The 56,336-nt window shown below is 69.5% G+C and carries 52 protein-coding genes; 19 read left to right on the top strand and 33 right to left on the bottom strand.

Going from position 1 to position 56,336, the window contains the following annotated elements; genetic code table 11:
• Positions 1-163: 163 nt before the first annotated feature.
• Positions 164-1,225, top strand: coding sequence for an ArsO family NAD(P)H-dependent flavin-containing monooxygenase (locus OEY_RS0120380; protein ID WP_010595624.1), 1,062 nt, complete (start codon positions 164-166; stop codon positions 1,223-1,225).
• A gap of 62 nt (positions 1,226-1,287) precedes the next feature.
• On the opposite strand, the gene OEY_RS0120385 is transcribed toward OEY_RS0120380, so the two are convergent.
• The 4 genes from OEY_RS0120385 to OEY_RS0120400 form a co-directional block, all read right to left on the bottom strand.
• Entirely contained in the window at positions 1,288-2,298 is a 1,011-nt protein-coding gene (locus OEY_RS0120385; protein WP_010595625.1) for a dihydroorotate dehydrogenase-like protein, read from the bottom strand.
• Complete coding sequence (nifJ, locus tag OEY_RS0120390) at positions 2,298-5,870, bottom strand: pyruvate:ferredoxin (flavodoxin) oxidoreductase (RefSeq protein WP_010595626.1); 3,573 nt, start codon at positions 5,868-5,870, stop codon at positions 2,298-2,300. Before nifJ ends, OEY_RS0120385 begins: the two co-directional genes overlap by 1 nt.
• Positions 5,867-7,543 carry an NAD(P)-binding protein gene (locus OEY_RS0120395; RefSeq protein WP_010595627.1) on the bottom strand — a complete coding sequence of 559 codons (1,677 nt, stop codon included), beginning with the start codon at positions 7,541-7,543 and terminating at the stop codon, positions 5,867-5,869. The genes nifJ and OEY_RS0120395 overlap by 4 nt, the downstream gene beginning before the upstream one ends.
• 123 nt (positions 7,544-7,666) lie before the next feature.
• The gene (locus tag OEY_RS0120400) at positions 7,667-8,167 is read right to left on the bottom strand and encodes an ArsI/CadI family heavy metal resistance metalloenzyme (protein WP_010595628.1); all 501 of its coding nucleotides are present in this window, start codon (positions 8,165-8,167) and stop codon (positions 7,667-7,669) included.
• A gap of 91 nt (positions 8,168-8,258) precedes the next feature.
• Here OEY_RS0120400 and OEY_RS0120405 point away from each other — a divergent pair, with 91 nt between their 5' ends.
• Positions 8,259-8,618: an Rv2640c family ArsR-like transcriptional regulator gene (locus OEY_RS0120405; protein WP_010595629.1), complete on the top strand. Its 360-nt coding sequence runs from the start codon at positions 8,259-8,261 to the stop codon at positions 8,616-8,618.
• 66 nt (positions 8,619-8,684) lie between these two features.
• Here OEY_RS0120405 and OEY_RS0120410 read toward each other — a convergent pair whose 3' ends face one another.
• The 5 genes from OEY_RS0120410 to OEY_RS0120430 all read right to left on the bottom strand — a co-directional run bounded on the left by OEY_RS0120410 (position 8,685) and on the right by OEY_RS0120430 (position 13,389).
• On the bottom strand, positions 8,685-9,560 hold the full coding sequence (locus OEY_RS0120410; RefSeq protein WP_010595630.1) for an amidohydrolase family protein: 876 nt from the start codon (positions 9,558-9,560) through the stop codon (positions 8,685-8,687).
• Positions 9,561-9,643: 83 nt separating this feature from the next.
• Positions 9,644-10,399: an iron ABC transporter ATP-binding protein gene (locus OEY_RS0120415; protein WP_010595631.1), complete on the bottom strand. Its 756-nt coding sequence runs from the start codon at positions 10,397-10,399 to the stop codon at positions 9,644-9,646.
• Entirely contained in the window at positions 10,396-11,382 is a 987-nt protein-coding gene (locus OEY_RS0120420; protein WP_234420126.1) for an iron chelate uptake ABC transporter family permease subunit, read from the bottom strand. Before OEY_RS0120420 ends, OEY_RS0120415 begins: the two co-directional genes overlap by 4 nt.
• Positions 11,379-12,407, bottom strand: a complete 1,029-nt coding sequence (locus OEY_RS0120425) for an ABC transporter permease (protein WP_010595633.1) — start codon at positions 12,405-12,407, stop codon at positions 11,379-11,381. The genes OEY_RS0120420 and OEY_RS0120425 overlap by 4 nt, the downstream gene beginning before the upstream one ends.
• A 13-nt stretch (positions 12,408-12,420) precedes the next feature.
• Complete coding sequence (locus tag OEY_RS0120430) at positions 12,421-13,389, bottom strand: siderophore ABC transporter substrate-binding protein (RefSeq protein WP_010595634.1); 969 nt, start codon at positions 13,387-13,389, stop codon at positions 12,421-12,423.
• Between the two features lie 167 nt (positions 13,390-13,556).
• On the opposite strand from OEY_RS0120430, the gene OEY_RS0120435 reads away from it, so the two are divergent.
• A complete protein-coding gene (locus OEY_RS0120435) occupies positions 13,557-14,561 on the top strand; it encodes an acrylyl-CoA reductase family protein (RefSeq protein WP_010595635.1) in 1,005 nt (334 codons plus the stop codon).
• 7 nt (positions 14,562-14,568) lie between these two features.
• Here OEY_RS0120435 and OEY_RS0120440 read toward each other — a convergent pair whose 3' ends face one another.
• The gene (locus tag OEY_RS0120440; protein WP_010595636.1) at positions 14,569-15,156 is read right to left on the bottom strand and encodes a ribonuclease H family protein; all 588 of its coding nucleotides are present in this window, start codon (positions 15,154-15,156) and stop codon (positions 14,569-14,571) included.
• Positions 15,157-15,332: 176 nt separating this feature from the next.
• Here OEY_RS0120440 and OEY_RS0120445 point away from each other — a divergent pair, with 176 nt between their 5' ends.
• On the top strand, positions 15,333-16,271 hold the full coding sequence (locus OEY_RS0120445) for a DNA-3-methyladenine glycosylase family protein (protein WP_010595637.1): 939 nt from the start codon (positions 15,333-15,335) through the stop codon (positions 16,269-16,271).
• Between the two features lie 123 nt (positions 16,272-16,394).
• Positions 16,395-16,907: a MarR family winged helix-turn-helix transcriptional regulator gene (locus OEY_RS0120450; RefSeq protein WP_010595638.1), complete on the top strand. Its 513-nt coding sequence runs from the start codon at positions 16,395-16,397 to the stop codon at positions 16,905-16,907.
• On the opposite strand, the gene OEY_RS0120455 is transcribed toward OEY_RS0120450, so the two are convergent.
• The 5 genes from OEY_RS0120455 to OEY_RS0120475 form a co-directional block, all read right to left on the bottom strand.
• Entirely contained in the window at positions 16,888-18,039 is a 1,152-nt protein-coding gene (locus tag OEY_RS0120455; RefSeq protein ID WP_010595639.1) for an acyl-CoA dehydrogenase family protein, read from the bottom strand. The two genes, OEY_RS0120450 and OEY_RS0120455, sit on opposite strands and share 20 nt — an antisense overlap.
• Positions 18,040-18,116: 77 nt before the next feature.
• Positions 18,117-19,634, bottom strand: a complete 1,518-nt coding sequence (locus OEY_RS0120460) for an acyl-CoA synthetase (protein WP_010595640.1) — start codon at positions 19,632-19,634, stop codon at positions 18,117-18,119.
• A 55-nt stretch (positions 19,635-19,689) separates the two neighbouring features.
• On the bottom strand, positions 19,690-20,490 hold the full coding sequence (locus OEY_RS0120465) for an enoyl-CoA hydratase (RefSeq protein ID WP_010595641.1): 801 nt from the start codon (positions 20,488-20,490) through the stop codon (positions 19,690-19,692).
• A gap of 10 nt (positions 20,491-20,500) precedes the next feature.
• Positions 20,501-21,388 carry an alpha/beta fold hydrolase gene (locus tag OEY_RS0120470; protein ID WP_010595642.1) on the bottom strand — a complete coding sequence of 296 codons (888 nt, stop codon included), beginning with the start codon at positions 21,386-21,388 and terminating at the stop codon, positions 20,501-20,503.
• 109 nt (positions 21,389-21,497) lie between these two features.
• Positions 21,498-22,472, bottom strand: coding sequence for an LLM class F420-dependent oxidoreductase (locus tag OEY_RS0120475; protein ID WP_010595643.1), 975 nt, complete (start codon positions 22,470-22,472; stop codon positions 21,498-21,500).
• An 84-nt stretch (positions 22,473-22,556) separates the two neighbouring features.
• Between OEY_RS0120475 and OEY_RS0120480 the strand changes: the two genes are divergently transcribed.
• Positions 22,557-23,282 (top strand): MOSC domain-containing protein, encoded by a 726-nt coding sequence (locus OEY_RS0120480; RefSeq protein WP_010595644.1) that lies wholly within the window; start codon positions 22,557-22,559, stop codon positions 23,280-23,282.
• 16 nt (positions 23,283-23,298) lie between these two features.
• Here the strand turns inward: OEY_RS0120480 and fahA are convergent, their stop codons facing one another.
• From fahA to OEY_RS0120505, 5 genes are all read right to left on the bottom strand, one after another.
• Positions 23,299-24,486, bottom strand: coding sequence for a fumarylacetoacetase (gene fahA / locus OEY_RS0120485; RefSeq protein ID WP_010595645.1), 1,188 nt, complete (start codon positions 24,484-24,486; stop codon positions 23,299-23,301).
• Positions 24,483-25,367, bottom strand: coding sequence for a hypothetical protein (locus OEY_RS0120490; RefSeq protein WP_010595646.1), 885 nt, complete (start codon positions 25,365-25,367; stop codon positions 24,483-24,485). The genes fahA and OEY_RS0120490 overlap by 4 nt, the downstream gene beginning before the upstream one ends.
• Entirely contained in the window at positions 25,364-26,560 is a 1,197-nt protein-coding gene (locus OEY_RS0120495) for a homogentisate 1,2-dioxygenase (RefSeq protein WP_010595647.1), read from the bottom strand. Before OEY_RS0120495 ends, OEY_RS0120490 begins: the two co-directional genes overlap by 4 nt.
• A gap of 111 nt (positions 26,561-26,671) precedes the next feature.
• Complete coding sequence (locus OEY_RS0120500) at positions 26,672-27,205, bottom strand: MarR family winged helix-turn-helix transcriptional regulator (RefSeq protein ID WP_010595648.1); 534 nt, start codon at positions 27,203-27,205, stop codon at positions 26,672-26,674.
• 158 nt (positions 27,206-27,363) lie between these two features.
• Positions 27,364-27,792, bottom strand: a complete 429-nt coding sequence (locus tag OEY_RS0120505; protein WP_010595649.1) for a DUF4247 domain-containing protein — start codon at positions 27,790-27,792, stop codon at positions 27,364-27,366.
• A gap of 180 nt (positions 27,793-27,972) precedes the next feature.
• On the opposite strand from OEY_RS0120505, the gene OEY_RS0120510 reads away from it, so the two are divergent.
• From OEY_RS0120510 to OEY_RS0120525, 4 genes are all read left to right on the top strand, one after another.
• Positions 27,973-29,307, top strand: a complete 1,335-nt coding sequence (locus tag OEY_RS0120510; protein ID WP_010595650.1) for a YhgE/Pip domain-containing protein — start codon at positions 27,973-27,975, stop codon at positions 29,305-29,307.
• A gap of 266 nt (positions 29,308-29,573) precedes the next feature.
• Complete coding sequence (locus tag OEY_RS0120515; protein WP_017679707.1) at positions 29,574-30,239, top strand: TetR/AcrR family transcriptional regulator; 666 nt, start codon at positions 29,574-29,576, stop codon at positions 30,237-30,239.
• On the top strand, positions 30,236-31,102 hold the full coding sequence (locus OEY_RS0120520; RefSeq protein ID WP_010595652.1) for a 3-hydroxyacyl-CoA dehydrogenase: 867 nt from the start codon (positions 30,236-30,238) through the stop codon (positions 31,100-31,102). The genes OEY_RS0120515 and OEY_RS0120520 overlap by 4 nt, the downstream gene beginning before the upstream one ends.
• A 259-nt stretch (positions 31,103-31,361) precedes the next feature.
• Positions 31,362-32,906, top strand: coding sequence for a bifunctional 3'-5' exonuclease/DNA polymerase (locus OEY_RS0120525; RefSeq protein WP_029540140.1), 1,545 nt, complete (start codon positions 31,362-31,364; stop codon positions 32,904-32,906).
• Here OEY_RS0120525 and OEY_RS0120530 read toward each other — a convergent pair.
• The 4 genes from OEY_RS0120530 to OEY_RS0120545 are packed head-to-tail and all read right to left on the bottom strand — an operon-like array spanning position 32,885 to position 35,292.
• On the bottom strand, positions 32,885-33,742 hold the full coding sequence (locus OEY_RS0120530) for a DNA-3-methyladenine glycosylase family protein (RefSeq protein WP_010595654.1): 858 nt from the start codon (positions 33,740-33,742) through the stop codon (positions 32,885-32,887). The two genes, OEY_RS0120525 and OEY_RS0120530, sit on opposite strands and share 22 nt — an antisense overlap.
• Positions 33,739-34,320 (bottom strand): methylated-DNA--[protein]-cysteine S-methyltransferase, encoded by a 582-nt coding sequence (locus OEY_RS0120535; protein ID WP_010595655.1) that lies wholly within the window; start codon positions 34,318-34,320, stop codon positions 33,739-33,741. The genes OEY_RS0120530 and OEY_RS0120535 overlap by 4 nt, the downstream gene beginning before the upstream one ends.
• A complete protein-coding gene (locus OEY_RS0120540; protein WP_010595656.1) occupies positions 34,317-34,808 on the bottom strand; it encodes an RNA polymerase sigma factor in 492 nt (163 codons plus the stop codon). Before OEY_RS0120540 ends, OEY_RS0120535 begins: the two co-directional genes overlap by 4 nt.
• Positions 34,795-35,292 carry a methylated-DNA--[protein]-cysteine S-methyltransferase gene (locus OEY_RS0120545; RefSeq protein ID WP_010595657.1) on the bottom strand — a complete coding sequence of 166 codons (498 nt, stop codon included), beginning with the start codon at positions 35,290-35,292 and terminating at the stop codon, positions 34,795-34,797. Before OEY_RS0120545 ends, OEY_RS0120540 begins: the two co-directional genes overlap by 14 nt.
• Before the next feature lie 292 nt (positions 35,293-35,584).
• On the opposite strand from OEY_RS0120545, the gene OEY_RS0120550 reads away from it, so the two are divergent.
• The 5 genes from OEY_RS0120550 to OEY_RS0120570 all read left to right on the top strand — a co-directional run bounded on the left by OEY_RS0120550 (position 35,585) and on the right by OEY_RS0120570 (position 38,936).
• On the top strand, positions 35,585-35,872 hold the full coding sequence (locus OEY_RS0120550) for a hypothetical protein (protein ID WP_010595658.1): 288 nt from the start codon (positions 35,585-35,587) through the stop codon (positions 35,870-35,872).
• A gap of 48 nt (positions 35,873-35,920) precedes the next feature.
• The gene (locus OEY_RS0120555; RefSeq protein ID WP_010595659.1) at positions 35,921-36,532 is read left to right on the top strand and encodes a TMEM175 family protein; all 612 of its coding nucleotides are present in this window, start codon (positions 35,921-35,923) and stop codon (positions 36,530-36,532) included.
• Positions 36,533-36,956: 424 nt separating this feature from the next.
• Positions 36,957-37,079: a hypothetical protein gene (locus OEY_RS31410; protein ID WP_255325546.1), complete on the top strand. Its 123-nt coding sequence runs from the start codon at positions 36,957-36,959 to the stop codon at positions 37,077-37,079.
• 234 nt (positions 37,080-37,313) lie between these two features.
• A complete protein-coding gene (locus tag OEY_RS30895; protein ID WP_017679713.1) occupies positions 37,314-37,481 on the top strand; it encodes a hypothetical protein in 168 nt (55 codons plus the stop codon).
• A gap of 93 nt (positions 37,482-37,574) precedes the next feature.
• Positions 37,575-38,936, top strand: a complete 1,362-nt coding sequence (locus tag OEY_RS0120570) for a hypothetical protein (protein ID WP_043805634.1) — start codon at positions 37,575-37,577, stop codon at positions 38,934-38,936.
• A 36-nt stretch (positions 38,937-38,972) separates the two neighbouring features.
• Here the strand turns inward: OEY_RS0120570 and OEY_RS0120575 are convergent, their stop codons facing one another.
• Complete coding sequence (locus OEY_RS0120575) at positions 38,973-42,173, bottom strand: type I restriction endonuclease subunit R (protein ID WP_010595661.1); 3,201 nt, start codon at positions 42,171-42,173, stop codon at positions 38,973-38,975.
• A 187-nt stretch (positions 42,174-42,360) separates the two neighbouring features.
• Here OEY_RS0120575 and OEY_RS0120580 point away from each other — a divergent pair, with 187 nt between their 5' ends.
• The 3 genes from OEY_RS0120580 to OEY_RS0120590 all read left to right on the top strand — a co-directional run bounded on the left by OEY_RS0120580 (position 42,361) and on the right by OEY_RS0120590 (position 44,321).
• Entirely contained in the window at positions 42,361-42,843 is a 483-nt protein-coding gene (locus tag OEY_RS0120580; RefSeq protein ID WP_010595662.1) for a hypothetical protein, read from the top strand.
• 32 nt (positions 42,844-42,875) lie between these two features.
• On the top strand, positions 42,876-43,547 hold the full coding sequence (locus tag OEY_RS0120585; RefSeq protein WP_010595663.1) for a DUF4352 domain-containing protein: 672 nt from the start codon (positions 42,876-42,878) through the stop codon (positions 43,545-43,547).
• A 174-nt stretch (positions 43,548-43,721) separates the two neighbouring features.
• Positions 43,722-44,321 carry a DUF2510 domain-containing protein gene (locus OEY_RS0120590; protein ID WP_010595664.1) on the top strand — a complete coding sequence of 200 codons (600 nt, stop codon included), beginning with the start codon at positions 43,722-43,724 and terminating at the stop codon, positions 44,319-44,321.
• 151 nt (positions 44,322-44,472) lie between these two features.
• Here the strand turns inward: OEY_RS0120590 and OEY_RS0120595 are convergent, their stop codons facing one another.
• From OEY_RS0120595 to OEY_RS0120630, 8 genes are all read right to left on the bottom strand, one after another.
• Entirely contained in the window at positions 44,473-44,733 is a 261-nt protein-coding gene (locus tag OEY_RS0120595; RefSeq protein ID WP_225223308.1) for a HepT-like ribonuclease domain-containing protein, read from the bottom strand.
• A 109-nt stretch (positions 44,734-44,842) separates the two neighbouring features.
• Positions 44,843-45,301, bottom strand: a complete 459-nt coding sequence (locus tag OEY_RS0120600; RefSeq protein WP_010595666.1) for an XRE family transcriptional regulator — start codon at positions 45,299-45,301, stop codon at positions 44,843-44,845.
• Positions 45,302-45,456: 155 nt separating this feature from the next.
• Positions 45,457-46,263 carry an acyl-CoA thioesterase domain-containing protein gene (locus OEY_RS0120605; RefSeq protein ID WP_010595667.1) on the bottom strand — a complete coding sequence of 269 codons (807 nt, stop codon included), beginning with the start codon at positions 46,261-46,263 and terminating at the stop codon, positions 45,457-45,459.
• A 38-nt stretch (positions 46,264-46,301) separates the two neighbouring features.
• Entirely contained in the window at positions 46,302-47,555 is a 1,254-nt protein-coding gene (locus OEY_RS0120610; protein ID WP_010595668.1) for a hypothetical protein, read from the bottom strand.
• 82 nt (positions 47,556-47,637) lie between these two features.
• Positions 47,638-48,798: an alpha-hydroxy acid oxidase gene (locus OEY_RS0120615; protein WP_234420130.1), complete on the bottom strand. Its 1,161-nt coding sequence runs from the start codon at positions 48,796-48,798 to the stop codon at positions 47,638-47,640.
• Between the two features lie 233 nt (positions 48,799-49,031).
• Positions 49,032-50,741: a dihydroxy-acid dehydratase gene (locus tag OEY_RS0120620; RefSeq protein WP_043805633.1), complete on the bottom strand. Its 1,710-nt coding sequence runs from the start codon at positions 50,739-50,741 to the stop codon at positions 49,032-49,034.
• A gap of 54 nt (positions 50,742-50,795) precedes the next feature.
• Positions 50,796-51,752 carry a 2-hydroxyacid dehydrogenase gene (locus tag OEY_RS0120625; RefSeq protein WP_010595671.1) on the bottom strand — a complete coding sequence of 319 codons (957 nt, stop codon included), beginning with the start codon at positions 51,750-51,752 and terminating at the stop codon, positions 50,796-50,798.
• Between the two features lie 23 nt (positions 51,753-51,775).
• Positions 51,776-55,309, bottom strand: coding sequence for an indolepyruvate ferredoxin oxidoreductase family protein (locus OEY_RS0120630; protein WP_010595672.1), 3,534 nt, complete (start codon positions 55,307-55,309; stop codon positions 51,776-51,778).
• Positions 55,310-55,336: 27 nt separating this feature from the next.
• Between OEY_RS0120630 and OEY_RS0120635 the strand changes: the two genes are divergently transcribed.
• On the top strand, positions 55,337-56,336 hold a 1,000-nt coding region (locus OEY_RS0120635; RefSeq protein ID WP_237713771.1), incomplete at its 3' end, for a hypothetical protein.

The raw sequence follows: 56,336 nt of genomic DNA on the forward strand, positions 1-56,336 counted from the left end.
TCCCCGTGCCGGACAGTGGCACTCGGACCGGTCACCTTCGAAGAGATCCCCGAACGACTGATCGTCAAGGCCGCCCTGATCGCCGCGGCGAGCCTGCTCGACGCCCCCGGTCACCCCTGACGGCCGGGATCGACGATCTGCGCACGCGATGACGAGGGAGACGATGAGCACGGTCGAGGTGGACGTCGTGGTGATCGGGGGCGGGCAGGCCGGCCTGGCCGCCGGGTACTACCTGCGCCGGGCCGGGCTCGAGTTCGTCGTCCTCGATGATCAGCCCACACCGGGCGGCGCGTGGCCTCACACCTGGCCGTCGCTGCGGCTGTTCTCCCCCGCGGAGTACGCGTCGCTGCCGGGATGGCCGATGCCGCCGTGGCGGGACGGGTTCCCACCCGCCCGGCAGGTGATCAAGTATCTGACCGCGTACGAGCGCCGCTACGGCCTGCCGGTGCGGCGGCCGGTGCGGGTGCGGGCGGTCACCCGCGACGACGACGGGGAGCGGCTGCGGGTGGACACCGCGGAGCGGGTGTGGCGGGCACGGCGGGTGATCAGCGCCACCGGCACCTGGCAGCAACCGTTCTGGCCCGCTTGTCCCGGAGCCCGCGGCTTCGCGGGCAGACAGTTGCACACCGTGCAGTACCGCACCCCGGGTGAATTCGCCGGTAAGGCGGTCGTGGTGGTCGGCGGCGGCAACTCCGGCGCCCAGCTGGTCGCCGAGATCTCGGAGGTCACCGACACCACCTGGGTGACCACCCGGCCGCCGCGGTTCCTGCCGGACGACGTCGACGGACGCGTGTTGTTCGAGATGGCCTCGCGGCGCGCGCTGGCGCTGGCGGCCGGACGCCCCGATCCGGGCGGTATCACCGACCTCGGTGACATCGTGATGGTTCCGGAGGTCCTCGCGGCCCGGGACCGCGGCGCGCTGGATCCGCTGCCGATGTTCGACCGGCTGACCCGGGACGGCATCTCGTGGGACGACACCGGGGAGAGCCGGCGCGCGGACGTGATCGTCTGGGCCACCGGATTCCGCCCCGCCCTGGCGCCGCTGCGGCCGCTGCACCTGCGCGGGCCCGACGGTTCGATCGATGTGGCGGGCACCCAGGCGTTGAAGGAACCCAAGCTGCATCTGCTCGGCTACGGGGATTGGACCGGCCCCGGCTCGGCCACGTTGATCGGGGTCGGGCGCACCGCCAAGGCCACCGTCGCCGGCCTGGCGCTGGACCTCTGAGCCGGCACCGCGGCCGGAACGCCCCTATGAGCACCCCCGGGGCTCGAGCGGGACCGGAAGCCTCACACGATGCCGTAGGCGCGGTGGTCGGCCTCGCGGAGCGCGCCGACGTAGTCACCGCGTCCGCGGCCGGTCCCGTCCGCGCCGGACGACACGGCGAGCACGCCGCGGAACTCGTCGACACTGTGATATCCCTTGCGGCGCATCCACTCACGCACACCGTCGAGCAGGACGGCGGCGTACTCGGGTCCGTGGCGCAGCAATGCCGAGGCGGACTGCACGACGTCCGCACCGGCGAGCAGATACTCGATCACGTCGGTGGCGTCCTCGACGCCGGTGGTCGCGGCCAGGTCGGCGCGCACCCGTCCCCGCAGCAACGCGATCCAGGTCTGCGGCAACCGGGTCTCCGCGCGGGTCGACAGGGTCACGGCCGGGACCACCGTGAGGGTTTCGGAATCGATGCCGGGCTGCAGGAACCGGTTGAACAGCACCAGTCCGTCGGCCCCGGCCTCGTCGAGACGGAGCGCCATCTCGCCGATCGAACTGAACTGGGGGCTCATCTTGACCGCGACCGGCACGGTGACGGCGTCCGCGACCCGGTCCAGGACGTCGAGGTGTCGTTGTTCGACGTCCCGGCCACTGATGTGCGGATCACCGGGCAGGTAGTAGATGTTCAGCTCGATGGCGGCCGCACCGGCGTCCTGCATCGAGCGTGCGTAGCCCGCCCACGCGCCCGGGGTGACGCCGTTCAGGCTGCCGATCACCGGGACGGCGACCGCCTGCGCGGCGCGTTCGAGCAGGCTCAGGTAGCGGCGCGGTCCGTGGTCCTCGACGGCGTCGTCCGGTAAGTACGACAAGGACTCGGCGTAGCTCTGCGAACCGTGCTCGGTCAGTGCCGCATTGCGTTCCGCCTCGCGCAGCAGCTGCTCCTCGAACAGCGAACACAGCACCACCGCACCGACGCCCGCGTCGGCGAGCCGGCGGACCCCACCGACCGTGCGGGACAGTGGGGATGCCGCCGCCATCAGGGGATTCGGCAGGTCCAGGCCCAGGTAGCGCGTCGACAGGTCCATCAGCGATCCTTGCGGGCGTCGGCGGTGAAGTGGTGCGACCCTTGCGATGCCATGTCCTCGTACCGGTCCCAGCGCTGAGCGATCGCCTCTTCGGCGAGGCCGAGAAGCCGGTCGTATTCCGCCGGGTCGGTGTTGGCGAGCGCGCGGTACCGCAGCTCGCGGCTGCGGTAGTCCTCGAGCGGAATCCTCGGCCGGTGCGAATCGAGCAGGAACGGATTCTCCCCGGCCGCCCGCAACACCGGGTCGTAGCGGATCAGCGGCCAGTGCCCGCTGGCCACCGCGCGGTACTGCTGGTCCATCCCGTGACGCATGTCGATACCGTGCGCGATGCACTGACTGTAGGCGATGACGAGCGACGGGCCCTCGTAGGCTTCGGCTTCCCGCATCGCCTGCAAGGTGTGCTGCGGATCGGCACCCATCGCGACCCGGGCGACGTAGACGTTGCCGTAGGCGATGGCCTGCAACGCAATGTCTTTCATCGGAACCGTCTTGCCGGCTGCGGCAAACTTCGCGATCGCGCCGAGCGGGGTGGCCTTGGACATCTGTCCCCCGGTGTTGGAATACACCTCGGTGTCGAGGACCAGGACGTTGACGTTGTGACCGCTGGCCAGGACGTGGTCGAGACCCCCGGCACCGATGTCGTAGGCCCAGCCGTCGCCGCCGACGATCCACACGCTGCGCCGCACCAGGTGGTCGAGCACACTGCGCAGGTCGGCGGTCGTGGTCGGATCAAGCTCTGCGAGAAGGGTTTCGAGTTCGGCGACTCGTTCCCGCTGGGCGCGCAGCTCGGACTCGCGCAGTTGCGGCGCCGTCAGGATGCTGTCGACGAGGTCGGCACCGACCGCCTCCCGTAGTTCGGTCAGGCGCCGCCGGGCGAGCCGGGTGTGCTCGTCGGCGGCCAGCCGGAACCCCAGCCCGAATTCGGCGTTGTCCTCGAACAGCGAGTTGGACCAGGCGGGGCCGCGTCCGTCCGCGTTGGTCGCCCAGGGGGTGGTGGGCAGATTGCCGCCGTAGATCGACGAGCAGCCCGTGGCGTTCGCGATCATCAACCGGTCGCCGAACAGTTGGGAGAGCAGCTTGAGGTACGGGGTCTCCCCGCAGCCCGCGCAGGCGCCGGGAAATTCGAACAGCGGCTCGAGGAACTGCGTTCCGCGGACGGTGCCGAAGTCCACCCGGGCCCGGTCGGCCGTCGGCAGCGTCTCGAAGAAGGCGATGTTCTCGCGTTCGGCGGCCACTCGCGGTTCGCGGGGTGCGAGGTTGATGGCCTTGGTGACCGTCGCGCCGGGAGTCACGGCGGGACAGGCCTCGACGCACAGCCCGCACCCGGTGCAGTCCTCGGCGTAGACCTGCAGGGTGTACCGGGCATCCGGCAGACCCACGGCCCCCAGTGCCGCCGAGCCGAACTGCTCCGGGGCACCGTCCAGGTGGGATTTGTCGTAGAACTTGGTGCGGATCACGCTGTGCGGACAGGCGAAACTGCAGTTTCCGCACTGGATGCAGGTGTCCGGGTCCCATGCTGCGACCAGTTCCGAAATGTTGCGCTTCTCGTAGGCGGTGGTGCCGCTCGGATAGGTCCCGTCGACGGGAAACGCGCTGACCGGCAAGGCATCCCCACGCCCGGCCATCATCTCCGCGGTGACGGTGCGGACGAACTCGGGCGCGTGCTCCGGCACGATCGGCGCCGGTACTCGGGTGGTGGTCACCCGGCCGGGCACCTCGATCCGGTGCAGCTCGTCCAACGCCCGGTCCACCGCGGCCAGTTCGCGTCGCAGCACGTCGGCTCCACGGTTGCCGTAGGTCTTCTCCACCGACTTCTTGATCCGGGCGACGGCCTGCTCACGCGGCAGCACATCCGAGATCGCGAAGAAGCAGGTCTGCAGCACGACGTTGATCCGCCCGGCGAGCCCGACCTCGCGAGCGATCCGGCCCGCGTCGACGGCGTACAGCGTGATCCCCTTGTCGAGGATCTGTTCCTGGACCCGGCGGGGCAGCGCGTCCCAGACCTTGTCCGGCCGGTGTCTGCAGTTCAGCAGCAGGGTCGCTCCCGGTGCGGCCGGTCCCAGGACGTCGATCTTGTCGAGGAATCGGAACTGATGGCAGCCGACGAGGTCCGCGCGGCTCACCAGATACGGTGCGCGGATGGGCCGCGGTCCGAAACGCAGATGCGAGACGGTCTGCGAGCCGGACTTCTTCGAGTCGTAGACGAAGTAGCCCTGCGCGTGCAGGTGTTCCTCGTCGCCGAGGATCTTGATGGTGTTCTTGTTGGCCCCGACGGTCCCGTCCGAGCCCAGGCCGTAGAAGATCGCCCGCACGGTGTCGGGGGATTCGATGTCGAAGGACGGGTCGTAGGTGATGCTGGTGCCGGACACGTCGTCGTCGATGCCGACGGTGAACCGGCGTCGGGGCCCCTCACGGGCGAGCTCGGCGAAGACGCCGGCCACCATCCCGGGCGTGAACTCCTTCGACGACAGGCCGTAGCGGCCGCCGCAGATCCGGGGCATGACGGCTCGCTCACCGTCGGCATGTGCCTCCGCGAGGGCCGCGACGACGTCGAGATACAGCGGCTCGCCGTGCGACCCGGGCTCTTTGGTGCGGTCCAGCACGCCGATCGTGCGCACCGTCGCCGGCAGCGCCGCCAGCAGCGCCTCGGCGGGAAAGGGTCGGTACAGCCGCACCTGCACCACCCCGACGCGCTCACCGCGGGCGGCGAGCGCGGCAGCGGTGTCGGATGCGGTCTGCGCCCCGGATCCCATCAAGACCAGCACCCGTTCCGCCTCGGGGTGCCCGGCGTACTGGACGATGCGCAGGCCGCGGCCGGTGCGCTCACCCAACTGCGCCATCAGCTCGTCCACCACCGCCGGAACCCGGGCGTAGAACGGGTTGACCGTCTCCCGTGCCTGGAAGTAGGTGTCCGGGTTCTGCGCGGTGCCCCGGATGAACGGCCGCTCCGGCGACAACGCGCGTCCGCGATGCTCGTGGATCAGTTCCTCGGGCACCAGTGCCCGCAGGTCGTCGTCGGTCAGCGTCTCGATGGTGTTGAGCTCGTGCGAGGTGCGGAAGCCGTCGAAGAAGTGGACGAACGGCACCCGCGTCCGCAGGGTCGCGGCCTGCGCCACCAGCGCCAGGTCGTGTGCTTCCTGCACCGAGGCCGAGGCGAGCAGCGCGAACCCGGTCTGGCGCACCGCCATCACGTCCGAATGGTCCCCGAAGATCGACAGTCCCTGCGCGGCCAGGGACCGGGCCGCAACATGCATGACCGCCGAGGTCAGCTCGCCGGCGATCTTGTACATGTTCGGGATCATCAGCAGCAGGCCCTGCGACGCGGTGAACGTCGTCGCCAGTGCCCCGCCCTGCAGCGCGCCGTGCAGCGCGCCCGCCGCGCCGCCCTCGCTCTGCATTTCCACCACACTCGGCACGGTGCCCCACAGGTTCGGCCGGTGCCGGCTGGACCATTCGTCGGCCAGCTCGGCCATCGCCGACGACGGGGTGATCGGATAGATGCAGCACACTTCGTTGAGCCGGTAGGCGACCGACACGGCCGCCTCGTTTCCGTCCACCGTGGCACGCGTCATGTCGGCTCCGGAAACATCTCGATGGCGTGCACCGGGCACTGCTCGAAGCACTCGGCGCAGCCGGTGCACTTGCCGTAGTCGTACCGGTAGCCGTGGCCGGGACCCAGCTTGACGATCGCGTCCTCCGGGCACGCGCCGAGACAGCCGTCGCACTCGAAGCAGTTGCCGCACGACAGGCACCGGCCCGCCTCGAAGGTCGCCGCCTCCGCCGACACTCCGCCGACCACCTCGTCGAATCCGGAAAGACGTTCCTCGACAGGTAATTCCGGCTGGACCCCCCGATCCGCGTCGGCGAAGTACCACAGGTGCAGCTGGTCGAACGTCGCGATCGGATGCTTGGCGGGTCGCTCGCCGGACACTCGACGCAGCCAGGCGTCGATGTGGTGCGCCGCCTTCTTCCCGTGCCCCACCCCCACCGTGACGGTGCGCTCGCCGGGCACCATGTCGCCGCCTGCGAACACCCCGGGGCAGCCGGTCATCAGCGACTCGTCCACCCGCACGCTGCCGTCCCGCTCGAACTCGACCCCGGGCAGCGTGCGCATGAACGCCGACTCGGTCTCCTGGCCGATCGCCATGATCAGGGTGTCCGCGGCCAGCGTCTCGAAACGGCCGGTGGGCCGTGGACGACCGGACTCGTCGAGTTCCATGACCTCGACCTGCAGTTCGGGCCCGTCGAAGGCGGTGACCGTGCGTAGCCAGTTGATCCGCACGCCTTCGCGTTCGGCGTCCTCGGCCTCCTCCGCGTGGGCGGGCATCTGCTCGCGGGTGCGGCGATAGACGATGACCGCGTCCTCGGCCCCGAGCCGGCGGGCCACCCGGGCCGCGTCCATCGCCGTGTTGCCGGCGCCGTAGACGGCCACGTGCCGCCCGACGGGCGGGTTCTCCCCGGAGGCGACACCGCGCAGGAACGACACCGCGTCGATCATCGTGCCCGCGTCGCAGGCCGGGATGTCGACCCGTTTGGCCAGATGCGCGCCGACCGCGACGAACACCGCGTCGAAACCGCCCTCCGCGCGTTCCGCCGCGAGATCCTCGACCCGGTGGTTGCAGGTCAGCCGCACCCCCAGTGCCGCGACCCGCTCCAGCTCCGCCTCGAGCACGTCGCGCGGAAGCCGGTAGTTCGGGATGCCGTAGCGCATCATCCCGCCGGGCGCGGCGCCGGCGTCGCGGATCTCGACGTCGTGGCCGCGGCGGGCGAGGTGACAGGCGGCAGACAGCCCGCTCGGCCCGGCACCGATCACCAGTACCCGCTTGCCGGTGCGGGTGGGGGGCGGCTCGAACATCCAGCCCTGCTCGCGTGCCCGGTCGCCGAGAAAACGCTCCACCGAATGGATGGACACGGCGCTGTCCAGAGTGGCGCGGTTGCAGACGGATTCGCAGGGGTGGTAGCACACCCGGCCGTGGACGGCGGCGAACGGATTGTCGGCGACGAGCTGCCGCCAGGCCTGCTCGTACCGGCCGGCCTTCGCGTGCGCGAGCCAGGCCTGGATGTTCTCCCCGGCGGGGCACCGTGCGTTGCACGGCGGCAGCAGATCCACATACACGGGCCGACGGCGGCGCACCGGCCCCGCGCGGGGACGGCCGTGCACCAGATCCGGCAGCGGCGTGAGCTCCTCCGACGGCCGGGCCGGACGCCCGCCCGTCGCCCCGCCACTGCGCTCGTCGGCAGTCATCCCCTCACGATAGGGCTCCGGCCGGGTGTCCGGCACCGGATTGCGGCGGCGCCGGCATGCCGACGACGCGCCGGCTCGGGCCCGCCTACGGGCGGGGGCCCGGAGCGGGGCCGTGGGTGTCGCTCAGCAGCACGTCGTCGCGGCCGGCGCCTTCTCGGTGCCGGTCGCCGATTCCTGCTCCCGTTCGGCGGCGGAGCCGCAGCACACGCCCTCCGCGTTCTCGTCCTGGTCGAGCAGCTTCGGGCTCGTGCCGAAGGTCTCGCTGTCGGCGAGGACGGTGTAGACCTCCCACTTCTCCCCCGCCGGGCCGGTGACCCACACCTTGTCCTGGGTGGCGAAGCAGCAGGTGGTGCCGATCTCCTCGTCGGTGAACAGTCCTTCGTCCGTGAGGCGGGCGATCTCGGAGTGCACCTTCTCGCTCGAGTCGACCTCGACGCCGAGATGGTTGATCGAGCCGCCCTTGCCCGCGTTCTCGATCAGGACGAGCTTCAACGGCGGCTCGGCGATCGCGAAGTTCGCGTAGCCGGGCTTCAGCTTGGCCGGCTCGGTGCCGAACAGCTTGGTGTAGAACGTCACGGCCTCCTGCAGGTCGTCGACGTTGAGGGCGAGCTGGACGCGGGACATGATGACCTCCACCTGTGAGACATACGTCGAATTGCTGGTTTCACTGTCGTCACCTTTTTGACATATGTCAAGAGGGGTGGATGATGGGGGCATGCCCAAGGCGCTCCCGGTCATCGACGTCTCCGCCCCCATCTGCTGCGCGCCGGTCTCGGCGGCACCGATGAGCGAGGCAGCCGCCCTCGAGGTGGCGCTGCGGCTCAAGGCGCTCGCCGACCCGACCCGCATCCAGCTGATGTCGATCCTGCTCACCACCCGTGAGGACGACGTGTGCACGTGCGATCTGGCGTCGGCCGTCGGGCTGACGGAGTCGACCGTCAGCCACCACCTCGGCCAGCTGCGCAAGGCGGGGATGGTGCAATCGACCCGCCGCGGCATGAACGTCCACCACCGTGCCTGCAGCGACGCACTGCAGGCACTCCGCCTCGTCCTCGACCCCCACTGCTGCACCTGAGTGGCCGAATGTCACACCGGTTCGATCACATCGAACCGGTGTGACATTCGGCCGGACGGCCCCCGCTCACACCGCGCCGAACAGTGCCTCCGCGTTGTCCCAGCACACCGCGCGGACCCATTCGCTGCCGAGATCGAGCCGTTCGACCGCCTCGAGCTGATGGATGTACGGGTACGGGATGTTCGGGAAGTCGCTGCCGAACAGCACCTTCGAGCCCAGTGCCCGCAGCCGCGGCAGCTCGTCCTCCGGGAACGGCATCGACTCCTGGGTGAAGTCGGTGAACGCCATGGTCGTGTCGAGGTGCACCCGCGGATATTTCTCGGCCAGTTCGAGGAACTCGCGATACTCGGGCATGCCCATGTGCGCGACGATCAGCGCCAGCCGCGGGAACCGGTCCAGCAGCGCGGCGATCGGCCCGGGCCCGGTGTGCGCGCCCGGCGCCGGCCCCGAGCCGCAGTGGATGACGATCGGCACCCCGGCGTCTTCGAGCAGGCCCCACACCGGATCGAGCAGCGGATCGTTGGGGTCGTAGTCCCCGACCTGGATGTGCGACTTGAACACCCGTGCGCCGTGCTCGAGCGCCGCGGCGACATAGTCACCCGCCTCGGGCTCGGGGTAGAACGTCGCGGTGTGCAGGCAGTCGGGGGTGCGGGCCGCGAAGTCCACGGCCCAGGAATTCAGCCACGCGGCCATCGCGGGCTTGTGCGGGTAGAGCATCGCCGTGAATCGACGGACCTCGAAACGCCGCAGCCGCTCGACGCGTTCCTCCTCGGCGTGCCGATAGGTGATGGGCCATTCGCGTCCCACGAGCGGTCCGGCGGAATCGAAGTATCCCCACACCTTGTCCATGACGCTCTTGGGCATGAAGTGGGTGTGCACGTCGATCAGACCGTCGAGGCCGTGCCGGTCCCGGAAGTCGGCTACCTGCTGCGCTTCGTCCATCCCCCGAAGGTAGCGACCCCACCGCCGGTGCGCCTTTTGGGCTGCCCCAGCCGCCCGAAGGACACACCGGCGCCGAAGGCGCCTCAGAAGTACACGGCGATGCGACGGCCGTCGATCTCGTGCACGGCGATGTCCATGTCGTAGACCTTGCGCAGCACCTCGGGCCGGAGGATCTCGTCGACGTCCCCGTCGGCGACGACGGCACCGTCGCGCATCGCGACGATGCGATCGGAGTGGCACGACGCGAAGTTGATGTCGTGGATCACCAGGATCACGGTCTTGCCCATCTCGTGGGCCATCCGTCGCAGCAGCTGCATCATGTGCTGCGAGTGCTTCATGTCCAGGTTGTTCAGCGGTTCGTCGAGCAGCACGTAGTCGGTGTCCTGCGCGAGCACCATCGCGACGAACGCCCGCTGCCGCTGCCCGCCGGAGAGCTGGTCGAGGAAGCGGTGCTCGAACCCGCCCAGGCCGGTGTACTCGATGGCGCGGTCGACCGCGTCGTGGCAGGACGCCGACAGCCGGCCCTTCGAATGCGGGAAGCGCCCGAACTCGACGAGTTCACGCACCGACAACCGCACCGCGGTGGTGTTGTCCTGGCGCAGCACCGACAGTTTCTTCGCCAGCGCGTCCGAGGGGGTGGCCCGCAGGTCGAGCCCGTCGATGCTGACCGATCCGGCGTCGGAGTCGAGCAGCCGCGCGACGATGGTCAGCAGTGTCGACTTGCCGGCGCCGTTGGCACCGATGATCGACGTGAGCCCGCCGCGCGGGACGTCGATATCGACGGGCCCGAGCACGGTGGTGCCGGCGTAGTTCTTGGCGAGATCCCGGACGGTGATCACAGGCGTGCACCCCTCACGAGCAGGGAGATGAAGTAGATGCCGCCGACGAAGTTGACGACGACGATGAGGCTCGAGTTGTAGTCGAGCAGCCGGGCGAGGACGAACTGCCCGCCGACCAGCGCGACGATCGCGACGAGCGTCGCGGCGGGCACCGTCCAGCGGTGCCGGAACGTGCCGACGAGTTCCCGGGCCAGGTTGGCCACCAACAGCCCGAGGAACGTGATGGGCCCGACGAGCGCGGTGGACACCGAGACCAGCACCGCGACGACGATCAGCGCGCGAGTGACGACGCGCCGATGGTCGACGCCGAGGCCGACCGCGTGCTCGCGGCCCAGCGCGACGACGTCGAGCTGACGCAGCAGCGGCACCGAGAACGCCGTCGCCGCGACGACGAGCAGGGCCGACACGGCGAGCAGGTCGACCTGCACGTTGTTGAAGCTGGCGAACAGCACGTCCTGCAGGGTCATGAAGTCGTTGGGGTCGATCAGCCGTGACACCAGCGACGACAGCCCCCCGAACAGGGCGCCGAGCACGATACCCACGAGCACCAGCACGTACAGGTCGCGGGATCCGCGGTCGAAGAGCCATCGGAACAGCACGAGCGCGAAGGCGACCATGGCGAGCACCTCGACCCCGAACTTCAGGCGCGGATCCAGTGTCGCGAGGGCGCTCGCGCCGAACAGGAACACCACGAGGGTCTGCAGCAGCATGAACAGGCTGTCGAAGCCCATCACGCCCGGGGTGAGGATGCGGTTGTTGGTGACGGTCTGGAAGATCACCGCGGCGAAGGCGGTGGCGTAGCCGACGAGCACCATCGACAGCACCTGCCGGCTGCGGATCTTCATGGCGAAGTCCCACGAGCCGGTGACGAAGAGGAACAGGTAGGCGCACACCGCCAGTGCGGCGACGACGCCGAGCACGACGAGCACGCGGGCAGGGTTCCGGCGACGGGTCGCGGGGGGTGCGGCGAGGACCTGGCTCATCGCGCACCTCGCCGGGTGCGCAGGATCAGCGCGATGAACACGACGGCGCCGACGACGCTCGCGACGGTGCCGACCGGGATCTCGTACGGGTAGCGGATGACACGGCCGACGACGTCGCAGGCGAGCACGAATCCGGCGCCGGCGAGCGCGGTGATCGGCAGGACGCGGCGCAGGTTGTCGCCGAGCGCCATGGTGACCAGGTTGGGCACGACGAGGCCGAGGAACGGGATGGCGCCGACGACGACGGTGACGACGGCGGTGGTGACGGCGACGACGACCATCCCGATGTTGATCACCAGCTGGTACGGGACGCCGAGGTTCTTCGCGAAGCCCTCGCCGAGGCCGGCCACGGTGAAGCGGTCGGCGTACAGATAGGCGACGGCCATGACGGCGACGACGACCCAGATGATCTCGTAGCGGCCGCGCAGGATGCCGGAGAAGTCGCCGCTGGTCCACGTGTTCAGGGCCTGCATCAGTTCGAGCCGGTAGGCGAAGAACGTGGTGACGGCCATGACGACGCCGCCGAACATGAGGCCGACGAGCGGCACGACGATCATGTCGGTGAACCGGACACGGCGCAGCAGCCGCAGGAACAGGAAGGTGCCGACGAGGGAGAAGGCGACGGCGACGAGCATCTTGCCGAGCACGGACTGGCCGCCGAGGAACAGGGTCGCGACGAGGATGCCGAGCAGGGCCCATTCGACGGTGCCGGCGGTGTCCGGCGCCACGAACCGGTTGCGGGTCAGGTGCTGCATGATCAGGCCGGACACGCTCAGGGCGGCGCCGGCGAGCAGGATCGCGATCAGTCGGGGCACGCGCGAGACGAAGAACACCTCGAGGGTCGCGGTGTCGCCGCGCAGCAGGTCTGCGGGCGTGACGTCGGCGACGCCGACGAACAGGGACGCGAAGGCGGCGACGGCGAGCAGCACGGCGCCCAGCAGGACGGGACGCAGACGCACGGCCGGGCCGGCGGCCGCACGCGGGGTGCGGTCGCCGGCCCGGCCGGTCGTTACGGGGGCGCTCACGGGCGGGAGGAGGTCATGCCGCCGCGGCCGTGCCGACGGCCTGCCCGACGACGTCGATCTGGGACTGGACGGAGCTCAGCGCGCTCGGCGCCATGTACCAGGTGTACAGGTCGAGGTAGGTGATCCGGCCTTCCTTCGCGGCCGTGGTGCCGCCGACGAGGGGGTTGTCGAGGACTCGGGACGCGTTGGGGCCGGTGGTGTCGCCGAGGGGTGCCTCGCGGTCCTGGACGAACATCAGGTCGGGATCGGCCTGGGCGATGTACTCGAAGGACACGGCGTCCCCGTGGGCGACGTCGTCGGCGAAGGTCTCCGACACGGGCTTGACGCCGAGGTCGTGGATGATGCCGTACCGGGAGCCGGGTCCGTACGCGGTGACCTCGGCGGCCTCGACGCGCGCGATGAGCCCGCGCAGATTCGCCTGTGCGGCCGCCGCGGACACGGCGTCGAACGACTCCTCGATGCCGGCGAACTTCTCCTCGAACGCGTCCTCGGCTCCGAAGATGGTGGCGAGGTTGCGGTTCTGCGTCTCGACGCTGTTCAGGAAGTCCTTGGAGTCGACGGAGAGGTCGACGGTCGGGGCGATCTCGCTGAGCGCGTCGTAGCTGGTGGCCGACCGGGCGGCGACGATGATGAGGTCGGGCTCGAGGGCGTTGACGGCCTCGAAGTCGGGCTCGAACAGCGATCCGACCTTGGCGACGTCGTCGCCCCGGTAGCGTGCGAACGATTCGGGCCAGTTCGTGAGGGCGGGGACGCCGACGGCATCGGGCAGGTCGAGGTCGATCATGGACTGCAGGACGCTCTGGTCGAAGACCACGACCCGTTCGGGATCGACGGGCACCTCGGTCTCGCCCTGGGCGTGACTGATGACCACGGTCGCGCCGGTGTCCGCCGCGGTGTCGGAGGAGGTGTCGGAGGAGCAGGCGGAAAGCCCGAGCGAGGCGGCCGCGATTAACGCGACGGCGGCGGACAACCGGATACGCATGGGCAATCTCCTTGAAAATTGAACTTCCGGGGTAGGCGAAGCCGCTCGTGCGGTCCCGCCGCCACCCCGAACTCAGCGAAGCGTTGCCTAACTTAGCATGCCTTTACTTACCGTTGGCAAGAGTCGTGTCTCCACACGGACGAGCGCGCCGCCACTACGGTCGGATCATGACCTCCACCACGTTCTCCGCCTGGGTCGCGCGCGAGCACGACGGCGCGATCGACTTCGCCCCCGAGACCGTCGACGAGACGATGCTGCCCGACGACGGCATCACCGTCCGCGTCCTGCACTCGAGCGTCAACTACAAGGACGCCCTCGCCGTCGTCCCGCGCGGCGGCGTGGTCCGCAACTACCCGATCATTCCCGGCATCGACCTCGCCGGTGAGGTCGTCACCTCGGATCACCCCGACTTCGCGCCGGGCGACCGGGTCCTCGCGCACGGCTACGAGATCGGCACCGGCCGGCACGGCGGCTACGCCGAGTACGCCCGCGTCCCCGCCGACCAGCTCGTCCGGCTCGGCGAGCTCTCCACGGCCGACGCCGCCGCCATCGGCACCGCCGGCTTCACCGCGGCGCTCAGCGTGCAGGCGCTGCTGCGGCACGGCCTGACCCCGGACGACGGACCCATCGTCGTCACCGGCGCCTCCGGCGGCGTGGGCACCGTCAGCGTCGACCTGCTCGCCGCGGCCGGATTCGAGGTGGTCGCCTCGACCGGCAAGCCGGAAGCCCACGACCTGCTCACCGAGCTGGGCGCCGCCTCAGTGATCGGACGGCTGCCCGAGGACCCCGACGCGAAGCCGCGACCGCTCGGCAAGGCGCACTGGGCGGGGGCCGTGGACTGCGTCGGCGGCGCGACCCTCGCCCATGTCCTCAGCACCGTGCAGTGGGGCGGCGCGGTCGCCGCGAGCGGGCTCACCGGCGGCGCCGCCTTGCAGACCACGGTGATGCCGTTCATCCTGCGCAGCGTCGCGCTACTGGGAATCGACTCGGTGCAGCTGCCCATCGTCCCGCGGCGCGAGCTGTGGGAGCGCCTCGCGGGCGACCTGCGTCCCCGGCACCTGGCCGACATCATGCGCCGCATCCCCGCCCGGGAGCTGGTGTCCGTGCTCGATCTCGTGCGGGCCGGCAAGTTCACCGGCCGGGCGGTGATCGAGGTCGCCGACGGATTCTGACGGCTCGTCAGAAGAGGGTGAGCTCGACCTCCTCGACCACCTTCACCGTCCGGCGCACCGCCTTCTTCGCCCGCGCGGGCGCGGGGGTCGGCTCGGGCCGCGCGGGCGCGGGGGTCGGCTCGGGCCCGGCCGGTTCGGAGACGGGCGCCTTCGGAGCGGGCGGGGCCGCCCCCTGGGCGCGTGCCGCCTCGCCCGCCAGTTTGTCGGCGAGTTCGTTGAAGTGGTTGCCGACGTGCCCGCGCACCCACCGGAACCGCACCGGCCCGGACCGCTCGGCGAGGACGCGATCGATGGCCTGGACCAGGTCGAGGTTCTTCACCGGCGCGCCCGTCGCCGTCTTCCAGCCCTTGCGCTTCCATCCGGGCAGCCACTCCGAGGCGCACTTGATGGCGTATTGCGAGTCGGATTCGATGATCATCGGTTCCGGACCGGGGTGGGCCTTCAGCGCCTCGAGCAGCGCCCGCAGCTCGGCGATCTGATTGGTGCCGGAGCGTTCCCCGCCGGCCCGGCTCGGCCCTTCGTGATTGACCCACGCCCATCCGATGGCGCCGCCCGGGTTTCGAAGGCACGAACCGTCGGTGCTCACGATGATCATGTGCCAGACCATATCCCGTGGCAGAGGCGACGTCGCGCCCGAGGCACCGACGCGCCGCGGCTGTGCAGAAATCGCGGCCCTCCTCGGCGTGTCGGCACGAGAAGCGCACACTCGGCGGGTCGCCGCCTTCGATCCGCACCTCGTCGCCCGGTACGGCGGCACAGTACGGTGGACCGGTGCCCGTCCCCGCTCCACCCAGCACCGGCGCGCTCGTCGTCCGCGCCGACCTGCCCCGGCCGGTGGACGTCGCGCTGACGTTGCAGCCGCTCCAGCGCGGCCCCTACGACCCCTGCCACCGCCGTGACGGGCACGCGGTGTGGCGCACGTCCCGGTTGGCGTCGGGGCCGGTCACCTACCGGCTCGTGCAGGACGGTCCACGTGGCGTGCGCTGCCAGGCGTGGGGTCCCGGAGCCGCGGAACTGGCAGACCGTCTTCCCACCCTGCTCGGCGCCGACGACGATCCGACCGGGTTCCGGCCCGAGCATCCGCGCCTGGCCGAGGCCCATCGACGTCTCCCGGCCCTGCGGATCCCACGCACCGGCCGCGTGCTCGAGGCGCTGGTCCCGGCGATCCTCGAACAGCGGGTGCACGCCGTCGCGGCGTTCGCGTCGTGGCGGCGGCTCGTCACCTGGTTCGGCGACGACCCGCCCGGCCCGGCACCGGAGGGGATGCGGGTGCCGCCGGCCGCCGAGACGTGGCGCCGCGTTCCGTCGTGGGAGTTCCACCGGGCGAACGTCGACCCCGGCCGGGCCCGCACCGTCGTGCGCTGCGCCCAGCTGGCCGACCGGCTCGAGCGGCTCGTCGACCTCGATCCCGTCGAGGCACAGCGCAGACTGCACTCGATCCCGGGCGTGGGGATCTGGACCGCCGCCGAGGTCGCGCAGCGCGCCTTCGGAGACGCGGACGCGCTGTCGGTGGGCGACTACCACCTCGCGAAGATCGTCGGCTGGTCGCTGCTCGGCGCGCCACTGGACGACGCCGGCATGGTGGAGTACCTGGAACCCCTTCGGCCACATCGTTACCGGGCCGTGCGGCTGATCATGGCGACCGGCGGGGCTGGGCGGGTCCCGCGGCGGGGGCCGCGCACGCCGATCACCGATCATCGTCGGCACTGAGCAGGTCCCCGCGCCGGTCGCGCCGCCGGGGCCGGAGTCGTCGGCCCGGTACCGCCGGGCTGCGCTGCCGCGGCGCCGACGGCTGACCGTCGGATTTCGGCCGCCGGACCGTACCCTGGTGGCATGTCCGACCCAGACATTTCGACCGCGCCCACGAGACTCGCGCGGCTCCCGAGCTGGCTGCTGACCCAGTCCGCGCGCCACGTGCACCGAGTGGTGTCCGGCCGGCTCGGCCTGGCCGACGCCCGCGGCTACCCCCACCCCGCGCCGGCGGCGCTCGAGGAGTACGGCTCGCTGTGTCAGGCGGATCTGGGCCGACGGGCGGGGATGGACCGCAGCGACATCGTCGCCACCGTCAACGAGCTGGCCGATCGGCGGTTCGTCGATCGCAGTCCCGATCCCACCGATCGGCGCCGCAACATCATCAGCGTCACGCGCCGTGGGCGGCAACACCTGCGCACCCTCGACGACGTCCTCGTCGCGGCGCAGGACGAGGCGTTCGCGTCGCTGGACCCGGCCGAGCGGGACCAGCTCACCGTCCTGCTCACGAAGGTGCTCGCGCACCACACCCGGCAGGCGAAGGGCTCCTCGCGGGAGCCCTCCACCTCCGACGGACTCAGAGGGAGCGGGCGATGATCTGCTTCATCACCTCGTTCGCGCCGGCGTAGATCCGCTGCACGCGGGCGTCCTCGTACATCCGGGCGATGAGGTATTCGCGCATGTAGCCGTAGCCGCCGTGCAGCTGCACGCAGCGGTCGATGACCTCGCACTGCTTGTCGGTCAGCCAGTACTTGACCATCGCGGCGTCCGCGGCGTCGAGTTCACCCTTCAGGTGCTGCTCGATGCAGTGATCGAGGAACACCTGGCAGGTGCGGGCGATGGTTCGGCACTCCGCCAGCTCGAACGCGGTGTTCTGGAACTCGAACAGGCTGTGCCCGAACGCCTGCCGCTCCTTCGTGTAGCGCACGGTCTCCTCGACCGCGCGGTCCATCGCCCCGGCCGCCTGCGCGCCGATGATCAGCCGCTCCTGCACCAGCTGCGCCATCAGCTGCGCGAAACCCTGCCCCTCGCTCTCCCCGAGCAGGTTCGACATCGGCACCCGCACGTCGGTGAACGACAGCTCGGAGGTGTCGGCGCCGTGCTGGCCGACCTTGTCCAGCACCCGCCCGACCGCGAAGCCGGGGCAGTCCCGCAGGTCGACGATCAGCAGGGAGACGCCCTTGGCGCCGGCCTTCGGGTCGGTCTTGACGGCGAGCACGATGACGTCGGCCGACGAACCGTTGGTGATGAAGGTCTTCGAGCCGTTGACCACGTACTCGTCGCCGTCGCGGAGCGCGGTGGTCTTGATGGCCTTGAGGTCCGACCCGGCGCCCGGCTCGGTCATGCCGATCGCGCCGAGGATCTCGCCGGTTGCCATGCCGGGCAACCAGGTTCGCTTCTGCTCCTCGCTGCCGTACTCGAGGATGTAGTGGGCGACGATGCCGCTGTGCACCGAGATGCCCAGGGCGAGGTCACCCGAGTAGCCCTGCGCCTCGAAGACCGCGAGGTCGTGCGCGAAGGTGCCGCCCCCGCCGCCGTACTCCTCCGGGATCGAGCACAGCAGCAGTCCCAGTTTGCCGGCCGCGAGCCACACCTCGCGGTCGATGCGCCGCTGGCTGTCCCACTTCTCGGCGTGGGCCATGACCTCGCGCTCGAAGAAGTCGCGGGCCAGTTCCGACACGGCCTGTACCTCGTCGTCGTGCCAGGACGGCACGTGCTTCGTCACCATCGGTGTCCTTCAACCTTCCGTCCGGCGTGACCGAATGTCACACCGCGTCGATTCGATCGAACTCATGTGACATTCGGTCACCGGGGGCGCAGCTCGCGCTTGAGAAGCTTGCCGCTCTGGTTGCGCGGGAGGGTGTCCACGAACCGGACGAGCTTCGGAACCTTGAACGGCGCCAGGCGCTGCTTGACGTGGTCGATCAGCTCGTTCTCGTCGGTGTCCGCGCCGGCGCGCAGCACGACGACGGCGGTGACGGCTTCGATCCACTTCTCGTCGGGGGTGCCGATGACCGCGACCTCGGCGACGGCCTCGTGGGTGTAGAGGGCGTCCTCCACCTCCCGGGACGCGACGAGGATGCCGCCGGTGTTGATGACGTCCTTGATCCGGTCGACGACGGTGATGTAGCCCTCGGCGTCGCGCGTGACGAGATCGCCGGAGTGGAACCACCCGTCGCGGAACGCCTCCGCGGTGGCGTCCGGGTTGTCCCAGTAGCCCAGGCACAGCTGCGGCGACCGGTACAGCACCTCGCCGGGTTCGCCGTCGGGCATGTCGTTGCCGTCGGCGTCGACGACGCGGGTCTCGACGAACAGCACCGCCTTCCCGCACGATGACGGCCGGTCCGCGTGCTCCTCTGGGCGCAGAACCGTTGCCAGCGGCCCGATCTCGGATTGACCGAAGCAGTTGTAGAACCCGAGGTCCGGGTAGCGCTCGCGGAGCCGGTTCAGCACGGTGACGGGCATGATCGACGCGCCGTACTGCGCCTTCCGCAGCGACGACAGGTCGCGGGTCTCGAGGTCGGGGTGGCTCGCCAGCGGCACCCACACCGTCGGGGCGAGGAAGAGCGAGCCGATCCGCTCGGACTCGACGAGCCGCAGGATCTCCGGGATGTCGGGGGCGGGCAGCAGCGTGACCGTGGCGCCGACGGCCAGGTACGGCAGCATGAACACGTGCATGCCGGCGGAGTGGTACAGCGGCATGCAGATCAGCGGATTGTCGTCCGCCGCCAGGTCCAGGGCGACGATCGACGAGGTGTACTCGTGCACCAGCGCCCGGTGGGGCATCATGGCGCCCTTGGGTTTCGAGGTGGTGCCGGAGGTGTAGAGCAGCTGCACGAGGTCGGCATCGGAGACGGTCACGTCGAGTTCCGGCACCTCGCCCGTGCACGCGACGGCGAGGAGCGAGTCGTCGGCGTCGCGCAGGGGCACCACATGCTCGGCCGGGACGTCGCCGAGGACTGCGTCGAGGTTCTCGCGCAACGCGGGGTCGACGAGGACGGCGCGCGCCCCGGACTGGCCGAGCAGGTAGCTCAGTTCCTCGCCGCGCAGGGCGTAGTTGATCGGCACGTGCACGAGGCCGGCCCGGGCGGCCGCGAGGTACCCGACGACGTAGGCGTCGGAGTTGGTGCCGTACGCGGCGACGCGATCGCCCTGGTCCAGGCCCAGCGCGCGCAACCGTCCGGCCGCCCGGGTGACCGCGTCGTCGAGCTCGCGGTAGCTGAGGGTGCGGTCGCCGAACCGCAGGGCGGTGCGGTCGGGGAAGCGGACGGCGCTGCGGTGCAGCACGCCGTCGACGGTGTTCGCGCGCGGGTCGAGGCTCATGGCCGACAGGTTATAGGACGTCCAACCAATTGACCAGACCGATCGATCGATAGCGTCAGCGACCCTGCCACACCGGCCGGCGCTTCTCCACGAACGCCGTCATGCCCTCCTGGGCGTCGCAGATCATCGCGTTGGTCGCCATGGTCTCGGCCATCGCCTCGTAGGCCTGCTCCTGCGGCAGCTCGATCTGCCGGTAGAAGGCTTCCTTCCCGATCCGCACCGTCGCCGGGGACGCCGAGACGATCTTCGCGGCCAGGGCCGCGGTCTCGGATTCCAGGGCCGCCGGGTCGACGACGAAGTTGATCAGCCCCCAGTCCGCCGCCGTCGCCGCGTCGATCGTCTCGCCCGTGAGCAGCATCTGCATGGCCCGCTTGCGCCCCACGGCCCGGCTGAGCGCGACCATCGGCGTGGAACAGAACAGGCCGATCTTCACCCCCGGGGTGCCGAACACCGCGTCCGACGACGCGACCGCCAGGTCGCACGACGCCACCAGCTGGCAGCCGGCCGCGACGGCCGCACCCTGCACCGACGCGATCACCGGCTGCGGCACCGACTGCACGGTCTGCATCATCTCGGTACAGGTGTCGAAGATGACCCGCTCGTCCTCGAGGGTCCGGCCGATCATCTCGCGCAGGTCGTGGCCCGCCGAGAACACCGGGCCCTCGGCGCGGATCACGATCACCCGGGTCGCGGACTCCGCGGACAGCGCGCGCAGCCCCATCGTGACCTCGCGCATCGCCGACGCGGACAACGGGTTTCGCTGATCGGGACGGTTCAGGGTGAGCAGGCCGATCCCGGACGCCTCGTCGACGGCGATGAGTACGGCGGCGGGCTGGTCGGTGCGCGTGTCGGTCATGCGCTCCTGCCTACACCACCGCGACGGGGGCGGCCACCCCCCGAACGTGGGTGAGCAGTCGCAGCAGCGCGGCCGCCACCTCGTCGGCGCGCTCGACGATCACCGAGTGCCCCGCCCCGTCGACCCGCACCAGTTCGGCGGCGGGCAGCCGCGCGGCGATGGCCCGCGAGTGCGCGAACGGCGTCAGCTCGTCCGCCGAGCCGCCGAGCACCAGGACCGGTATCGCAGCCAGCACGGCGAGGGCCGCCGACTCGTCGAGCACGGCGAACGCCGCCAGGAAGCGCGAGAGCGTCACGATCGACGTCTCGGTGGCCAGGGCCGTCGCCAGCGACCGTGCCCACGAGTCCGCGGCGCCGCGACGGACCACAGGACCGCACATGCGCCCGCCGATCCGCATCGATCCCTGCATCACCCGCGGCGCGCGTCGCACCGCGCGGTGCAGCACGGACACCGCCGGGTGCCGCAGATAACGGCCGAGCCCCGACTCGGCCAGGCCACTCGCCGCGGTCGCGACGAGGGCGGCACCGACGACGCGGCTGCCGATCCGCTCCGGGTACAGCCGCGCGTAGGCCATCGCCACCATGCCGCCCATCGAGTGCCCCGCCAGCACCACCGGCCCGGGGGGCACGACGGTGCGCAGGACGACGTCGAGGTCGTGGGCGAGTTGCTCGATGGTGTACGTCTCCGGCGCGCCGATCCCCGACCGGCCGTGCCCGCGCTGGTCGTAGGCGACGATGCGGACCCCCGCCCCGGCCTGCCCGGCCAGGCGCTCGCGTACCGCCGACCAGCTGCCGGTGTGCAGGCAGTGGCCGTGCACCAGCACGACGGTGACGAGCGCGTCGACGGGTCCGTGCACCCGCACCGACAGGGGCACACCGTCGTCGGCGGCGACGGTCACCCGGCGCGGATCCGGTCCAGGCATCGCGGCCTCCCAGCGGTCGATCTGCCGGGAATGTCGTCGATGCCCGAGCCGCGCGTTACGGCCGCGACCGAATCGTGACCGATGGTCAGCGCGGGGCGAGGGCCCGGATCATCTCCGTCGGGTCGCCGGCGGTGGTCATCGCGATCACGGGAGTGGTCACGCCCGCCTCGACGTACCGTTCGATGTGCTCGCGGCACGCCTCCGGCGGCCCGTGCACGACGAGCTGGTCCACCACGTGGTCAGGGATCGCAGCGAGGGCCGCCGACCGCTCCCCCTCCGCCCACAACCGCCACATGCCCTCGAAATCGTTGCTGCGTCCGAGGAATTCGTGGAAGGCACGGTAGACGGGGACGTTCATGTAGGCGGCGACCATGCGACGACCGATGCTGCGGGCGGTTTCGGCGTCGAAACCGGGCAGCACGAAGATGCGGGCGACGATCTCCTTGCCCGCTCCTCCCTCGTGCACGTACGGCGCGACGGTGCGCACGTCGTCGGCCGAGAGCCAGTTGACGATCGTGCCGTCGGCCTCGCGTCCGGCGAGGCGCAACATCCCCGGGCGCAGGGCGGCGAGCAGCAGCGGCGGGGCGGGATCGGGGACGAGTCCGGCGCGGAACCCGCCGACCTCGAACGTGTCGTACTTGTGGCTGATCTTCTCGCCGGCGAGCGCGGCACGCAGGAACTGCAGGGTGTCGCGGGCTCTCTTGAACGGCTCCTCGAACGGGGTGCTGTTCCACTTCTCGACGATCACGTTGGACGAGGTGCCCACGCCGAGGACGAAACGGCCCGGGGCGGCGGCGGCGAGGGTGGCCGCGGAGATCGCCAGGGTGGCGGGACCGCGCGTGAAGACCGGCACGATCGCGGTGCCCAGCCGCAGCGTCGGGGCCCACACGCTCGCCAGCGCCAGGGGCGTGAAGGCGTCGGCCACGCTGCTCTCGGACGACCACACGTCGGTGTAGCCGAGGTCGGGCAGTTCGGCGATCAGATCTCGCTGGTCGGGCAGGGCAATGCCGTCGAGGGGGATCGTCAGGCCCCAACGGCGAGGCGTCGCATCATCGCTCATACGCCACACCTTAGGCTGCGCCGGTGCGTCCTTTGGGCTGCCAGGACCGCCCAAAGGGCACACCGGTCCGTATGCTGGCCCGTTGTGCAGGTCTCTCAGCTCTGGCGTTACCCGGTCAAGTCGTTCGGCGGCGAGCAACTGCCGTCGGCGACGATCGAGCCGGACGGGCTGCGCGGCGACCACCTGTGGGCGGTGATCGACGCCGAGACCGGCGCCGTCGCGACGGCGAAGAAGGTGCGCGCCTGGTCGCGACTGCTCGAATGCCGCGCCCGGCTGCTCGACGACGCCGACCCCTCGGATCCCGCCGTCCTCGAGATCACCCTGCCCGACGGCCGGTGCACCCGCGGCGACGACCCGCGCACCCCCGCGCTGCTGTCGGAACTGACCGGGCGGGCACTGACGTTGGAGGCCCGCCCGCGCACCTACGACGAGGCGCCGCTGCACCTGCTCACGACGGCAGCCGTGGACGCGCTCGGCACGGGCGACCCCGCCGACGTCGCGCTGCGCCGCTTCCGCCCCAACGTCGTGGTCTCGGCGGACGGCACCGGGTTCGTCGAGGACGACTGGCTGGGCCGCCAGCTCGAGGTGGGGACGGCGGCGCTCGTGCCGACGCAGCGCACGGCGCGGTGCGTGATGGTGACGTTGCCGCACCAGGAGGTGCCGGCGCGGCGCGACATGCTGCGCACCGTCACCGGCCGCAACCGCGTCCCGAACCGTCCCGAGGCCAGGCCGGCACCGTGCATCGGGGTGTACGCCGATGTCGCATCGGAAGGCGTTCTCTCGCTGGGTGACTCACTGACCGTTCGCTGAAACGGATCCGGGTCGGTCAGCGGCCCGAGTCCTTCGCGGGCAGGATGCGGGTGCGGACCTCACCGAACCCGATGCGGGTGCCGTCCGGCCCGGGCGCGGTGGCGGAGATCGAGATCTCGTCACCGTCCTCGAGGAAGGTCCGGGTCTCGTCGCCGACCTGCACTGGTTCCATACCGCCCCAGGTGAGTTCGATGAACGCCCCGCGCTGGTCCTTCTCGGGACCGGAGATGGTGCCCGAGCCGAACAAGTCGCCGGTGCGGGTGGCGGCACCGTTGACGGAGGTGTGCGCGAGCATCTGCGCCGGCGACCAGTACATCTGGGCGTACGGCGGACGCGAGACGACGTGACCGTTCCACTCGACCTCGAGATCGATGTCCAGGCCCCACTTCTCGGTGCCCTTCAGGTACGGCAGCGGTTCCGGGTCCTGCACCGGGGTGTCGACGCGGGCAGCCTCGAGCGCGGCCAGCGGCACGACCCACGGGGAGATCGAGGTCGCGAACGACTTGCCGAGGTTCGGACCGAGCGGCACGTACTCCCACGCCTGGATGTCGCGGGCCGACCAGTCGTTGAGGATGACGGCCCCGAAGCAGTGGTCGGCGAACTCGTCCGGGGAGATCGACGATCCCATCGGCGACCCGACGCCGACGACGAAGCCCATCTCGGCCTCGATGTCGAGGCGGATCGAGGGGCCGAACACGGGCGCCGGATCGTTCGGGCCCTTGCGCTGTCCGCACGGACGCACGATGTCCACTCCCGACACGACCACGGTGCTCGACCGGCCGTGGTAGCCGACCGGCAGGTGCTTCCAGTTCGGCATCAGCGGCGACGGATTGTCGGGCCGGAACAGGCGCCCGAGGTTCGACGCATGGTTCTCCGAGGCGTAGAAGTCGACGTAGTCGGCGACGTCGATCGGCAGATGCAGGGTCACGTCCGCGACGGCGTGCACGGCCTCGGCGGGCACGTCCCCGGCGACGAGATCCTGCAGCGCGGCCCGCACCTCGTCCCAGCGGGCGCGGCCCTGCGCCATGAAGGCGTTGAGGGTCGGGGCGGCGAACGCGGGATCGTCGAACACGACGGACAGGTCGAGAACGGAGTCACCGACACGCACGCCGACGCGCGGCTGCGTTCCGGCCGTGGAGAACACGCCGTAGGGCAGGTTGTTCGCGCCGAAGAGCGAACCTTCCGGGATGTCGATGACGGTCATGCGAGAGATCCTTCGGTGATCGGGGACATCGTCGGCGGAGCCAGGCCGACCTCGACGAGATCGGCGAGCGGCTCCACGATGCTGCAGGTGCCGAACGAGCGGAAGCTGTTGCGCAGCTCCTCGATTCGAGCAGGCGACAGGTCGCGCAACCGGGCGGCCAGGCCGGCGCCGTCCCGGTCGGCGAGCACCGCCGCGACGGCCGCGGTGTCCGCACCGTCGAGCACGGCGTCGACGGCGGCGAGCACGTTGAGGAATCCGTGCTGTTCGAACCCGGTGTGCGGGTCGGTGTTGCGGACCGCGTGGTGCAGGCCCGCCGTGGCCTTGAACGGGACCTTCGTGCGGACCACGGTCGAGAGGGCGTCGGCGAGTTCCCGTTCGTCGGGGTACGCCTCCGCGACCACCCCGCCCGTGCGGAACTTCGCCGCGTAACGCGATCCCACGAGTCCCTGGAGGATCTCGGCGCGGCGCTCGTCGCGCGGAACCTCCACGAACAGTGCGACTCCGGGGTACTCTGCGGCGATCAGGTCGAGGGCGACGAGCACACCGGCGGGGCTCTCCCCGGCGGGCACGGCGATCTCGAGGGCGGCCACGGTGACGCCGTCGACGTCGCGCAGGCTCTCCATTGCGGGAACGACCGCGGACGGCCCGCCCGGAACGGTCAGGCTCAGGGTGAGGTCGCCCCCGAACGGGCGCTGTCCGAGTGCCTCGAGCAACTCCGGGATCCGCGGCGCCGGGAACACGAACGTGCCCACCAGCCCGGCATGGTCGGCGATGCGGTGCGCGGCATGGGCCGGCAGGGCGCGATCGAGCGGGGCGTTACCGGGCGGGAACAGCGCGGCGTCGTCGCACAGTTCCGTCAGCAGGGCTCCGAGAGTGCTCACTTCTGCAGCCCCCGGTTCCAGCTTCCGGCGTAGGCCGCGTCCTCGCACGCGAGCGCACCCTCGCCGAGTTCGAGCGGCCGGAACGTGTCCACCATGACGGCGAGCTCGTCGAAGAAGTCGACGCCGATGCTGCGCTCGTAGGCGCCGGGCTGCGGGCCGTGGGCGTGGCCGCCGGGATGGACGGAGATCGATCCCTGGCCGATGCCGGAGCCCTTGCGGGCCTCGTAGTCTCCGCCGCAGTAGAACATGATCTCGTCGGAGTCGACGTTGGAGTGGTAGTAGGGCACCGGGATCGCCAGCGGGTGGTAGTCCACCTTGCGGGGCACGAAGTTGCAGATGACGAAGTTGTTGCCCTCGAACGCCTGGTGCGCCGGCGGCGGCTGGTGGACCCGGCCGGTGATGGGCTCGTAGTCGTGGATGCTGAAGGTGTACGGGTACAGGCAGCCGTCCCAGCCGACGACGTCGAACGGGTGGTTGGGCACGAGGTAGCGGGTGCCGACGATGCCGTGCGAGGTGCGGTGCTTGACCAGGACCTCGACGTTGCTGTCCTCGACCTGGATCAGCTCGGTCGGGCCGTGCAGGTCGCGTTCGCAGAACGGCGCGTGCTCCAGGAACTGGCCGAACCGCGACAGGAAGCGCTTCGGCGGGACGATGTGGCTGTTGGCCTCGATGACGTAGGCGCGCAGCGGCTCGTCGCCGGTGGGGATCCAGCGGTGGGTGGTGGCCATCGGCAGCAGCACGTAGTCGCCGGCCTTCGCGTCGAGCACACCGAAGACGGTCTCGACGCGGGCGGTTCCCGACTCGACGTAGACCATCTCGTCGCCGACGACGTTGCGGTAGAGCGGCGACTCCTTCGCCGCCACGACGTACGACAGGCGCACGTCCGCGTTGCCCAGGATCAGCCGGCGGCCGGTGACGACGTCGGTCTCGGCCCAGACGGTCTGCGGGAACAGATCGTGCAGCTTCAGATGGCGCGGCTTGAGCGGGTGGTTCGGGGTGGTGGCCTGGTCGGGCAGCTTCCACTCGGTGGCGTCGACGATGGCCGACGGGATGTGCCGGTGGTAGAGCAGCGCCGAGTCCGAGGAGAAGCCCTCCTCGCCCATCAGCTCCTCGTAGAACAGCCCGCCGTCTTCGTTGCGGTGCTGGGTGTGGCGCTTCGGCGGGATGACGCCGAGCTGTCGGTAGAACGCCATGAGATTCAGCTCCTCGGGCTCTTCGTGGCGGATCCGCGGGAGGCCGCGGTGTTGATAAACACCTTAACTACTTTTCGGGCGTGAGCGCAACCACATCGGCCCGATCGGTCGTCAGTTGCGGTCGCGCATGTCGAACTGGCTGCGCTTGGTGATGAGCTTGTTGAGGAGCATGACGAGAATCTGCTGCTCCGCCTCGCTCAGCACGTCCACCCATGCCGCTTCCCGCTCGTTCTGGGCACGGAACGTCTCCATGATCTCCCGCTCGCCGGCCCCGGTGAGCGACAAGCGGACCGACCGGCCGTCTTCCGGATCCGGGGTTCGCGTCAACAGACCCGCCTCGACCAGCGGTTTCGCCAGATTGGAGACGGCGGCACGGCTCATGCCGGTGAGCTTGGCGGCCATCTTCGGCTCGATCGGACCGGCCAGCCAGGTGACGAACATCAGCCGATAGGCCGACCACGACCGCCCCCGCGGGCGGTGCACGGCCGCCTCGAGGTCGTACGTGACGATGTCGGAAGCGCGGTTCAGCGTCAGCAGCACCTCGGTGGCCTGCTCGTGGTAGTCGCCGTATCGGTTGCTCAGGCGCCGGTTCGCGAGTTCGACGAAGGACCAGTAGTCGAGGTCGCGGGCGTCCGCTTCGGTCATGGCCTTCACCTTATCCGAGCTCGATAATTTAGTACACGTATTAATTACATGGGTGTGCCCCCCGACCCGGCAGAGCATCGGAGGGCACCGGCGGCCGAACGACCACGGCTCACGCGCGGGTCGGCCGGATCATCCCGATCGACCGCCCGCCTACGCTCCTACCTCGCCCCTCGTTCGGACCCCGACCGGTGCCCCGCTCCGGACGCGTCGGAGCCGAACAGCGCCCCCAGCCGCTGCAACAGACCCCGGCGCGGTCGCCGGTCGAGGTCCCGGACGATGACTGTGCTGCCGCCCTCGGCCGCGGCCTCGACGATCACGACGTCGCCGGGGAATCGCAGCTCCCACCGGCCGCGATCGACCGTCTGCGCGGTCGGCTCCTGCCTGCGCACGATCGCGTCGACCGTCGCCTGCACCGGATCCGGCGAGTGGTAGACCTCGGTGTTTCTCCTCGTCTCCCGATGCTCGTAGGTCTCGGCGATGTGGTCCCGGCTCTCGCCGCCGCAGCCCACGAGCAGCAGCGACGACACGAGCACCGGCACCGCCCGTTTCGCGACGGACGCCCGGCCCGCGCGCACGATTTCCCCCATGAAATCCCCCCGTATCGAATTGTTCCGCGGGGCACCATACAGTCCGGGAGTGAGCTGCCTCGCGGGCGTGCACGTTTCGTGTCTCGTACCACGAGGCGGCGGGGAAGCATCCGCATCTGACTACGGGTGTGCACAATTGAAGGGCACCGCACCGACTCGACGCATCACGGAAGGCCTGGAATGAGTTCGACGGAGATCAGCGCCGACCCGCACGCCGGCACCCTGCGCAGCCCCCGCTTCTGGCTGGCGCCGGTCGTCGTGGTGACCGCCGTGATGGCGGCCCTGGCGGCCCTCTACATCGGCAGCATGATCAATCCGGCCGACAATCTGCACAGGTTCCCGGTCGCCATCGTCAACCAGGACGTCGGCGACGTGCTGCCCGGTTCGGACCAGCAGCGCAATCTCGGCGCCGAGATCACCGCCGCCGTCGCCGACGGGGTCGATCCGGCGGAGATCGACCTGCAGCAGGTCGGGATCTCCGGGGCGATCTCGGGTCTCGACTCGGGCCGACTCTACGGCGCGATCGTGATTCCGAGCGACTTCACCAAACGCACGTCCATCCTGGCGCAGGGCAGCGTGATCCCCGGCGACATCGAGAAGCCGATCATCACCGTCTACACCAACCCCCGCATCGGCACCTTCGGCAAGGGCATCGTCGAATCGATCGCCGACCGCGCCCTGACCACCGTGAACGCCACCGTCGGGGAACAACTCACCACCACGGTCACCGACACCCTCGCCACCAGCGCCCCGGATCTGCAGCTGTCCGGCGGCAGCCGGTTGACGCTGGCGGATCCGATCGATGTCCGCTTCGTCGAGCACAAGCCGCTGCCCGACGGCACCGGACTGGGCCTGTCCGCGTTCTACTACACACTGCTGCTCATCCTCGCGGGCTTCACCGGCGCCACCATCGTCAACTCGCTCGTCGACAGCGCCCTCGGTTTCGTCCCCACCGAGTACGGGCCGTGGTACGTCGACCGGAAGACTGCGCATCTGTCGCGGTTCCGGGTGCTGCTCGTGAAGTGGGCGATCATGGTGATCCTGGGGCTGATCGTGTCGGCGCTCTACCTGTGGATCGCCACCCTGCTCGGCATGCCCGTGACCCGCGCCCTGCTGCTGTGGGAGTACGGGGCCCTCGCGATCACGGCCGTGGGCGTCACCTCGATCTCGGTGATGGCCGTGTTCGGTTCCGCCGGACTGCTGGTGAACCTGTTGATCTTCATCATCCTGGGCCTGCCGTCGTCGGGCGGGACCGTGCCGCTCGAGGCGATGCCCCCGCTGTACACGTGGCTGTCGACCTTCGAACCGATGCATCAGGTGTACATCGCGACCCGGGCCATCCTGTACTTCGACGGCAGTGGCCCCGCGGGGCTGACCCGCGGCGCCCTGATGACCCTGCTGGGTCTCGGGATCGGCCTCGCGCTCGGGGCGGTGGTGACTCGGATCTACGACGTGCGCGGGTTCCACCGCCGCAGCGACGCCGACCCCGCACTCGTTCCGGCGCAGGACACGTGAGACAGGACCCCGCTGCTCCTCGAGGGCAGAGCAGCGGGGTCCCGGGTCTCGAAGGTAGCGTTCCGATTCCGCCCGGCCCAGCCGCGCCGGGGTGAAACGGGGGATGAAACTGTCCCCGGCTGCGGCGTCGCCGGCAGCAGCGTGACCGAGCGGGCCAGCGGATGCCCGCGGACCGATAGCGGAGTATGCTCATTAATGAGTCCACTCATTCCGGGAGGCGCGAAATGGTCGAATCGGCGGGAGCGCCGGGTCGCCGAGACCGGAACATGCGTGACAAGCAGAGCCGAATCTTCGCTGCCGCCTCATCGTTGTTCGCGGAGAAGGGCTTCGCGGGGGTCACGACACAGCAGATCTCCGAACGCGCGGACGTCGCGGCCGGAACGTTGTTCCGCTACGCGACGTCCAAGGGCGAACTGCTGATGATGGTCTACAACCAGCAGTTCCGGGCGGCCCTGAGCATCGGCGAGCGCGAGTCACGCTCGCGGCGCGACCCGGTGGACGCCGTACTGGCCCTCGTCCGGCCCATTCTCGAGGCGGCCGACAGCAACGTCGAGAACACGGTGAATTACCAACGCGAGCTGCTGTTCGGCTCCGCAAGCGAGAAATACCGTTCCGAGGGACTCGATCTCGTCGCCCTCTTCGAGGAGACGGTCGCGTGCCGGCTCGTCGAGGCCGCGCGCAACCGCGGGCTGGACGAGAGGCAGGCGGAGGACCGGGCCCGGCACGCCGGCCGGAGCATCTTCGCGATCCTGCACCTGATCCTTGCGCGCGCGTTCACCGGTGCGCATCCACACAACGACCCCGAAGCCGACCTGCACGCCCAGATCGACCAGATCGTCACGGGCTTCTTCGCAGCACTCGACGACGACCGCCCGGCCCGCGGCACGCCGCAACCGGGCACGTCCTCACCCCAACGAAAGAAGGAATCATGACCAGCCGGATCAGCAAGGTGACGGTCCTCGGGACCGGTGTCCTCGGTGCGCAGATCGCGTTCCAGTCCGCCTACAGCGGGTTCGACGTCACCGCCTACGACATCAGCGACGACGCCCTGACCAACGCGCAGAAGCGCTTCGGCGAGCTCGCCGAGACGTACAAGCGTGAGGTTCCCGGTGCCGGCGACGGGAAGGCGGAGGCGGCTGCGACCGGCATCCGCCTGTCCTCCGACCTCGCGGACGCCGTCCGGGACGCAGACCTCGTCGTCGAGGCCGTACCCGAGGTCCTCGACATCAAGCGGGACACCTACACGAAGCTGGGCACCGTCGCACCCGCGGAGACGATCTTCGCCACCAACTCCTCCACGCTCCTGCCCAGCGACATCAAGGACTTCACCGGCCGTCCCGACAAGTTCCTCGCGCTGCACTTCGCCAACCAAGTGTGGAAGTTCAACACGGCCGAGGTCATGGGCACCGACGACACCGACCCCGCGGTATTCGACCGGGTCGTCGACTTCGCCGCGGCCATCGGCATGGTCCCCATCCCGATCCACAAGGAGAAGGCCGGCTACGTCCTGAACTCGCTGCTGGTGCCGTTCCTCAACGCCGCCGGTGAGCTCGCCGCGGGCGGCTTCGCCGCCCCCGAGGACGTCGACAAGGTGTGGCGGATCGCCACCGGGGCACCCATGGGCCCCTTCCAGATCTACGACGTCATCGGACTCACCACGCCGTACAACATCCTGTCCCACGGCGACGAGAAGGACCGGAAGATCGCCGCGTGGTTGAAGGCGAACTACATCGACGCCGGCAAGCTCGGCGTGGCGACCGGCGAAGGGTTCTACTCCTACTCCGACGGCCGGTAGAGGCAGATGCCGCGACAGGGCGGCGACTCGGGTACGACGGCAGTGGAACCACGAAGCATGCGCACGGCCCCGTAAGCCCCCACGGGTGGACGAGAACAGCGCATGGTTCCCCGGGCCGGGCTCGCCTCCCCGTCCGGAGCCGCCTTCCCGATCACGGACTTCCCCGAGAGCGACGTCCGGCTCCGCCGTGCGGGTGCGGAGCCGGACGTGGACGGGACCGTCCGCCGGCGGTGTCGGCACGGCGGTGCAGACTGGACCGGTGCGCACCGTGCTGGTTCCCGACACCGCCGGCGGGCAGTCGCCCGGCGGGTGGACCGTTCCGGTCGACCCCGACGGACGACCGCTCGCCGCTGCCGAGCACCACGACGACCTGACGACATTCGTGCGGACGTGCGAGGCGACGAACCCGCCGCGCTGGATCTGGACCGGCACCGCCTCCGTCTACCCCGCACTGCTGCGCGGCGGGGCCCGCGTGCGCCGATGCCACGACCTCGCCTCCACCCGCGCAATCCTCAACGTACGCGCCGGGATTCCCGCGCCGCCGGGACAGCCGATCGACCAGCGACCGGGACTGTTCGACGTCGCTCCCACCGCCGACCTCGACTCGGTGCTCGCCGAGTTCGCCCGGCAGCGGGCCGAACTCGGTGGCCGCGCCCGGCTCGAACTGCTCGTCGCCGCCGAATCGGCGGGCACGCTGGCCGCCGCCGAGATGAGCTTCGACGGGCTGCCCTTCTCCGCCGACGCCCACCGGCGGGTGCTCGAGCGCACCCTCGGCCCGCGCCCCACCGACGACGGATTGCCGCCTCGGATAACCGAACTGAACGCCCGGATCGGTGCGGTTTTCGGTCGTGCGCTCAACCCGGCCTCGCACACCGAGGTGCTCGACGCGTTCCGGCGGGAAGGCATCGAGGTGCCGTCCACCCGCAAATGGGTACTGCGCGAACTCGACCATCCGGCGGTGCCGCTGCTCCTGCAGCACCGCGATCTGTCGAAGCTGCACAGCACCAACGGCTGGCACTGGCTCGACACCTGGGTGCGCGACGGCCGGTTCCGCCCGGTCTATGTGCCCGGTGCCGTGGTGTCCGGGCGCTGGGCGAGCCGCGGCGGTGGGGCCCTGCAGATTCCGAAGGCGTTGCGGTCGAGCGTGATCGCCGAGCCCGGCCACGTTTTCGTGATCGCCGATGCCGGCCAGCTCGAACCGCGCATCCTCGCCGCGATGTCCGGCGACCCGCGGATGACGACGGCGGCGGGGGCCGAGGACCTGTACGCGCCGGTGGCGGCGGCGACGTTCGGCGGCGACCGCGCGAAGGCGAAGGTGGCCGTGCTCGGCGTGCTCTACGGTGCGACGTCCGGTGAGTCGCGGGCGTTGCTCACGATGCTGAGGCGTAGTTTTCCCGAGGCGGTGGAGTTCGTCGAGCACGCCGCGCGGGCCGGGGAACGCGGCGAGGTGGTGCATTCGTGGCTGGGCCGCGCGTGCCCGCCGCCCGACGCCGGCTTCTTCGTGCACGGCGACGCGCGGGCCCGGGGACGGTTCACCCGCAACTTCGTCGTCCAGGCGACGGCCGCCGAGTGGGCGCTGTGCGTGCTGGCCGACCTGCGTCTGCGCCTGGCCGCCGGCGACGCCGGTGAGCTCGTCTTCTTCCAGCACGACGAGATCGTGGTGCACACCCGCACGCCGGAGACCGCGACGGCACACCTGTCCGCCGCGGTGGAGTCGGCCACCCGGTTGCTGTTCGGAGCCACCGAAGTGCGTTTCCCCATGCAGGTCTCGGTGCGCGACTGCTACGGCGCGGACGAGTCGTAGGCGGCGTGCGTCCACAGGTGGAATGAGGCGTAGGCCCGCCACGGACTCCACCGCCGCGTCCGGACCGTCACCTCGCGGGCGGTATCCACGCCGAGGGCCCTGCGCAGCACCAGATCTCCGACGGGACACGCGTCGCGGTCCCCGAGCACGCGCACGGCGAGGTAGTCCACGGTCCACGGCCCGATTCCCGGCAGTCCGAGAAGGTCCCGGCGGAACCGCACGGGGTCGGACGGATCGAGACCGTCGGCCGCGGCGCGGGCGAGCGCGAGCACGGTACGCACCCGGGCGCCGGTCAGCCCCACGGCCGCCTGCAGTTCGTGCGGGTCCGCACCGACGAGCCCGGTCGGCAACGGGAAGCAGAGCAGGCCGTCGCGTCCCGGATCGCCGTAGCGGGCGACGAGGCGGCCGGCGAACGTGGCGGCCGCCGCGACGCTGACCTGCTGTCCCAGCACCGTCTGGACGGCGGTGTCGAACCAGTCCGTCGTCCCGAGCACGCGCAGTCCCGGCCGGGCCGCCACCATCGGCGCGAGGTACGGATCGGCGCCGAGCGCCGCGTCGATCACGGCCGGGTCGGCATCGAGGTCCAGCCACCGCCGGACCGTCTGCTCCACCTCGGGTAGGTCGCGACGATCCGCGTCGATCCGGACGGACACGTGCTCGGAGCCGGGACGGATCGCGACCACCGTGGGACCGTACCGCCCCCGCACCGACCGGACGTGCGTGCCCGTGTCCGCGTCGTGCCGTTCGAGACCGGCGACGGTGTGGCTGCGCAGCGCGGCGAGCATCGGCGCCGCGGCCAGCGGCGGCGTCACGGTCGGCCGCAGGACGACGCTCACGCCGCGGTCTCGAGCCGGAGCAGGGCACGCTTGGCTTCCACCCCGCCCACGTACCGGCCGAGGTCGCCGTCGCCGCGCACCACGCGATGGCACGGCAGGACGACGGGCAGCGGATTCCTCGCGCACGCCGTGCCCACCGCCCGGACGGCGCGGGGGCTGCCCGCCACGGCCGCCACCTCGGCGTAGCTCGCGGTCCGGCCGTAGCCGGGCAGGTGCGTGATCACCTCGCGCCGGAAACCCCGCGCCAGGGTCAGGTCGAGCGGCAGGTCGAAGGTGGTGCGCGTGCCGCGGAAGTACTCGTCGAGCTGGCGGGCGGCGGTGCCGAGCCGGGCGGGTGCGGCAAGGATGCGGGGGCTGATGTCGGCGGCGAGCCGATCGAGGACCGCGTCGTGGTTCTCGACGGCGTACGCGACCCGCACGAGTCCGGCGGGGGTGGCGGCGAGCAGCAGCGGCCCGACCGGGGTGTCCACGATGCGGTAGGCGACGTCGAGCAGGTCGGCGGCGCCGGCAGCGACGGTCAGCCGGGCGTGCAGGCGGGTCAGATCGGCGGTGGCGACAGGGGACGGTTCGAGCGTCATGACGGTTCCTCCGTCGGATAGCGGCGGCGCAGCGCGGCCCGGCCGTCGGCGGCGGCGCGGCGCGCGGCGTCGGTGGAGTTGCCGAGGATCGTGGCGATCTCGGCGTAGGGCAGGCCCACCACGTGGTGGTAGACGACGGCGGCGCGTTGGGTGAACGGCAGCGCGGCGACCGCGGACCACAGGTCGTCGTCGGGTGCGGGGATGCCCGCGTCGGCCGGGCGCTCCGGGAGGACGGCGACGGGTACCGGCGTGCGAGCCCGGGACCGGTGGACGTCGACGGCCTTGCGATGGGCGATCGTCACGAGCCACGCCTCGACGTTGCTGCCCGGACGCAGCGCCGGGTAGGCGCGCAGCGCGGCGAGAAACGTCTCGGACCAGGCGTCGTCGGCGTCGACGGGACCGAGCAGCGCGCGGCACACCCGCAGGACGGTGCCGCCGTGCTCGGCGACGACCCGCTCGAACGGGGGCAGCGGGTCACGGGACGGCACGGGTCACCTGCGCCTCCCGGTCGAGCAGGTAACGCTTGCGGTCGAGACCGCCGGCGTACCCGGTGAGGGTGCCGTCGCGGCCGATCACGCGGTGGCACGGCACCACGATGCTCACCGGGTTGCGGCCGTTGGCGGCGGCCACCGCGCGCACGGCGGTGGGTTGCCCGACCGCGGCGGCGAGCTCGGTGTACGTGCACACCGTGCCGTACGGGACGGCCTGCAGCGCCTGCCATACCCGGCGCTGGAACGGGGTTCCGTGCAGCCCGAGCGGCACGGTGAACTCGGTGCGCCGGCCCGCGAAGTATTCGTCGAGCTGCTCGGTGATCTCCTCGAAACCGGTCGCCGCGAGATCCCCGAAGGTGTGCGGGCCGGGTCGGTGCCGATGTTCGGCGAGGTACAGGCCGCTGAGGGCCCCGGCGGTCCGCACCAGAGTCAGCGGTCCGATCGGTGAGTCGACGACCGTGTGGGTTCGCGTCGCGTTCACGGGTTCGATCCTTCCATCCGGTGTATACGGGGTAGACGCCTCCACGGGCGGAAACGTGAGATCGGTCCGTGACGCAGTTCACCGGACCGTGGCCGGAATACCCGGGAACGGGTCGGTGTTGAAGAGTTCGGATCGGTACGCTCCGTGTCCCCCGGGCTCAATATTTCTGCCTTTGCAGAGTTCCGTCCGGCTGGAGCTGCATTGCGCCTTTCGCCGTGAGGCGACCGAGCGTGCCGGTCCTTCATCTTTCGTCGGGGGGCGTGGCCCCGCCCCGGCCGGGGAACCCGGACTCATGGCCAGGCGAACCGAACCCGCGGTCGCGGCGTCGAGCCAGTGGATCGACGACGACGGAATCCGATACCCGCGCGGCGATACGCACGCCTGGACGCCCGGCACCAATCAGACCCTGTGCGGACTCCCGCTCTCCCGCGCCCGCCTCGCCCGCTTCCCGCACGTGCCGTGGAGCGAGGCGCTGTACCTGGCGGACACCGGCGAACACGGTGTCGTACCGTGCCGCCGCTGCACCGCGGCCACGCGCCACGATCGGCCCCGGTGGACCCGCACGGACCCCCGGCCGTGACCGCCGTTCGGCTCCGCGCCGGGACGCGCGATGCCATGCTGTGAAGCCATGGCGGAACCGAGAGAGCGGGACCGGAGCTTCGAACGGTATCTGACGTTCCTCGACGCGATCGTGGCCATCGCGATCACCCTGCTGGTGCTGCCGCTCGTCGATCGAGCCTCCGACCACGAGGGGACGACGATCGAATTGCTGCACGACGCCACCGGAGCGATCGGGGCGTTCGCCCTGAGCTTCGTCGTCATCTTCCGGTTCTGGTGGGGGCAGCACCGGCTGGTACGCGACATCGTCGCCGACGATCCCTGGGTCGATCGGGCGCTGTTCCTGTGGGCACTCACCATCGTCTTCCTGCCCTTCCCCTCCGCGCTGGTGGCGACGAACTCCGACGAAACCGCGACACGTGCGCTGTACATCGGCACCATGGCGGCCAGCGGGGCGGCGCTGATGTTGTCGGCGTGGGCCGCCGGCCGGCACCCGGCCGTCACGGCGGGCGCCGAGCCACCGGATCTGGCGGGGACTGTCGTGCTGACGGCGCTCATGGTGGTGGCACTGGTCCTGAGCGTGACCGTCCCGCCGCTGTCGTACTACCCCCTGCTGTTGTTGCTGCTGTCGGGTCCGTTGACCGGGCTCGTGCGGCGCGGCCGTCACCCGTCCGGCGCGTGAGCGCCCGTCCTCCGACAGGATCCGAAACGCGCGTCGTCGCCGAACGGCGCCCTCGACCCGTACACGTGCCGGCGGGGACCGCACATCGTCGCCGGCGCCGCCACCGCCGACAGCCGGCAGGCGCTCGAGTCGCTGTCCGCGCTGGCCGAGACGGGAGCCGAGACCGTCCCGCCGGGGCACGGGCAACCCTGGTACGACGGCGCCGAAGCGGCAGTGGCAGTGGCCTTGCGCGCGGGACCGTCGTGAGGGCGGCCGTTCACCGGCGATAGCCGCGCGCCGGCCAGTCATCCGCGGCGACGATTGCCGACGCAGACGACCGGGCGGCACGCGGATGTGGGAACGCAACCCCTCCGAAGTGGACTTATTTTTTCTTTTGGGTATGGTCGAGCCGAGTTCGCGATTGCCGATTCGGAAAGGATTGACAATGGCTGCCAAGTCCGCCGTCAAAAGTTCCAAACAGTCCGCCCGCGCTTTGAAGGAGCGCCGCGCGGAAAAACGAGCCAAGGCTCAGGATGCGGGTCAGCTCATCCGCAAGCGCAAGAGCTGACCACTCGATCAAAGCCGGGACACACACTCGAATGCACTCCACGACAACGACTCTGGAGACCCTCTACCGGAACATCGGCGAAATGATGACGCGAGACCGGAATCTCGAAATCGACTTTCCGGGATACCGCCAAGGGCTGGAAACCGCCCGGCTGTACGTACTCGACGAACTGGCCCGATACTCCGCTTTTTCGATGGCGAGAAAGGACAGCGCAGAGAAGAAGGCACGAGCCGCATGAAAATCACCAGGCATGCGCTGCAGAATATTCGCAGCAATCTGGAAAACGAACTGGCGACCGTCGGATCGTCCACCCACACCCGGGGCTACCGCCGCGGGCTCCACGACGCCCTGGCGCACGTGGTCGCCCTGCAGGACACCACCGACGCGCGCACACCGCACTGAAAACCTCTCCCCTCGCTCCGTCCCGGCCGATGCACCCGGGACGGAGCGTCGTCTCGGCCCGGTGTGGCCGGTGTCGAAAGCGATGACCGAACCATGATGCGCATCCCTGTGAGCGCGCCCGGCGCCCGGCTCGAGTCGGGCAGCACACCCGTGCGGGCCGCCGTGCTGAAGGTGATGTTCCTACCCCTGGACATCGGCGAACGGCCCGTACCACCCCCGGTACCCGCCGTGCCCTACGCCGAGCCGTTCCTGCCGGCCCGGATCGCCGGCCGCACCGGCTACCTCGAACGCCCCGCTGCCCTGCTGGCCTTCCGGCACCGCGCCGAACCCGGCACTCGGCTGACCTTCGGGGCGCCGACCCCCGCCGCGCACCCACGCCCGTACGACGGACCGGCGGGGGCATGTGCGTCACTGTGGGAGGTGCCGGGGGCCGGACCGGTACTGGTCTGCGAGATCCTGTCCGCCGATCCACCGGGTGCCGTGCTCACCTGGCACAGCGACCCCCTGTTCGACGGCGCCGAGACGGGCTTCCGGCGGACCCTCGACACCTTCCTCGCCCCGTTCGGGATCACCGCCGACGCCAGCCTGGTCGACCTGTTCCCGCGACTGGACACCCGGCTGCCCGACACGGAGGTGTACCGCCCCCTCGCGCAGGTCGCCGTCCGCACCGCGCCTCCCCTTACCGACGAACCGTCGATCGAGGGACTGGTGGTCGAGGTCGCCGGCGACGCACGCGAGGCGGCGCGCCGTCTGGTGGACGGCCCACCCGCCGGCGTACTGGCCGAGGCAGCGGCGCGCTCGTGCGGACGGTTGCAGGCCTGGCACCGGCCGGCCGCGACGGACGTGGCCGTGCGCAAGGACGGCCGGGCGTTGCTGCTCGACCTCGGGGGCGGATATGTCGGCGCGGACAGCCGGGAGACGCTGTACCACCTGCTCGGCTGGACGGGCCTGCGCGCACAATTGCATGCCGATCACCGTCGCCTGCTGACCGCGCTCCGGCGGCACGAGACGCTCGACCCCGACGAGATCCGCACCGCTCTCGGCGATGTCGCGCGGGCACGGGTGCGACTCGTCGAACTCGCCGTGCTGTCCGCCGAGGCTCGGCCGGCGCACGACGACCCGAAGTGGGTACGCACCCTGCTCGTGTCGTCCGGCGCCGGGGAGGTCACCGCGGTGCGGGCGGCGGTGGAGGAGTTGTGCGCCGCCGCCGAGCGGGTGCTGTGGCAGCGGCTGCACCTGTGCTCGACTCGCCGGTCGTGGTGGGCCGACCCGAAGGCGATGGCGGCCGCCGCGACCTGGGTGGTGTTCGTCGTGGCAGTCACCGCGTTCGCGGCGTCGACGCAGGTGCTGGCCGGTGCGGCGATCGTCGCCGTGGCCGCCGGTGCGGCCCTGGGGTTCGCCGAGTCCCTCGAACGCCGACGGGCGCCGAAGCGACGACGTCGCGACCGCCGGTGAGTGCCACCCTCCAGTACGCGCGCGCAGAACGCACCCTCACGCCGCCATCGTCGGAGCGATCGCCTCCATCTGTTCGAGTACCAGCTTGATCGCGCCTGCCTGCCGATCCGGCGGGTATTTGTACCGCGTGAGCAGCCGCTTGATCTGCGAGCGCAACTTGGCCTTGACGTCGGCCCGCACGCGCCAGTCGGTCCTGACGTCGCGACGCATGACGGCGACGAGTTCCCGGGCGATCTGGGCGAGCACATCGTCGCCCTGCTCGGTGACGGCGGATTCGTTCTGGGCCACGGCGTCGTAGAAGGCGAGTTCGTGCCAGTCCAGCGGCGGATCGAAGCGGCGGCCGCGGTCGCCCTCGGCCTGCACCTCCTGCGCGACCTCGACCAGCGCGGCGATCACCTCCGCCGAGGTGAGCTGCGAATTGGTGTACTTGTTCATCAGCTCCTGCAGGCGTTGTGAGAACGCTCGCTGACGTACCAGATTGTGCCGTGCGACCTTTCGCGCCTCCTCGTTGATGAGCTTGCGAAGCGCCTCGATCGCGAGGTTCGGGTTCTTCGCGTGTTCGGCCCGTGCCAGGAACTCCGCATTGAGTTCGGTGAGCGAGGGCCGCGGAATGCCGGCGGCGTCGTAGATGTCGAGTACCTCGCCCGATTCGACCGAGGCGGCCATGAGCTGACGCAAGGCGCGCCGCACGTCCTCCGGAACAGCGAGCCCCCGCGCCTGCCGATCCTCGGCGTCGAACTTCGCCATGTAGACGCGGACTTCCTCGAAGAACTTCGCGTCGGCGGCCAGCCCTCCCAGATCGGGATGGGTGCCGCAGATCGCCCAGGAACGGGACAGTTGGGAGGAGAATTTCCGGAAGCGGGCCGCAAGAGTCTCGTCCCCTTCCGGCACCCGGTTCTCCGGAAGCTTCGGGTCGCGCAGGTAGTTCACGGTGGCGAGCACGGCTTCGATATAGCTACGCGGTCCGGTGGCGGACCGGAGGCGCGACCGCCAGTCGAAACCGTGCAGCATGTTCGCGAGCACCGTGAGCAGGTTCTTGACGGCGTCGACGGACTCCTCGATCGGCCGGCCCAGCGGTTTGGTCTCCTGATCGGTCGCCGTGTACTCGGCCAGCGCCTCGGCGAGGTTGTCGGCGACGGGCGCGTAGGCCACGAGCAGCCCGTCGCGCTTGCCGCGGAAGGTGCGGTTGACCCGGGCGAGGGCCTGCATGAGCAGCGCACCCTTCAACGGCCGGTCGAGGTAGAGGGTGTGCAGCGGCGGCGCATCGAAGCCGGTGAGGAGCATGTCCTTGACGATGACGATTTCGAGCTCGTCATCGATGTCCTTGAGTCGCTTCTTGATCGCGGCGTTCGCCGAGTCGCGGCGCACATGTCTGTCGATCGGCGGCTGATCGGCCGCGGTTCCCGAGTAGACGACTTTGATTCGCCCGCTGGAGATCTCGTCCGAATGCCAATCCGGGCGCAGCGCGACGATCTCGTCGTAGAGATTGGCGCAGATCTCGCGGGTCGCGCACACGATCAGGGCCTTGCCGGGCGCGGTGGGGTTGTCGTCGGACCCGACGAATTTGGCCATCTGCTCGCGGCGACTCTCCCAGTGCTCGACGAGGTCGGCGGCGAGCTTGTGCAGCCGGGCCGGCGCGCCGTAGACGGCGTTGACGACCGCGACGGACTTCTCGATGCGGTCGCGGTCGGTGTCGTCGAGTCCGACGGTGAGTTCGTCGGCGGACGCGTCGATCTGCTCCTCGGTCACGTCGCCGGCGAACGCGACCTTGACCAGCCGGCTTTCGAAGTGGACCGGGACGGTGGCGCCGTCCTCGACCGCACGGGTGAGGTCGTAGACGTCGATGTAGTCGCCGAACACCGCCCGGGTGTCCCGGTCCTCGAACGAGACGGGCGTGCCGGTGAAGGCGATGAGGGTCGCGTGCGGCAGCGCGTCGCGCAGGTGGCGCGCGTAGCCGTCGAGGTTGTCGTAGTGGCTGCGGTGCGCCTCGTCGACGATGACGATGACGTTGCGCCGGGCCGAGAGGAGGGGGTGGCTGTGGCCGGATTCGCGTTCGTCGCGGCTGCGCCCGAATTTCTGCAGGGTCGTGAAGTAGATCCCGCCGGTTGTCCGGCCGGACAGTTCCTGTCGGAGTTCGTCACGGCGCCGAATCTGCCGCGGCTTCTCGGGGAGCAGCTGGGAGCGCAGAAACGTCTCGTAGAGTTGGCCGTCGAGTTCGTTGCGGTCGGTGATGACGACGACGGTCGGGTTGGCGAGCCGGGGGTGGCGGATCACCTGGTTCGCGTACAGCTCCATTTCCATCGACTTACCGGAGCCCTGGGTATGCCAGACGACGCCGGCCTTGCCCTCGGAGTCGACGGCGTGCACGGTCGACGCGACGGCTTTGGTGACGGCGAAGTACTGGTGCGGCTTGGCGATGCGCTTGATCAGCCCGCCCTCGCTCTGATCGAACGCCGTGAAGTCGCGTACGAGCTGCAGGAACCGTTCGAGGTTGAACAGCCCGTACAGGGCGACGTCTAGGGCTGTGTGGTCGCCGGTGGGTTCGATCGGGCGGCCGTCGTCGTCGACGTTCCAGGGGGAGAAGTGTTCGTACGGGGTGAAGGGCGTCCCGTACTTGGCGGTGATGCCGTCGGAGACGAGCGCGACGACGGCGAAGCGGAACGCGAGCGGGAACTCTCGTAGGTAGGTGTGCAGCTGGGCGTGGGCACCGTTGAGCCCGGCATGCTCGCTGCCGGCGTTCTTCAGTTCGATCACCGCGACGGGCATCCCGTTGAGGTACAGAACCACGTCGAAGCGGCGCTCATGGTCGCCGCGGATTACGGTCACCTGACGCGCGGCGAGCCAGTCGTTGTCGTCCGGGTCCACGGAAATCAGGCGGATCGTGGGTGTGACCTCCACGCCGCTGTCGTCGACATAGTTGATCTTGCGCAAGCCTTCGGTGAGGTATGCGTGCACGGCGCGATTCTCCGAGATCGCGTCGGTGGATCCGGCGGTGGTGACCACGTCCACGGCCTGCTCGATCACCTGGGGCGGCAGGTCGGGGTTCAGCCGGGCGAGCGCCGTGCGCAGGCGCGGCTCGATCACCAAGTCGTCCCACGACGAGCGTTCCCCGCTGCCAGGGGCGATGTCCACTCCGGACACGGGACGCCAGCCCAGTTCGCCGAGGGTGTCGAGCGCGAGCTGCTCCCACACCGACTCGTTCAGGCTGTGGCCCGTGAAATCCAGGATGTCTGCCATGGCACCAACTTAAGAGGTCGGCTCGCGTCGAGCGAGCAGGCGGGCGGTGATCTGTCGAGACTTGTCGTCGATTGCACGGGGCGCTATCAGTCGATTGATAACCCGCGTTATCGCGTTCAAGGTACTGCGATTGAGCTACTCGGGTCGAAGCTGGGAGCGTCCCGCACCGCTCGATCGAGGAGATCTTGTGACGTACCCGAGCCTTCATCCCGCCCCTGCGGCCGAGGTCGATTCGTCCCGGCGCGCCTTCCGTCGGGGTTTCACCGTCGGCGTCGCCGCCGCCCTCGCCGTCGGTGCGCTGGTGACGGGGGTCGTGCTCGTGGTGCGGAACATCGCCGGCCCGGACTCGTTCACGGTGGGCGGCACGATGACGCTGCAGGACGGATTCACCCCCAGTTCCGCGACGCAGTTCGACTGCGAGGGCGAGGGTGGCTACTCCGACATGTCCCCCGCGGCGGCGGTGACTGTCTCGGACCAGTCCGGCACCCTCCTCGCCAAAGGCCGGCTCGACGGCAGCATCGACATGGGCGACAGCTGCATCTTCACGTTCGCCGTCGCGGACGTCCCGCGCGGGGCCGCCTTCTACGAGGTGGAGATCTCCCACCGCGGAGGCATTTCGTTCACCGAGTCCGAAGCCGAGGACGGCATCTCCCTCAGCCTCGGCGACTGATCACCCATCTTCCATTCGAAAGCAGGTTTGTCGTGAACCAGAACGATCCGCGTATCCAGCCGCCGCAGGGCTTCCCGGCCCCGCAGTACCCGGGCTGGCAGAACTCGGCCGTCCAGCCGCAGCCGCCGCAGAAGAAGCGCAAGAAGTGGCCGTGGGTCGTCGGAGCCGTCGTCGCGCTGTTCGTGATTGCCGGTGTGTCCGGCGGTGACGAAGAGGACTCCTCCACGGCGACCGCGCCGTCGGCCGGGCAGACCCGAGAAGATCGGGAGTCGGCACCGTCCCGCCCCACCCAGGCCGAGCAGCCGGCCGCAGGGCTCGACACCCCGGTGCGCGACGGCAAGTTCGAGTTCGTCGTCACCGAGGTGCAGACCGGGCTGACCACGTTGGGCGACAACCAGTTCCTGGCCGAGGAAGCCCAGGGCCAGTTCGTCATCGTGACGATGACGGTCTCCAACATCTCCGATCAGCCGAAGGGTCTGAGCCCGAGCGATCAGAAGTTGATCGACTCCCAGGGCCGCACGTTCAGCCCGGACACGTCCGCCGCGCTGAACCTGGAGACCGACGTCGCGTTCTGGGACGAGATCAACCCCGGCAACACCGTCACGATGCCGGTCGTGTTCGACATGCCGGTCGATGCGGTTCCCGCCTCGATCGAACTGCACGACTCCATGTTCTCCGGCGGAGTCACCGTCTCCCTGCGGTGACGTCCCCGGGGCCGGTGCGCCCGCGAGGGGTCGGGCGCACCGGCACTTCCCCGCCTCGGGGAGCGAGCGAATGTATCGCTCGTCCGACCCCCTCCCATCCCGAGCGAATGCCTCGCTCACCACCTCAGAACGGCGCCCGCTCCTGGGGTCGATTCTCAGACGAAGGGCAAGACGATGTCGGACGACAAGACGCCCGCACCCGCCGGCTGGTACCCCGATCCGAACGGGGGCCAGCGTTACTGGGACGGCACCCGGTGGCTGGACTTCCCCGGCTCCGGCGCCGTCGACGGCAAGAAGCGCCGAATCAGGAAGAAGCCGCTCCTGATCATGCTGGCAGTCCTGCTGCTCGCCGTGGGTGGTGGGGCGCTCACCTGGAAGCTGAATCACGACGCCCAGGTTGCGGCGCAGGTCGCGGCGGCAGAGGAAGCTGCACAGCGCGAAGCGGAACGCCTGGCCGCCGAGAAGGCGGCGCAGCAGCAACGCGACAACGCCGAGCGCGCCTCCCGCGCGCGATCCGTCTCTGAGATCGAGTCGAGTGTGGAGCAGATGGCGAACAAGCACATCGACAACGGAATGTTCGACGGGCCGGTGATCGAGGTGACCTGCTCACCCGTCAACGGCGGGTCCACCGACAACCTCACCGAGACGACGACGGTGTTCGAGTGCTTCGTCGCGACCGAGGACAACGGCGACGGCACGATGAGCGGGTACAAGTACCACGCGACGATGAACTGGACGACGGGCAGCTTCACCTACGGGTTCGGGGCGCCGTAGCGACGACGACAGCCGCACGCTTCGGCGTCCTGTCGCACCTCAGGACGTTACGCCCGTCCCTCCACACCTGCGCCGTACATCGACAACGAAAGCGACGGTTGTCGATGTACGGCGCCGTCCAGACTGCGAGGCGAGCGGCAGAGGGCCGAGCTCAGTGGCGCAGTCCCAGCGTGGCGCTCAGCTCGGGAATCCGCGTCGCCAGGGCCGAGTACACGAGACGGTCGTTCACCTTGTCGTAGTGGTGTGCGATCAGGTTTCGCATCCGTCCGATCGCAACCCAGTCGACGCCGGGGAACTCGGACTTGAACGTCTCCGGCAACTTCTCGACGACCGTGGCCACCTGGATCAGGATGTGCCGACCGTTGTTCCGCAGCACGCGCCCGTGGGGACTGTCCTCCAGGTAGGCCTCCAAGCCGAGTCCCACCGTGTAGGACGCGTCTGCCGCGAAATCGGCGAGGTCCTGCAAACGACGGCGAACGCGCTCATCCGCATATTTCTCCGGCGTCACAAGTTCTCCGACGTCACAGCGCCACGGCTTCCTTTCGGGCGCGGTCCCCCACGCGCCCCCCGGCTCGCCCGTCGACGATCTCGACCCGCACGGTGAGCAGGTCTTCCAAAGCTTGCTGCAACTCGAGCAGATCGACGATGTCGTGGCGATCGCTGAAATCCACGATGAGGTCGATATCCGAGGCGAAGTCGTCGTCGCCGCGCGCCACAGATCCGAACACCCTCGGGTTCGGCAGCCCTGCCTCGGCGAAGAGCTCGCACACTTCTCCACGTCGGGCTGCCAGAGCCTCGGAGGGACGAACGGGCAGGGCTGCCGTCAGCGCCGAACGAGCCGGCTCGGACGGCTGCCGTCGTCCTGTCTCGATCGCGGCGATCAGGGGTTGCTTGATGCCGGAGCGCTCGGCGAGCTCCCGCTGCGAGAGACCCAGAATCCCCCGCCGGATGCGAACGAAGTCACCGAAGCCGACAGCCACGACATCACGATAACAGGTGTTGTTATCGCTTGAAGCGATGTGGGCCGGATGCGGCCCATGCCCCCCGGGGAGTCACGGGTTCGCTCGAATGTGCAGTTCTCGTGACGACTCGCCGGGCAACCACCACGAGAACTGCACGCTCGGCACAGTGCCGCTCAACCGAAGTTCACCTGACGACGAGCGTTCGCCAGGCACGTGACGGCGCCCGTCCCGAACGGGCCGAGCCGGTCGAACAGCACCGAGGTGCCCACCGCGACGCCGTCGGCGCTGAGGTGGTGGTCGGCTTCGACGCCGACCTCGGTGCCGACGGGCAGCCGCGAGAGGGTCCGGGTGAGATCGCCGTTGATGAAGCCGACGCCCTCGTCGCTCCAGTTGGCCATGAAACTGGTGCCCTCGCCGACGACCGCGGTCCGCACGAACGGCGACATCTCCTCCCCCACGAGCACCGGAATCTGCCGGGACCACATGCGTTTCCGGCTCGCGTTCTGGTGCTCGGCCCGCACCTGCGACCAGCCCTCGGGGTGCGCGTCGCTGCCGAACCAGGTGCGCGCGAATCCGGTCTCCGGGCCGTCGAACGCCTCGGCGGGCGGCGTCGGGTGCTCGTCCCGGGTCCACACCGTGCCCGGCGGCTGCTCGGACGGGCGCAGGTAGACGACGGTTCCGCGGGCGGTGACGTCGTCGCCCTGGATGAGGTAGGCGTCGGCGACGCGGATGCGGTTGCCGTCGCGCACGCGGGTCGTCTCGAACCGCACGGGCGCGTTCTGCACCGGCCGGAACAGGTCGACGGTGAGCCGGGCGGGGACGAACCCGTCGGGACCGTGGTCCTTGTCGAGCTCCCGGGCGAGCAGGCCGGTCACGCACGGCCCGGCCAGCATGGTCGACGACCAGGGGCTGACGGCGTACTTCGTGGGAAGGTACGTGCCGTCGGATTCGGTGAAGTATCCGCGCGTGGAGTCAGGCATGCTCGGATTCTCGCAGTGTCCGTTTCCGCGGCTCCCGGTCAGGTTCCGACGTCCTCGCTCGCGCTGCGGTATCGAAGCCATGCCATCGCCGCACCGCAGGCCAGGACGGCGGCGGTCGTCGCACCCACCGACGTCCACGTCCACGCACTCGGGCTCCACCCGGCCGGGTCGTCGGTGAGCGGGGTGTAGGCCGTCCACCCGAACTGCGCGAGCAGCGGCAGCGCCAGCACCGCCAGCAGGGTCAGCGAGGTGGCGGTCACGGGCGCCGTCGACGGCAGTGACGCGACGATCGAGTACGCGGCGGCGAACGGCACCACAAGGATCGTCGCCACAAAATTCGCGTTGTCCCACGGGGGACGATCGAAGATCCCGGCAGCCGCGGCGAGCGCGAGCAGACCGACACCGATCAGCGGGATCGGCCTGCGGCGACCCAGCCACACACCGACGGCCACAAGAGCCGGCGCGATCAGCAGCGCCGGCCACGCCGCCGGCGACCACGAGACGGTACCGCCCACGGCGACGACCACCGCCGTCGCCGCCAGGAGCACCGTCCCCGTCCGTCCCCGCAGCCACAGCGCCGCGGCGATGAGCACAGGCACCGCCACCAGGCCCAGCAACCATCGCCCTTCCCCGGCATCGTCCAGAGAGAACAGAGCGTGGTGGAACGACCAGTACAACCCCACCCCGAGGATCGGCACACCGATACCCACGGCCACCTCCCGCCCGCGGGCCCGAGACGCGTCGACCGGCGCCGTGTCGTTTGCGGCGGTCAGCGCCACCACCCCCGCCGCGACGGCGGTGACGATCGCCAGCGGCAGCCACACGGCATTGACCGGTTGCACGCTCGCTGCCAGGTAGGACGCGTACCGCTGAGGCGCCGAGTCCAGCTCACGGAACTGTGCGAGCGGCTCGGCCGTCAGCAGCCCGGCCACCACCGCTCCGACGAGGGCGGCGTGCAGCTTTCCGGTGCCCAGCACGACGAGCGCGCCGAGCAGCAGGCCCGCGCCGATCGTCGCGGCGTACATGTCGAACCGCCACCCTCCCGGCAGCGCGACGACGGCCACGACCATCGCCCCGACCAGGGCGGGCGCAAGCGCGCGCCGACGAATCGATGCCGCCACCGCCAGCGCCGCGAGCCCCCCGGCTGCGGCGGCGGCGACGTCGGAGGTGAACACCGGGCCGGGCAGAAACCCGTCGGCCAAGGGATAGGTGTCGACGCTCGGGGCGGCCAGCACCAGCCCCGCGGTGAAGCCGCCGACGACGAGAAGGACATACCGGACCGAAGACGCCACTGTGTCACCTTCCCAGGGAGGTCCGCTCCGGATGGGTTCGACGCACCGGTGCCTTCGAAATGCCCCCGTCGCGCATCGAAAACTATCCGATCACCGGCACAGTCCCCGGTGCGGCCGGATCGAAGCGGGTCGACATCGAATCCCCGAGGGGGCTCGGCGCCAGGGTGACGTGACGTCGATCCAACTTCGCCACCGCGTCGACGCCGAGAAGCCGAAGGTGGTGGTCGAGGCCGTGACGGAAGATCTCGATCGCGTGCCCGACCCCGCGCTCCCCGGCCGCCATGAGGCCGTAGAGGTAGGGGCGGCCGACGAAAACTGCGGTCGCGCCGAGAGCAACGGCTGCGGCGATGTCCGCGCCCTCGCGTACGCCGCCGTCGAGAAAAACCGATGCGTCGGCGCCTACGGCGTCCACGATCGGCTCGAGCGCGTCCAGCGGGGCGACGGTCCGATCGAGTTGGCGGCCGCCGTGGTTCGAAACGACGACGCCGTCGGCACCGAGGTCGACGGCCCGACGGGCCAACTGCGGGTCGAGTATTCCCTTGACGACAAGCGGTCCGTCCCATGCTGCACGTACCCACGAGATTTCGTCGAAACCGAAGTTCGAGTCCGTGACAGCCTGGAGCCGCGACCACATGTCGCCCTTCCCTGCCAGCGGGAACGACGCCAAGTCGAGCGGTTCCGACGTCGCTGCTCCTGTGAGCCACCCCGGGTGCCGTGCCATCCGCACCATGCTCCCGAATCCGACCTTCGCCGGGATGGAGAATCCGTTTCGGCTGTCGCGGCGTCGGTCCCCGGCGACCGGCGTATCGACGGTCAGTACGAGAACGCGGTATCCCTCAGTTTCGGCTCGACGCACCAGGTCGAGCGTCAAGACTCGATCCCGCAACACATAGAGCTGGAACCACAGATCGGGCCGCGGATCGATTCGAGCGATGTCTTCGATGGAACACGTGGCCGGAGTCGACAGCGTGTACGGGATGCCGGCGGCTCCTGCGGCCTTGGCCACAGCCGATTCCCCCGCCGTGTGCGCGAGCCTGGTGAACCCGGTCGGTCCGAGCACGAGCGGCACGGCCTGGCGCTTTCCGAACACCTCGACCGAGAGATCGATATCGATACCGGCTGTGGCGCCGACCGGGCCGGGATGGTTGTACACGCGATCGAATGCTTCCAGCGCCCGCACCTTACCGCTCTCGGTACCGGCAGCACCGTCGACGAAGTCGAACACCGGACGAGGGGTGCGCACGCGTGCCGCTTCCCTGAGGTCTTCGATGGTCGGACACCGGTCGAGTACGCGTTCGGCGGGATCGGACTTGGGAAAGCGGAGGTCGAGCATGCTCCACAAGTAGGGAAGGTTTCGAAGTGCAGTGCGTACCCGTGTCGTCACCATGTCCGAAGTGAACTTCTTTCTCGCCGATGATGCGAAGCCGATGCCGAGTCGCCGAAGCGACCCGCGTGATGCGTCTCGATTGCGACGGGTCACTCGTTTTCGGGTGTTTCGATCTCCCACTTCAGGTTTCCGCTGTGAGTGACTGCTCCCCTGTCCGCAGACCCCACCAGACGAGCGTACTTCTCGGAGGCTCCGGCCAACGGTGTTTCCCGGTGCCGGGGCGTCAGCTCGCGGCGCCGGCGTTCGAGTTCGCTGTGGGCGACCAGCAACTCGATCGTTCCTGCCACTGCGTCGATACGAATTCGGTCACCGTTCTCCACGAGTGCGATCGGTCCGCCGTCCGCAGCCTCCGGGCACACGTGGCCCACACACAGCCCACGGGTGCCACCGGAGAACCGCCCGTCGGTCACCAGCGCCGTCTTCTCCGCCATACCCTGACCGACGATCGCGGATGTCACGCTCAGCATCTCCCGCATGCCAGGACCGCCCTTGGGACCTTCGTTACGGATGACGACGACATCTCCCTCGGTGTACTCGCGCCGCCGGACGGCTCGGTACGCGTCCTGCTCGGATTCGAAGACACGTGCTGTTCCCTCGAACGAGAGTTTCGGTGCCGCCGACACCTTGATCACGGCTCCGTCCGGGGCCAGACTTCCGGTCAGAACGACCAGACCGCCGGAAGCGCGGATCGGATCGTCGGTGCTCCGCACCACATCACCGTCGGGCTCGGCGACGTCGGCGAGCGCGGTGGCAAGCGACCGGCCGTCGAACGTCAGTGCGTCACCGTGGAGGTACCCCCCGTCCAGCAGCGCCTTGAGCACCACGGGGACTCCCCCGATCCGGTGCAGGTCGTGCGGCACGTACGGGCCACCGGGCGTGAGTGCCGCGATGTGCGGCGTGCGTCGGAAGACCTCCGCGAGATCCTTCATCCGGAAGTCGATTCCGGCTTCGTGGGCGATCGCCGGCAGGTGCAGTGCCGCGTTCGTCGTGCCGCCGGTCGCAGCCACCACCGCTGCCGCGTTCTCGAGGCTCCGCCGGGTCACCACTTCACGGGGCAGCGGGCCGCCCCGGCGCAGGTTTTCCATCAGCTGCTCACCGGCACGGCGGGCCACCGCCTGACGTTCGGTGTATGCCGCGGGAATGGTCGTGGTTCCCAGCGGTGCCAGACCCAGGGTCTCCGCATAGGCACCACCTGTTCCGGACGAGAATTGACCGGGGCACGAGCCGACGGTCGACTGGACGTCGTGCGCCATGCGCTCCAACTCGTCGGCAGCCATCAGGCCCGCCTGTACCTTTCCGATGCCTTCGAGGACCGACAGAGGATTGGTCGGCTTACCGTCGACGAATCCGAGCAGCATCGTGCCGCCGTGCAGGAACAGACTCGGCACGTTCAACCGCACCATCGCCATCAGCATGCCGGGGATGGTCTTGTCACACGCCCCCACGCCGACCAGCGCGTCGTACTGCTGGGCGCGCATCACGATCTCCACGGAGTCGGCGATGGCTTCCCGCGACATCAGTGAATATCGCATGCCCTCGTGATTCTGCGTGAGCACATCGGACACCGAGATCGTGGAGAACTCCCGCGCGGTGCCTCCACCGACCTCGACACCTAGCTTGGCGGCGTCGACCTGGGACTTCAGTGACTGTGAGCACGGGCTGACCTCGCCCAACGTATGAGCGACACCGATGAACGGCTGATCGATGGCCCGGTCGTCGAGGCCGGTCGCCCGCAACTGATAACGGTGCAGGGTCCGCTCCACACCGCGAGTGACGATCCGAGATCTGTAGTCAGGCATGTTTTTCCAATCCAGTGACGAAGATGTGATTCGACGGGCTGTGCAGCCCACCGTTCACCGGTCGATCGGCGACGGTTCGAACTGTGCGGTCGCACCGCCGCGGGGCGCGACGACCGGTGTGACGAACGTGCCGTCGGTGAGGAACTGCCGAAGGTTGTCGAGGAACAGTTCGCCCATCGCGGCGCGGGTTCGCTCCGTTGCGCTTCCGACGTGCGGCAGCAACACGGTGTTGTCGAGCCGGCGCAGCGGTTCCGGCACGTTCGGTTCGTCGACGTACACGTCGAGGCCGGCACCTGCCAACCCGCCGGTGCCGAGTAGGTCGACGAGAGCTTGCTCGTCGACGAGATGTCCTCGGGCTATGTTGATCAGGTATCCGTTCGGGCCGAGGGCCTGCAGCACTGCGCGGTCGATCATCCCGGTGTTGTCGGGGCTGCCGGACGCGGCGACGATCAACGCATCCGACCGGGACGCCAGCTCGATCGGATCGTCGACGTACGGGTACGCCACGTCGGGATCGGGACGACGATTGTGGTAGGCGACCGGACACCCGAACGCCGACAGTCGTGTGGCGACGGCACGACCGATGCGGCCGAGTCCCACGATGCCGATGTGCATTCCGCTGACGTTGCGGGTTGTCGGGAACAGGCCTTCTGCCCACCGCCCGGCCCGAACGTACCGGTCCGCCGCGGGGAATCGGCGCACAACGTTGATCAGCAGTCCGACCGCGGTGTCTGCGACGCATTCGTCGAGCACGCCCGGGGTATTGCTCACCCCGATACCCCGCTGCGCCGCGTGGTCGACGTCGATGTTGTCGATGCCGACACCGAGGTTCACCACGGCCTGCAAACGTGGCAGCCGGTCCATCAGAGGCGCGTCGACCGTTCCGAGCGAGGAGCACGCGACGATGTCGGCGTCGTCGACGCGTGCGGCACCGTCGGACAGTACGGCCACGTCGAACCGTGCGGACAGTGCGGCCGCGACTTCTGCCGGGAAGGGCTCGACCACCAGCACCCGAACCGGGCGTGCAACGGGTGTCACGATGCGACCCCCTCGAAGAACCCGCTGCGCAACGAGGTGAGCCGGGCGTTGTACTCGTCGACGTTGGCGAGCTTGACGTGTTCGTAGCCGCGCACCACGTCCGGTGCAGAAGCGACCTCCACGGCCGCTGCGTGGTTGTCGGTGCGGAGTGCATTGCCGAGTTCGTCGATCACGCGAATGTAGTCGTCGACCAGTTCACGTTCCAGCCGTCGCATCCGGGTGTAGCCGAACAGGTCGAGGCGTGTACCGCGCACCTTTCTCGCCGCGCGAAGCGCGACGTACACGACCGAGAACCACGGTCCGAGAGAAATCTTGTTCTTCATGCCCATCGCCCGCAGGATCGGCGGATGCAGCTTCCAGGTGATCTTCGCCTTGGGGCCGTAGTCTCGCGTGATCCTGCTGCGTTCGACTGCATCGAGCGCAAGGCGCGCCACCTCGTACTCGTCCTTGTATGCCATCAGCCGATACAGGTTCGCTGCGACGGCCGCGGTGAAGTCGTTCACGCCCGGAGTGGCGTCGCGCTCCGCGGTATGGGCTCGGGCCACCACGTCGACGTAGCGACGCGCGTATTCGGCGTTCTGGTAGTCGATGAGATCCTCGGAGAAGCGCGCGATGGTGTGCCACAGTTCGGTGTCGCGCTCCACACCGGTCGAGTCCGCCAGTCGCACCGCGGTAGCGCTCGGCGTCTTCCGATTCTCGGTGGCGGGGTCCAGCTGCACGAGGGCGTCGTCGAGTCCGGCCGGATCGCTGACCGACTGACGCCCCCGCCGGAACGCTTGCAGATTCGTCTCGACCGAGACACCGTTGATTTCGATCGCTCGTTCGATCGCTGCAGCCGACAGCGGTAAGGCGCCCGCCTGGTACGCCACTCCGACGAGCATCATGTTCGCGTACTGGTCACTGCCGAACAGCTCGAGCGACAACCGCTGAACGTCGACGTAGGTGTTGCGGTCGGCGCGGGTGCGGGCATCGATCCGCCCGGTGAGAGGACCCTGATCGACGAATGCTGTCTCCGGGTTACGAATCATCGCGCCGCTCGGCACCTCGGCTGTGGACACCACCGCAACGGTGCGCTGCGAATCCGCGACGGCCAGATTGTCCGGGTGGCCCGCGACCAGGATGTCGCAGCCCAGATACAGGTCGCATGTCGCGGTCGAGACCTTGGGCGAGAGCGAATGCGCGGCGCGTGTGAACTTCACGTCGCTGACCACCGGACCGGCCTTCTGCGACAGCCCTACCTGGTCGAGGCTGCGCGGCATCAACCCGTCCATGTATCCGGCGACAGCCAGCGTCTGCGCGACCGTCACGATGCCGGTACCGCCGATCCCCGTGATGCGGATGTTGAACTCCTCCGGCGCGTCGGTGGAACCGGCCGGGTCGGGCAGCGCATCGTGGCTCAGGGGCGCGGCGGCCGGGCGTTGCGGCCCCGCATAGTCCTTGTCGGGCACGATCTCCATGAACGACGGGCAGTCACCGGTCATGCAGGTGAGGTCGGAATTGCACGAGGCCTGGTGAATCTGTGTCTTGCGGCCGAACTCGGTGTCGACCGGGACGACGGACAGGCAGTTCGATTTGCGGCCGCAGTCACCGCATCCTTCGCAGATCCGCTCGTTGATCACCACCCGCACCGCCGGTTGCGGCGCCTTGCCGCGTTTGCGATGCCGGCGCAGTTCTGCAGCACAGGGCTGGTCATGGATGAGCACGGTGGTACCGGGGACTGTTCGCAGTTCTTCCTGCAGGGTCAGCAGTTCGGTTCGGTCGTGGACGGTGGTCCTGGCCGGAAGCCGCACACCCTTGTAGTTCTCCGGATGATCGGTCGTGATGCAGATCCGCTCGACCCCCTCCGACGCCAAGGTGCCGGCGAGCTTCGGCACGGTGTACTCCCCGACAGCATCCTGGCCGCCGGTCATCGCCACCGTCGAGTTGTACAGCACCTTGTACGTGATGTTGGTCCTGGCGGCGACCGAGGCCCGGACCGCCATCAATCCCGAGTGCGACAACGTCCCGTCACCGAGGTTCTGGAAGATGTGATCTGCGTGGACGTACGCCTGCTGTCCGATCCACTGGGCACCTTCGCCTCCCATCTGTGTGAGCCCGGTGACATTGCCGACTTGTTCGGGGTCCATGAACGTCGTCATACCGTGGCAACCGATCCCGGCGCCCATCAGCGACCCTTCGGGCGCCTTCGTCGAACTGTTGTGCGGGCATCCCGAGCAGAAGTACGGGGTGCGGGAGGCGATCGTGAGAGGAAGAAGAAGCTTCGACGGCGGAGCCAGCCGACGAAGCCGATCGCGCACCGAAGCGACATCCTTGTTCGCAAGGATCATCGGGGCGAGCGCCCCGGTGATCGCGTCCGCGTCGACACCGCCGTGGCTCGGCAGCACGGCATGCCCGTGCTGGTCGGTCTTGCCGATCACGATCGGGCCGGCCCCGGCACCGTACAGCGCCTCCTTGACCAGAGTCTCGAGGAACGGACCTTTGTCTTCGACCACCAGGATCTTGTTCAACCCATCGGCGAACTGACGCACGATCTGCTCGTCCAGAGGCCAGATCATACCGATCTTGAGGAGGCGGATGCCGGCCGCGGCCAACGCTTCGTCGTCGCCGAGACCCATGTCGGACAACGCCTGCCGTACTTCGAGGTACGGCTGCCCCGCAACGGCGATGCCCAGTACGTCATCGCGTCCAGAGGCCACGATCCGGTTCAAGCCGTTGAGTCGTGCGTATTCGAGGGCGAGGGGCAGTCGAACTTCCAGAAGGTTACGTTCCGCGGCCACCGCGGCCGCTGCCACCGGCTTGGTCATCACCTCGTGGACGTAGCGACGACCGTCGACGAGGGGAAACACAGGGTCGAATCCGTCCGTGTCCGCCTCGACACACGCCAACGAATCTGCGACGTGGGTGGCGACTTTCATGGCCACCCACGCACCACTCGCCCGCGACATCGACACACCGTGCAGGCCCCAGTGCAGCACCTCCTGCGCATCGGCCGGCATCAAGGTCGGAACGAGAGCCGACCGCAGAACCGTTTCCGAACCGCACGGTACCGTCGAGGATTTCGCCGTCGCATCGTCACCGCAGAAGGCCAGGACCCCGCCGTCCGCACTCGTCCCCATCAGGTTTCCGTGCCGGATCGCGTCGAGCGCCTGGTCGACCCCAGGTGCCTTGCCGTACCAGTAGCCCGAGACTCCGGCATACGGCGAACCCAACTGCCCCACCGACTGAGTTCCCTGCACCGCAGTCGCAGCGAGAAACTCGTTCATCCCCGGCACGAAGTCGACGCCGTGCTCCGCCAGCAGCCCCGAAATGGGTCGCATGGTGAAATCGAGCGTCCCCAGTGGCGATCCCTGGTAGCCGCTGACGAAGGCTCGGGTGCGCAGTTCGTTGCGCGCGTCGATCCGGCGCATGTCGAGCGGCACCCGACACACTGCCTGCACCCCGGTCAGCAGAATTGGGCCGTTGGCGGCCGCGAATCGATCGGCGAGATCGACTCGGCGGGCAAGAGCCTCGGCGGCGGGCATCGACGACATCGGTGTAGCACTCTCCTAAGACTGGACGTGAACACGAAGTTAAAGTGGTCTGATCCGGAATTCCATGACGAAATCCCGCAGAAGGAGACCTCGGATTTGGGCAGAACGCAGAAGAGCCAGGTGCACCTCGTTGCGCTGCTCGCGCAGATCACCGACAAAGGCTCGCAGCTCTCCGACCTCGTGGTGAACCGCATCCGATCCGAGGTACCGCAATACTCGGTGGTGCCACCGGCTTCTCACCGCGAAGTGGTGGCAGGTCAGGTGGCAGGAATCCTTGCCGGATTGCAGGAGCAGAGGACCCCGAGTCCGTCCCAAATTTCCGGGGCCCGAGAACTGGGACGCCGACGTGCCGCACAGGGTATCGCGCTCGGCAATGTGATCGAAGCGTATCACATTGCCTACCGGGAGATCTGGAACGAACTGCTCGAGCTGTCGCGCGCGGAGAATGCCGGCACCAGCGAACCGCTGCTGTCCGTCGTGGCACTGCTGTGGAACTGGTTCCACCGCTTGAGTGCTGCTGTGGCGGAGGGTCATTCCGACGAACTGCGCTCGAACTCGACAACCCGCGCGGTGATTCAGCGGGAATTTCTCCATGCCCTGATTTCGGGAACAGCGTTGCAGCATCGCGCGCTCGCCACCTCCCTCGGATTCGACCCGGACGGACCCTTTCAAGTCGCCTGTATCGAAGGTTTCCCCCGGCACCTGTCTGCTCGCCTCGACGAGGAACTCGCCGGCAATGGTGGCGCGGTACTGTTCGACGACGAACGCATGGTGGTGGTCCTGCAGAATGTTGCGGCACCGGAGTTCCTGGAGCGGTTGCACGCGCTCGCCTCCACCGCGATCGCCGGAGTCGGTCATACCCGTACCGGACTGTCGGGGGCGACGGACAGCGTGAAGGACGCGCAGCTTGTCCTGACCCGGGCCTGCAAGCTCGGCCGCAGCATCACGCTGGCCGAGGATTGGCTCATGGCGATTCTCGACAACTCGGCTGCTCACCTGCGTCCGCTCCTGCGACACGGCACCGAGG

The sequence above is a fragment of the Rhodococcus sp. P14 genome (assembly GCF_000256505.1).
Taxonomy (GTDB): domain Bacteria; phylum Actinomycetota; class Actinomycetes; order Mycobacteriales; family Mycobacteriaceae; genus Rhodococcus; species Rhodococcus ruber.

Coding starts and splice junctions, on each gene's coding strand:
- OEY_RS0120380 (WP_010595624.1), top strand. CDS start 164: ATGAGCACGGTCGAGGTGGACGTCGTGGTGATCGGGGGCGGGCAGGCC.
- OEY_RS0120385 (WP_010595625.1), bottom strand. CDS start 2,298: ATGGACCTGTCGACGCGCTACCTGGGCCTGGACCTGCCGAATCCCCTG.
- nifJ (WP_010595626.1), bottom strand. CDS start 5,870: ATGACGCGTGCCACGGTGGACGGAAACGAGGCGGCCGTGTCGGTCGCC.
- OEY_RS0120395 (WP_010595627.1), bottom strand. CDS start 7,543: ATGACTGCCGACGAGCGCAGTGGCGGGGCGACGGGCGGGCGTCCGGCC.
- OEY_RS0120400 (WP_010595628.1), bottom strand. CDS start 8,167: ATGTCCCGCGTCCAGCTCGCCCTCAACGTCGACGACCTGCAGGAGGCC.
- OEY_RS0120405 (WP_010595629.1), top strand. CDS start 8,259: ATGCCCAAGGCGCTCCCGGTCATCGACGTCTCCGCCCCCATCTGCTGC.
- OEY_RS0120410 (WP_010595630.1), bottom strand. CDS start 9,560: ATGGACGAAGCGCAGCAGGTAGCCGACTTCCGGGACCGGCACGGCCTC.
- OEY_RS0120420 (WP_234420126.1), bottom strand. CDS start 11,382: ATGAGCCAGGTCCTCGCCGCACCCCCCGCGACCCGTCGCCGGAACCCT.
- OEY_RS0120430 (WP_010595634.1), bottom strand. CDS start 13,389: ATGCGTATCCGGTTGTCCGCCGCCGTCGCGTTAATCGCGGCCGCCTCG.
- OEY_RS0120435 (WP_010595635.1), top strand. CDS start 13,557: ATGACCTCCACCACGTTCTCCGCCTGGGTCGCGCGCGAGCACGACGGC.
- OEY_RS0120440 (WP_010595636.1), bottom strand. CDS start 15,156: ATGATCATCGTGAGCACCGACGGTTCGTGCCTTCGAAACCCGGGCGGC.
- OEY_RS0120450 (WP_010595638.1), top strand. CDS start 16,395: ATGTCCGACCCAGACATTTCGACCGCGCCCACGAGACTCGCGCGGCTC.
- OEY_RS0120455 (WP_010595639.1), bottom strand. CDS start 18,039: ATGGTGACGAAGCACGTGCCGTCCTGGCACGACGACGAGGTACAGGCC.
- OEY_RS0120460 (WP_010595640.1), bottom strand. CDS start 19,634: ATGAGCCTCGACCCGCGCGCGAACACCGTCGACGGCGTGCTGCACCGC.
- OEY_RS0120465 (WP_010595641.1), bottom strand. CDS start 20,490: ATGACCGACACGCGCACCGACCAGCCCGCCGCCGTACTCATCGCCGTC.
- OEY_RS0120475 (WP_010595643.1), bottom strand. CDS start 22,472: ATGAGCGATGATGCGACGCCTCGCCGTTGGGGCCTGACGATCCCCCTC.
- fahA (WP_010595645.1), bottom strand. CDS start 24,486: ATGACCGTCATCGACATCCCGGAAGGTTCGCTCTTCGGCGCGAACAAC.
- OEY_RS0120495 (WP_010595647.1), bottom strand. CDS start 26,560: ATGGCGTTCTACCGACAGCTCGGCGTCATCCCGCCGAAGCGCCACACC.
- OEY_RS0120500 (WP_010595648.1), bottom strand. CDS start 27,205: ATGACCGAAGCGGACGCCCGCGACCTCGACTACTGGTCCTTCGTCGAA.
- OEY_RS0120505 (WP_010595649.1), bottom strand. CDS start 27,792: ATGGGGGAAATCGTGCGCGCGGGCCGGGCGTCCGTCGCGAAACGGGCG.
- OEY_RS0120510 (WP_010595650.1), top strand. CDS start 27,973: ATGAGTTCGACGGAGATCAGCGCCGACCCGCACGCCGGCACCCTGCGC.
- OEY_RS0120515 (WP_017679707.1), top strand. CDS start 29,574: ATGCGTGACAAGCAGAGCCGAATCTTCGCTGCCGCCTCATCGTTGTTC.
- OEY_RS0120520 (WP_010595652.1), top strand. CDS start 30,236: ATGACCAGCCGGATCAGCAAGGTGACGGTCCTCGGGACCGGTGTCCTC.
- OEY_RS0120535 (WP_010595655.1), bottom strand. CDS start 34,320: ATGACGCTCGAACCGTCCCCTGTCGCCACCGCCGATCTGACCCGCCTG.
- OEY_RS0120550 (WP_010595658.1), top strand. CDS start 35,585: ATGGCCAGGCGAACCGAACCCGCGGTCGCGGCGTCGAGCCAGTGGATC.
- OEY_RS0120555 (WP_010595659.1), top strand. CDS start 35,921: ATGGCGGAACCGAGAGAGCGGGACCGGAGCTTCGAACGGTATCTGACG.
- OEY_RS31410 (WP_255325546.1), top strand. CDS start 36,957: ATGGCTGCCAAGTCCGCCGTCAAAAGTTCCAAACAGTCCGCCCGCGCT.
- OEY_RS30895 (WP_017679713.1), top strand. CDS start 37,314: ATGAAAATCACCAGGCATGCGCTGCAGAATATTCGCAGCAATCTGGAA.
- OEY_RS0120570 (WP_043805634.1), top strand. CDS start 37,575: ATGATGCGCATCCCTGTGAGCGCGCCCGGCGCCCGGCTCGAGTCGGGC.
- OEY_RS0120575 (WP_010595661.1), bottom strand. CDS start 42,173: ATGGCAGACATCCTGGATTTCACGGGCCACAGCCTGAACGAGTCGGTG.
- OEY_RS0120590 (WP_010595664.1), top strand. CDS start 43,722: ATGTCGGACGACAAGACGCCCGCACCCGCCGGCTGGTACCCCGATCCG.
- OEY_RS0120605 (WP_010595667.1), bottom strand. CDS start 46,263: ATGCCTGACTCCACGCGCGGATACTTCACCGAATCCGACGGCACGTAC.
- OEY_RS0120620 (WP_043805633.1), bottom strand. CDS start 50,741: ATGCCTGACTACAGATCTCGGATCGTCACTCGCGGTGTGGAGCGGACC.
- OEY_RS0120630 (WP_010595672.1), bottom strand. CDS start 55,309: ATGTCGTCGATGCCCGCCGCCGAGGCTCTTGCCCGCCGAGTCGATCTC.